Origin of the sequence: Ursidibacter maritimus, assembly GCF_009761395.1 — a bacterium.
Lineage (GTDB): Bacteria > Pseudomonadota > Gammaproteobacteria > Enterobacterales > Pasteurellaceae > Ursidibacter > Ursidibacter maritimus.
In genome coordinates, this window is the sequence record NZ_LEKN01000036.1 from 1 (window position 1) to 57,671 (window position 57,671).

Below are 57,671 nucleotides of genomic sequence, written 5' to 3' on the forward strand. Positions count from 1 at the left end.
AGCTTAATTCACCCAATCGCAATGGACGAAGGTTTACGTTTCGCGATTCGTGAAGGTGGCCGTACAGTAGGTGCTGGCGTTGTAGCGAAAATCATCAAATAGTGCGACAAGTTGTCGTGCTTATGGCAATAACTCCTTATATATCAAGGAGTTATTGTTGAGAGTAAGTGGTATTCGTGCCACTTACTTTCGACTATTCTGATAGCTCTAGGAGCTTGAAGGGTAGGCAGACCAAGAACGGAGCGTTGCTCAAGACTTGGTTCTAAGTTGGGAAAGATAATGTCCAACTTTATGCGGTAATAAGGTATGGTCTTCACTTTGACGTACTTAATTTCTTTTTAGGAATTAAGAAGAGTAAGAAAGCAAGATCCGTTATCGAAAGATATAACTACCGTTAGTCGCCTGCATTATGTAGAGTGGCTTGGGTCAGATCCTAAACGTTAATATCGTCCATAAAGACTAATTGTCCAACCTACTATAAATAAAGTCCCAAAGGTTTTCGGCATTCTGAGAAAAACCGACCATAAGAAAGTGGAATTTCTTATGATTGAATGTATCTTTTACGACTTATCTTTACATAGGGACGTTCCAAACAGGAAGCACCCATTGTGGTTTGAGAATAATAACCACCCGTGAATGGCTTGCGGTAACAGCACGGCTATCTATCGGTTCAAATTTACCTAAGCTGTCATCTCATAATCTTACTTAACTCTGTGATAAATAGACATAATCCTCTATGTTTACAGCGGCATAGGTTCGATCTATCTGATGATAAGTGGTTGATTTACAATGTTATTCTAGAAATGACAAAAGTAAGTTTTTAAAGCAATAGTAAGGGCTTATTTATTATCACTTAGTAAGTATGCGTAAGCTGTTATTACCATTGTTACAATCAATAACGTTGAAGATATATGCAGTACAACAAAATTGATGAGTGTAACCTGTTATGTAACTAGCAGTAACCTAGGGATAGTGCATTACTGGCAACGGTAATGTATGGAGCTTCCTGACAATGTACACCCCGAAAGGGTTATTGAAATCGTGAGAAGACAATAAGAAAGCATTAAACTACATAATGCTGAGTGGCTAGGTTGAGTGGAAAGATAAACGTAAGTGAACAGTTGATAAACTTCGTTAGATTTGAAGAGCCTACGGTAGTTATTGGCTCTAACCAAAAGGTATGCAGTGGGTTATTCCTTTTATTTGTGGGAATACGTTACCGAAACACTGTCGGAGAACAGACTGTATCTTCCCCACTCGTGTGGTGATAATGGAACTTGGTAAGCCTATATTTTCGCCTGAACAGGCAGGTAAAGCGTAAGTGATACTGTTGGAAATGTAGGTAAAAGAGGTTAGAGAAAGCGAACGTTGTGCTGTAATGGTGCAAATAGGGTATGAGAGATGACCTAACCCGAAAGGGTGCAGACTTCTAACTGGTCTTTCATCGCAAGATGTCTGACAATTCCTTAATGTTTGAACAGGGAATAAAAGAAAGCGAGCGTTGGCTTGCTGATTAGTAATAATCAAATAAACCAACGCAAGCACTCTTTATCCTTAATGATAAACCAAGAGTGTAAGTCTATTGGTAACGATAGCCACTCTTGAAGTGTCCAAACAGAAAGAGGAACTATCTATATACCAAGAAAACTTATCTCTTCACGGAGGTAAGTATGAAAGAGCAAACTCATCATACTAAGAAATTAGTAGGCAGTCCAGCTCCAACGACCTCGCACATATCACAGTGGCATTATATCGATTGGTATAAGGTGAACAGGTATGTGAAAGGAATGCAGGTACGGATTGCGAAGGCAACACAGGAAAGCGATTGGCGTAGGGTTAAAAACTTACAACGAATGCTGACCCACTCGTTTTATGCGAAAGCATTAGCAGTACGACGAGTGACTGAAAATAAAGGCAAACGAACCGCAGGTGTCGATAAAACGATTTGGGATACACCTAAATTGAAATGGCAAGCAATTAGTGAACTTTCAGGCAAAAAGTATAAGCCAAGCCCATTAAAGCGAGTGTTTATACCCAAAGCAAATGGAAAGAAACGCCCCTTGGGTATTCCAACGATGAGAGATAGAGCTATGCAAGCCTTGCACTTGTTGGGATTACAACCTGTTGCAGAAACCTTGGCTGATAAAAGCTCTTATGGATTTCGGATAAGCCGCTCAACGGCAGATGCGATTAACCATATACACAGTATTTTCTCTTTAAGGGGAGAAAAGAAATCAGCAGAATGGGTACTTGATGCAGATATACAGGGGTGTTTTGACCACATTAGCCACGATTGGCTTATTAAGCATATTCCAATGAACAAACGGATATTGCGGAAGTGGCTAAAATCAGGTGTGGTTGAGTTCGGACAGTTAAAGGCAACGAAAGAAGGTACTCCACAAGGGGGAATAATCTCGCCAACTTTAGCGAATATGGCACTAGACGGATTGGAAGCCTTGCTTGCTGAGCATTTTGGTAAAAAGCAAAGCAGGCAGATAATCCGTAACAAAACCTATATGGTACGATATGCGGATGACTTTATTATTTCGGGAAGTTCGCAAGAAATACTGGAAGAAAAAGTGATTCCATTAGTTAAAGGTTTCTTGGCAGAGCGTGGCTTAACGCTATCCGAAACAAAAACTAAAATTGTACATATTGAGCAAGGATTTGACTTTTTAGGCTGGACAGTTCGACGGTTTAAACGGAAAGTACTTATCAAACCGAGTAAGAAAAATGTGGAAACATTTTACCGAAAAGTGAAAAAAGTATTGACCGAAATGCGTACTGCCAAGCAGTCTGACATCATTAAAGTATTAAACCCAATGCTCAGGGGGTGGGCAAACTATCATAGACATATTGTTGCAAAAGCAACCTATAATCGAATGGATATGTTAATTTGGAAAGTCTTATGGAAATGGTGTCGCCGCCGTCATTCAAATAAAGGGAGACGTTGGATAAAAGAGAAATACTTTTGTACTACGGCAACTCGGAATTGGGTGTTTGGCACAGTAGATACTAATGAAAAAGGCGAACAATATCCTCTTGATTTGCTTTATTGTAGTGATACTAAGATAAAACGACATAAGAAAATAAAAACAGATTACAATCCGTTTTTACCTGAATGGGAATTGTATAAAGAAGTTTTAAACCAATGTAGACTTTATGAAGAGCAATCTCATAGACAGCAATGGCAAGCTTTATTCAAAGAACAGAAAGGGAAATGTATGTTATGTCAAGGTATAATTACAAAAGAAACAGGTTGGCACGACCATCATATTACCTATAGAGTATTAGGTGGTTCAGATAGCTTGAGTAACCGATGTTTGGTACACCCAACGTGTCATACGAAAATTCACGCTTTAAATTTGAAAGTGGTGAAGCCGACTACAATGTAGTTAATAGAAAGGCTTGAGCTGTATGCAGAGAAATTTGCTTGTACAGTTCTTAGGGGGCTAGGTTGCAGTAATGCAATCTGGCTACCCGATATTGATGTAGCAAAAGCGAATAAATAGAAGGCGTACCTTTGGGTACGCTTTTTTTTTTGCAAAAAATACTGAGAATCTTACCGCTTATTTTCTCAATAGATCTCAAATCGTTTCTTTTTAGTGTTAATTTATGTTCTAATAGCGACTATAAATTCATAACATTAGTATTAAGGTTTAATCTATGTTAAGCGGTCTAATTATTGGGCTTTTACTTGGTTTTTTCTTACAACGTGGGCAATTCTGTTTCGTTTCGGGTTTCAGAAATCTTTACACCAAACGAGATATTACATTTCTGACTGCATTATTGATTGCAATCTCTATTCAATCTGTCGGTTTTTTCTTGTTAGCGAATTTAGAACAGATTACTCTTCCAAATACTCAACTTCCATTGATCGCAACTATTCTCGGTGCATTTATTTTTGGGATTGGAATGGTATTGTCGAATTGTTGTGCAAGTGGAGGCTGGTTTAGAACAGGTGAAGGGGCAATGGGAAGTTTAGTTGCACTAGTCTGTTTTAGCATTACAATGGCAGCAACCCAAACAGGAGCGTTAAAGCATTGGATTTCCCCTTTACTACTTGAAACGATTGCTTTAGACAACATTCATCTTACTCTACAAATTTCTCCTTGGTATCTAGTCGCATTACTACTTTGTATTACTCTGACTCTCGTTATTCTCCATTTTCGTCAAGCAAAAACAACGCAGGGAACTCAACAAGCGGTCAGTTTTCAACTACTTTTTACAAAAACTTGGCATCCTTTTTTAACGGCGGTGTTCATCGGGCTACTTGGTATTGTAGCGTGGGTGTTTAGTGCTGAGACTGGACGTAATTATGGTTTTGGGGTTGCTGTACCTAGTGCAAATGTTATCCAATATATTGTAATTGGGCAACAACGCTATTTGAATTGGGGAAGCTATTTTGTATTAGGGATATTATTAGGTTCATTTTTAACCGCTAAATTATCGGGTAGTTTCGAGTTAAGAATGCCTGATGCTCGGGAAATTATTCGCAGAATTTTAGGCGGAATTACGATGGGGATTGGGGCCGCTTTAGCAGGTGGTTGTACGATTACCAACTCTTTAGTTTCCACCGCTTATTTCTCTTGGCAAGGTTGGTTGGCTACCCTAATGTTTATTTTAGGCAGTTGGTTTGCCACTAAATTTATACGCACTCGTTTTTAGGTTAAATAGATGAAGTCCATAAAATCCTTACTCTGTTGTTTACTCTGTTTTTCTCTTACAGCTTGCGATGAACAGCATACGATTAAAGAGATTGATACACCCACACTTTTGGCAAATTTAGACAATCCCGACATTGTGATTATTGATGCAAGGGAAGATAGTCTTTATAACGGTTTTAAAGAACCATACGCTAAACGTGGCGGGCATATTAAAGGGGCAATTCAATTTCGTTGTAATTGGTTTGAACGGATTGAAGCCAGCAAGTTTGAGCAATTTGCTACCCAAAAGGGAATAACCAAACAGAAGAAACTCGTTATTTATGATACTGATCCTGAAAGTTTAGCTTGTATCAGTGCCGAATTTGCAGCAAAAGGTTATCAAGTTCAATTATTTAAAGAGTTTGTCAGCTATGCGAATGTAGATGACTATCCAATGGCATTTTTCCCGAATTTCCAATATAGCGTTTCACCGAAATGGCTAAATCAACTCCTTAAAGGCGAAAAGCCGGAAAGTTACCATAATCAGCAATTTATGTTATTTGAAGTCTCTTGGGGAGAGTTAGGTAAAGCGAAATTTTATACTCAGCATATTACTGGCGCTTATCACTTTGATACTAATTGGGTGGAAGATTCCGCACCTATTTGGAATTTATCCGATCCGAAGATTATTGAACAAAATTTACTAAAAAATGGCATTACCAAAGATAAAACTATCGTGCTGTATTCAGATAACCCACTGGCCGCTTATCGTATCTTCTGGGTACTAAGATGGGCTGGGGTAGAAGATGTTCGAGTATTAAATGGTAATCTTTCAACTTGGATGGACGAAGGGTTTGCCACAGAAACTAAGGTTAATATACCACAGCCTGAAACCCGTTTTGGTGCAGTTATTCCTGCTAATCCACAAATCAATATTGCTTTACCACAACAAGCATTTCAGCAACAACAAAATGGCTTAAAGCTAATTAGTAGTCGGACTTGGGAAGAATATATTGGTGAGCAAAGTGGTGATGATGCAATTCATAACACCGGCGAGCCACTAGGAGCAATTTGGGGATTTGCTGGCTCTGCCCCTTCGAATATGGCAGATTTTTATGATCCTGATGACACACTACGCAACCCAAAAGAAATTGTTGAATTATGGAAATCTCAGCAAATTTATGCAACGGATCATCTGGCTTTCTATTGTGGAACAGGCTGGAGAGCATCTGTTCCTTGGTTTATTACCCAACTACTCGCTTGGGAAAATAGTGCCGTCTATGACGGTGGTTGGAATGCTTGGCAAATGGAACCTCATTTGCCAGTACAAAAAGGTAGCATCGGGAAAATGAAACCCGATGCGAAAAATGACTCAGGCAGATTGCTGAAAAAAAGCAATTCTTGTCGTGGTTAATTTCTCTTATGTATAAGGAAACACAATGAAACTTAATAAACCGCTACTTGCAATCACAATAACAATGGCGTTGGCTGCGTGTGATGATAAATCTGTTAAAACAATTTCAATCACCGATTTAGTAAAAAACATTGATAACCCAGACTATGTGATTATTGATGGACGACACGATAGCTTATACAACGGTTTTAAAGAAAAAAATGCTAAACGTGGTGGGCATATCAAGGGGGCAGTACAATTCAGCTGTGACTGGCTACCGCATATTGCCGATGATAAGTTTGAAAGTTTTGCCAAAAATAAAGGATTAGATAAGGCTAAAACTTTAGTCTTTTACGATTCTGATCCTAAGCAGTTAGATTGCTTAGCAAATAAATTTGCTGAAAAAGGTTATAAAGTCCAAGTTTTTAAAGATTATATGGATTATGCAAATGGTGATTATCCATTAGAGAATTTTGAACATTTTGCTTATAGTGTTTCACCGCAATGGATCAACAGCTTAATTCAAGGTGAAAAACCAGAAACCTATCATAATGATAAATTTATGATTTTTAATGTGGCTTGGGGAGATATTGCTCAAGCAGATTCTTATAAACAACATATCCCGGGTGCATATCATTTCAATACAGACTGGATAGAAAATGACCCTGTTTGGAATTTATCTGATCCTAAAGTGATTGAACAAAATCTATTAAAGAATGGTATATCCAAGGATAAAACTATTGTGCTTTACTCCAACAACCAATTAGCCGCTTATCGTGTGTTTTGGGCGTTGAAATGGGCGGGAGTAGAAGATGTTCGTGTACTAAATGGTAATTTAGAGAGCTGGACAAAAGCAGGCTTTACCACAGAAAGTACAGTAAATACCCCTGAAGCTGTTAGTGAGTTTGGTGCAACTATTCCGCAAAACCCACAATATAATATCTCAATGCCACAAGATGCGATCAACCGTCAAAAGCAAGGGCTAAAACTTGTTAGTAACCGAGCGTGGAATGAATATGTCGGTAAAACCAGTGGTTATGATTATATCCCAGGAAAAGGCGAGCCAGCAGGAGCAATTTGGGGATTCGCAGGTACGGATTCATCGAATATGGCAGATTATTACGATGTTGATGACACATTGCGTAATCCAAAAGAAATTTTTGCTTTATGGAAGGAACAAGGAATCAATCAGGGAGATCAACTTGCGTTCTATTGCGGTACTGGTTGGCGTGCGGGTGTTTCTTGGTTTATAACTCAGCTTGCGGGTTGGAACGATACTTACGTTTATGACGGTGGCTGGAATGCGTGGCAGATGGATTCTATATTTCCTGTACAAAAAGGTGCTCCTAATAATATGCAGCAACCAGATGCTAGAAATGACTCGGGTAAGCAGTAATTGATTAAGAGTTAATCAGTACAAAATAACGATACAGAAATGCACCAATGTTTAATTTCTTGGTGCATTTTTACTATTTATCGTGCAGATAACTACAAATAAAGCCAGCGATCTGCTCTACATTATTGATGTCCAAAGCGTTCTCTCTTTCAATAGGGTAATCTGTAGCGGTGGCAATAGTGAAATTGTCTATTTCAGGTAGCGGTTTTGCTATGCCTTTACGATGTAATTGGATTTTAGGTAGTTGCTCGTGTTTAAACCCTTCCACCAAAATCAGATCAAGCTCCTTATCTGCAAATTGTGCAACTAAGGTTTCAAACGATGCCATTGTTTGTGTTTCCGTCATTAACGCCCAACGTTGCTCACAAGCAATCATTGTTGGATTTGCTCCAGCTTGGCGTAAGCGATAGCTATCTTTTCCTGCTTTATCAATATCAACATTATGATGGGAATGTTTAATTAACCCAACTTTCAACCCCTTTTCTGAAAGACGTGGAATTAACTTTTCTAGCAACGTAGTTTTCCCAGTACCGCTATATCCTGTGATTGCCAAAATAGGTTTTTTGCAAAAATAATGTGAGATCTGACCGCTTGCTAACTGTTCAGCGCAATTAAAATTTTGGAATGACTCTGGCTGTTCAGAAAAATCAACAGCGACATAACGCTGTGAGTGGAAAAATTGGAGTACTCTACGTTCGCCACAAGCGAGATAGTTTGTTAGGCAAGGTAAAATAGAACGATGTAATAAACAAAATGTCGGGTGAGCTCGTTCGCCATCGTGTGCGTAGGCAATTTGTGCTTGATTAATGCGTAATGCTGTGGTGAGCTTTTGGCATAAATTCAGCGGTACAAAAGGACTATCACAAGGGACAAATAGCAAATATTCACTCTCGATTTGCTCAAATCCCGACAACATACCACTCAATGGACCTTGGAAGTCGTTTAATTTATCGGAATAGTAAGGAATAGTTGGGTATTTTTGAGCATATTCGTGATGCAAGCGGTTTATATTCAAGAAAATTTTGCAAGTTTGGGGTTCAAGACGTTCAATAATATGGGAAATTAAGGCTTTGCCAGCAAAATGTTGCAAGCCCTTTTCTACGCCGTTAAAGCGGCGTGCAAGCCCCCCAGAAAGAATAACTGCTGCGATATTATTTATTTCTGCCATTTTTCGTCCTTTTTTTGCAAAATAGTGATGAAAAGTATATGATTTCACCCAATTTTTCCACATTTTTTTAGGGTTTTAAGATGAAATGTAAACGTTTAGAAGAAGTCCTTGAATTATTAGGCGAACATTGGCGTAAAGAGCCAGATTTACATCTATTGGATCTGCTCCACAAGATTGCTGAAGAAGTTGGTGAGTCAAACAATTTAGATGCGTTGCGAGATGAAGTGCTCATTTATCAACTTAAAATGCGTGGTAAAGATAAATCAGAAGTGATCCCTGGGCTTAAAAAAGATTATGAAGATGATTTTAAAACCGCATTATTAAAAGCACGTGGAATTTTAAGTGAGTAATATTGTCGAATTCAACTCCATTTACTCGGGATATTTTATTAAGGTTATTTATGAAAAAATTAGTTTTAAAAACGGCATTTGTTGCACTTTCTGCACTTTTTACTTTAAATGCTAGCGCAAATACGTCTGCTCCAGTGGCAAATAAAGAGTATATTCAAGTTAAAGAGACACCATCTACACAGAAAGAAGTGTTAGAGTTTTTCTCATTTTACTGTCCGCACTGCTACGATTTCGAATTCCAGTATAAAATTCCATCTACCATTAAGGCTGGCTTAGATAAAGATGTTGTGTTTAAGCAATACCACGTTGATTTCTTAGGTCGTCAGTCTGAAAGTCTAACAAGAGCATGGGCATTAGCAATGGCTCTTGGGGTAGAAGATAAGGTCAAAACCCCATTATTTGAAGCTGCACAGAAAGATAGTATCAAATCAATGGAGGATATTCGTGCCATTTTCTTAGCAAATGGTATTACTGCTGAACAGTTTGATGGCGGTATTAACAGCTTTGCAGTGAATGGTTTAGTGAATAAACAAACTCAAGCGGTTAAAGAGTTTAATGTGCGTGGCGTGCCAGCTTTTTATGTGAATGAGCAATATCAATTAAATTTAGAAGGATTCTCGGATTCTCGCACAACGGAAGAATTTGTTAAACGTTACATTGATGCGGCACTGTTTTTAGTGAAGAAGTAAAAATTCTTTCAAAATGATATAAAAAATGGCTTAAAGTTAATCCTTTAAGCCATTTTTGTTAATCGATTGCAGGGGTGTAGTTACCCTGTACAATAGCATCTTTAATATGCTCTGCCTCATTCAATACTTGTTCAAGTAGGGCTTTCACATTATCTAAAGTTGCGATTGGGCTGAGTGTTGTCATTTTCAACGACTGCACGTTGCCGACTTTTGTTACTCCAATGTTTGCTTCGCCTCGTGCAAAGAGTTCGTCAGCAACATTTTGGTTGAGTGCATCAATAAATTCCACTGGGTAGTCAGTTGGTTTAACTCGGAACAAGACTGATGCAAATTGTGGCTCAACCAGTAACTCTAAGCCTTCAGTGGCATTGATATAAGCGGCAACATCACGAGTTAATTTTACGCCGTGGTCGATCATTGATCCGTATAAGTCTTCGCCTAAAGCTTCAACCGTAAACCATAATTTTAAGGCATCAAAACGGCGAGTTGTTTGTAACGATTTTGCCACTAAATTTGGTACACCATGTTCTTCGTCATATTCTGAATTGAGATAATCAGCTTTGTAATCAATATAGCGATATTCTGCTTCATCTTTCAGTAAGAATGCCCCACAGGAGATGGTTTGGAAGAAATGTTTGTGGAAATCAAGGGTTACTGAGTCGGTTAATTCAATGCCGTCTAACCAATTACGGTATTCATTAGAGAGTAATAATGCACCACCCCAAGCAGCATCAACGTGCATCCAAATACCATATTTGTCGGTAACAGCGCGAATGGCTTTTAATGGATCAATTGCCCCTGCATCAGTTGTCCCTGCAGTTGCCACTACGCAAGCAACAATTTTGCCCTGAGCGGTGAGATCCGCGATGGTTTTTTCAAGTGCAGTAACGTCCATTTGTGCGTTGGCATTACAAGGTACAGTAACAACAGATTGGAAACCCATTCCCATCATTGCCATATTTTTTTGTACCGAGAAGTGTGCATTTTCAGAACAGATTACTTTTACTTTTTGCATTGCTTCTGCAGGAATGCCATCTCGTTGTACAGACCATTCGCTACCGTCACTGTTCTTCCAATGCTTAGCAATACACGCATCACGAGCTAATAACACACCCATTAAGTTAGATTGTGTGCCGCCTGATGTGAATACACCAGCTTGCCCTTTACCGTAGCCAACTTTTTCTCGCAACCATTCAATAAGCTGAACTTCCATTAGTGAACCAGCAGGGCTTTGATCCCAAGAATCCATTGACTGATTGGTGGCGTTAATCAGCACTTCAGCAATTTGGCTAGTTACCATCGTTGGGCAGTGTAAGTGTGCTAAAGAGTGTGGGTGATGAACCTTCAAACTCTTATTTAAGAATAATTCAACTAAGCGGTTAAGGGATTGTTCAACACCTAAACCTTGTTTAGACGGTTGGAATGCAATTTCTGAGCGGAGTTGTTTAATGCTACCGCCAGTGTACATTTTTGTATTTTGTAGCCAAGAACTTACCGCTTGTACTGCATTTTGCATTGCGGATTGGTAGTCGGCAATAGATTGTGAATCGTTACAGAACAGCGCCTGTTTATGTTTTTCAAGAGTTGTCATTGATTATTTCCTAAAGAGTAAAATTCTGCCCCATAATAAGTGGGGCAGAATTTATGATATTGGCTTTTTAGCTACGGGTCGCTTTTAGTGCATCTTGTACTGCTTGGGTAAAGCGTTTAATCATCTCTTCACATTCTGATTGAGTAATGATTAACGGGCAAAGGATACGAACCACATTACCGCCACGTCCACCACGCTCAAGGAGTAATTTGTGTTTAAAGCAAGCTTTTTGAATTTCTGCGGCTAATACACCATCGGCTGGGTAAGCACCGATACGATCTTGTGGTTGGCGTTCATCGACAATTTCAATACCGATCATTAAACCTTTACCACGCACGTTGCCGATACAACCAAATTGCTGAGCAAGTTTTTTCAACTCTGCCTGTAAGAAATCGCCACGCTGTTGTGCATTTTGAGCTAGGTTCTGTTCTTTCATTACTTTTAAAGACGCATAACCTGTTGCCATTGCTAATTGATTACCGCGGAACGTACCTGTGTGTCCGGCTGGTTGCCACGCATCAAACTCTTTTTTGATGGCTAATACTGCTAATGGTAAGCTACCACCAACGGCTTTAGACATTACCACTACATCAGGCTCAATACCTGCGTGTTCAAAGGCAAACATTTTGCCTGAACGACAGAAGCCTGCTTGAACTTCATCTAAAATCAATACAATACCGTGTTTTTTAGTCACTTCACGAATTTTTTGTAACCATTTCACTGGTGCAGTAACCACGCCACCTTCGCCTTGAATGGCTTCTAAGATAACAGCTGCTGGTTTAACTACACCGCTTTCCACATCTTCAATAAAGTTTTCGAAATAGTAGGTAAGGGCATCTACACCCGCTTCTCCGCCGATGCCCAATGGACAACGATATTCGTGTGGATATGGCATAAACTGCACTCCAGCCATTAAGTTCTGAACGGCATTTTTAGCATTAAGATTACCCGTCATTGATAATGAACCATGAGTCATTCCGTGATAGCCACCAGAAAATGAAATCACATTACCACGTCCAGTATAGGTTTTTGCTAATTTGATTGCTGCTTCTGTACCATCTGCACCGCTTGGGCCACAAAATTGTAAACGGTATTCACCTTTTGGGAAGAAAGAGAGTAATTCTTCTGTAAAGGCATCTTTTAATGGGGTGGTTAAATCAAGGGTATGCAAAGGCAATCCACTGGCTAAGACATCTTGAATTGCTTTGATTACATCAGGGTGGTTATGACCAAGAGCCAAAGTACCAGCCCCTGCCAAACAATCTAAGTATTCGTTTCCTTCAACATCGGTTACCCAACAACCTTGTGCTTTAGCAATCGCTAAAGGTAATTTGCGCGGATAACTGCGAACATTCGACTCCATCTCATTTTGACGGGTTAAATAATATTCATTGGTCGCTTGGTTGATCGGATTTACAGGCGTGTTTGTCATTTGTTTAATAGACCTTCTATAAGAGGTTAAAAAAATAAGTCGGGTGCCTTGCGGGAAGCCTAAGCTTTCTTATTCTAAAAATAAGATGCCTTGGGGCATTTGACTCGCTACTTATTAAAAAAAGCGTTTCAGCTTTTTTGTTTTTACCCTATTTATTCCCGAGAGAATGGGATAGGTTGGAAACAGAGTTTTGGTTTAAATATAGGGTATATTTAAGGCGGCTAATACTACTGCTTTTTATAAAAAAAGAAAGGTTTTTTTGAGCAACTTTAATAGATATTACAAATAATAGCCATTATAAATGCAAACGATTGCCTGTCATTGAATAAAACAGTAAGGCGTAAGGTTAGGTAGTTCGGAACCGACATCTCATACACTACCCACTACCCCAAAGAACGATATTTTTCTTAGGGCTAATCTAAGCCCCAAATATTAGTAGCAACGACTTTGTCCACACGCCATAGAAGAGCGGATCTTCTACATAATCATCATTTCACTAACCCACCGCTTGCTTGTAAATCTGCGTGGTAAGAAGAACGCACAAAAGGACCACAGGCCGCGTGTTCAAACCCCATTTTTTCTGCTCTTTCTCGGAACATATCAAATTCTGTTGGGTGAACATAACGAGCCACAGGTAAATGGTGACGACTTGGCTGTAAATACTGACCTAGTGTAAGCATTGTGACCCCATGTGAGCGTAAGTCTTGCATTACTTCTAGAATTTCTTCATTCGTTTCGCCTAAGCCAACCATAATACCTGATTTAGTTGGGATATCAGGGAATACCGCTTTAAATTCTTTGAGTAACTTAAGCGACCATTCATAATCTGCCCCTGGACGAATTTCACGGTATAGACGTGGCACATTCTCAAGGTTATGGTTGAATACATCAGGTGGATTTTCCTTCAGGATTTCAATCGCTTGCTCAATACGCCCACGAAAATCAGGCACAAGAATTTCAATTTTAATCCCTGGGTTAATTGCGCGAATCTCACGCACACAAGCGGCAAAATGGCCTGCTCCACGATCGGGTAAATCATCGCGATCGACCGATGTGATTACCACATATTTCAAACGCATATCTTGAATAGTTTCAGCCAATTTGCGTGGCTCATCTTGATCTAGTGGCAACGGTTTGCCATGCGCAACATCGCAGAATGGGCAACGACGTGTACAAATTGCACCCATAATCATAAAAGTGGCTGTACCATGGTTAAAACATTCGTGTAAATTTGGGCAAGATGCTTCTTCACAAACTGAATGTAAACCATGACGACGCATTCCATTTTTGATACTTTCAATTTTTGCCGAATTTGCAGGCAACTTAATTTTCATCCACTCTGGCTTTTTGAGTAGCTCTTGGTCTGGATCGATATTTTTTACGGGAATAATGGACGTTTTAGCAGCATCTCTATATTTTACGCCACGTTCCATTTTAAAGGGTGTACCCATCGACAATTCCTATTTGTTAATAACTTGTTGAGTATTATACCCGAGAATCTCACGAAAGTAATTGACCAATTTTGCGGAAACCTTCTCACAATTGGCTTCATCTTCAGTAACAAAATCGGCAAGCTGGCACATTTCTAACCCTGCATAGCCACAGGGATTAATTTGACGGAAAGGGGTTAAATCCATCTTAATGTTTAATGCTAACCCATGAAATGAGCAACCTTTACGAATACGTAACCCAAGTGAGCAAATCTTTCGCCCATCAATATATACCCCCGGAGCATCAGGCTTTGGATAAGCATCAATATGATAATCTGCTAAGGTTTTAACTACCGATTGCTCTAATGCTGATACTAAGTCCCGCACGCTTAAATCATTACCATTGGCTTTGTGTCGTTTAATATCAATCAACACATACATAATTTGCTGACCGATACCGTGGTAAGTGATTTGCCCACCACGATCCGATTGCACCACAGGAATATGACTTTGATTAAGCAAATGCTCAGGTTTACCTGCTGAGCCTTGTGTAAAAACAGAAGGGTGTTGAACTAACCAAATTTCGTCAGGCGTTTCTTCACTGCGATTATCGGTAAACTGCTGCATCTTTTGCCAAGTTTCTTGGTAATCTTGAGTACCAAGCTGACGAATAATAAGAGTTGGTGTCGTTACCATTGTGTATTGCTCTGTAATGATGATGAAAGTAAGCGGTAACTTTCTACAAATTTTTTACTAAAACTCACCGCTTGTGAAGATTATAATACCATTCTCACCCCTTCAATTTTGGCAAGATCAGTATAAAGTGTTTCAACCTGTTCAATATTCTCTGCTTGAATGGTAATTGAAACGGAATGATAAGTGCCTTTAGCACTCTCTTTAAGCATTGGGTTGTAATCTCCTTTTACGACTTTTTGCACTTCGCTAACTACATCATCAACTAATCCATCGCGTTTTGCCCCTACGACCTTGAAGGTAAATGAGCAAGGGAATTCAAGTAAGTCTTTTAGTTTTGCTTGTGGTAAGTCAGATAAATTTACAGTTTTATTTTCTGTCATTTTTTGTTCCTTTTGAAATATACAAGCAGTGGGATTTTGCAATTCTTTTACAAGATCTCACCGCTTGCGAGCTAAGATTGGGATAATTTCTAAAATTACAAGGGAATGATTCGCTAGGAATTAGTTAAATAACCCCTTGATTGTTAATACCACCCAGTCCCAGGCTTTGCCAATAAATCCAGCTTCAGCAACATCTTGCATTACTTGCAAATCAATTGAGGCAATATCTTTATCATTTAACTGATAGACTACTTTACCAACTATTTGACCTTTCGCTAATGGTGCTTCAAGCGTTTTCTTCTCTAACACATAACGAGCCTTTAATTCGCCTGTTTTACCTTTTGGCACAGTGATATAGCTGTCTTGTAACGTACCGAGCTGAATTTTATTTAAATCACCATAATATACGCTCTGTTCTGAAACAGTTTGACCAGCGGCTAATGGTTTAACCGTTTCAAAACTAGCAAAGCCCCATTGTAAGAGCTTTTTGCTTTCAATTTCACGCCCTTTAATACTCTCTACACCCATTACGACTGAAATTAAACGAGTATTGCTGTTGTAAGCAGAGGCCACGAGATTATAGCCAGCTTTGTCTGTATGTCCTGTTTTCATTCCATCAACATTCATTGTCTTATCCCACAACAATCCGTTACGGTTTGGTTGTTTGATTTTGTTGAAGGTAAATTCTTTTTCAGCATAAATTTTATATTCTTCAGGAAGATCACGAATTAGGTGAGTACCAATAATCGCCATATCACGAGCCGATGAATATTGATTCGGGTCATCTAAGCCGTGAACGGTTGCAAAATGAGTGTTTTTCAATCCAAATTGCTGTACATATTTATTCATTGTGTCAATAAAGGCTTGTTGTGAACCTGATAAATGCTCAGCAATTGCCACACAAGCATCATTGCCTGATACCACAATAATACCGCGATTTAAATCATCAACAGAAACCTGCTGATTTAAATTTAAGAACATTTTTGAAGAACCAGGGAATTTTTGTCCCCAGGAACTTTCGGTAATGGTAACTAAATCATTATTTTTAATTTTACCTGTTCTAAGAGCATCACCTACGACATAGCTTGTCATCATTTTAGTCAAACTTGCTGGATATTGACGTTGATCTGGGTTCAAACTTGCTAATACTGCACCTGAGTTATAATCCATCAAAATATAAGTTTGAGCATTGATTTGTGGGGATGAAATACCGTAATCAACATCAGAATTAGCATAAGCGATACTAGAAAGTGCAAGCGCACATAAACTGACTGATTTTAGAAATTTATTTTTTAACATGGTTTGCTTCCGTTCTTGAATAATGACTGTTTAAATTACTTTGCCTTAATGGCTAAGGTGCTACCCTCACCTTTAACTTTCAAAGGTAGCCCTTCTTTCTTCGCTAATTGTAACAGAGCTTGGGCGCCTTTACCTGAAATATAACCTTGTCTATCAACTTGCAAAGCTTCAATACGCACCTTGGCAACACCCGAGTGTATCATTCCAATTTCGCGAGCAGCTCCCATTGAAAGGTCAATTACTCTGCTATGGCTAAATGGACCACGATCATTTATGCGTACAATCACTTTACGTCCGTTACGCAAATTAGTGACTAACGCATAAGAGCCTAGTGCTAAGGTTTTGTGAGCTGCGGTAAAGCCATTTTTATTATAAATCTCACCGCTTGCGGTTTTTCTACCATGGAACTTTCCTGCGTAATAGCTAGCCGTACCGACTTGCCCATATTGGCGAGAATTCTCTTTATTGATAGTGGTGTGGTTTTTTCCTTTTTCACGATAAGTGAGCCTTTTATTGCTCACTTTCACATAGTTTAAACTTGCCCCTTTTACGCCATAACGTTTTTTAGTTTCATTTTTGGCGTTTTTTACACTAGATTTGGCACGCTTTGTTGGCGATTTCACTGACTTCTTTTTTGCTTTCGCTTTCAGAGTCTTTGATTTACTCTTTTTTATGTCATGAGTGACTAACGTAGTCTTCTCTTTTTTTATTGCCTTAGTTTTTTCTTTCTTTGGTGCTGAAAAACCGTAAGAAGAAACAAAAAACAATATAATTGTTAGACATAATTTACTGATTTTGCTTAAACGCATAATTTCTCCCTTGCTTTCCCAAACCGCAAGAAAACAAATATATTTAAATAATTAACGTATGTTATAAGGGTTATTATCTTTACGTTCACGGTGTACATAAACCGACATCATGAGCCCAAATGCAGCCATGAGTGTAACGTAAGATGTTCCGCCATAACTAAATAGTGGTAATGGGACGCCCACAACAGGCAAAATTCCACTTACCATTCCAATGTTTACAAAAACGTAAACGAAAAAAAGTAATGCAGTACCGCCAGACAAAATTCGCCCAAATGCAGAACTCGATTTAGCACCGATCATTAGCCCTCTTGCAATAATAAAGAGATAAATCGCCAATAAAATCAGTACGCCGATCATGCCGTGCTCTTCACTTAGCACCGCAAAAATAAAATCGGTGTGCGGTTCAGGCAAAAACTCAAGTTGAGATTGTGTCCCTGCCATCCAACCTTTTCCTTCCAATCCGCCAGATCCGATAGCAATCTTAGATTGAATAATATGGTAGCCCGCACCTAAAGGGTCTTTCTCTGGGTCAATTAACGTCATTACCCTTGTTTTCTGGTAGTCATGCATTAAGTAGAACCACATAATCGGGATAAACCCAGCAAGAAAGACAACACCAGCGCCAATGAGTTTCCAACTTAACCCTGCAAGAAATAAAACAAACACGCCTGCGGCACAGACGAGAATAGACGTTCCCAAATCTGGTTGAAGGGCGACTAAAACCGTCGGCACAATAATTAACCCTAATGCAACAAACGTATCTTTAAAATTGGGTGGTAGTGAGCGATTGCCCAAGTAAGTTGCGACCATTAAAGGCACCGATAATTTAGCAATTTCGGAAGGTTGAAAACGGACAAAACCTAAATTTAACCAACGTTGTGCACCTTTACTCGTTTCGCCTGCAACATCAACTAAAATAAGTAAAACAATACATACAGCATACAAGTAAGGGGATACTCGCTCATAAAAACGCGGGGGAAAGAGTGCCATAACAATCATTAACCCCATTCCAAGAGATACTTGAACAACGCGATTAAAAAACATTTTCTCACTACCGCCACTCGCACTATACAGAACCAATAAGCCATAACCCGTAATAGCGAATAAACCAATCAGTAGAAAAATATCAAACGCTAATAATTTTTTGAAAGTACGTAAGAATTTATTCATTGTTTATTTCGTCCAGGTTAAGCGGTGAGTTTTGCTCATTTTTTTGCAATTCCGCATTTGCTGTGTTTGAACGCAGTAGCATATAGTCCATAATTTTTCGTGCTATTGGTGCTGCTGTACTACCACCGCCACCTGCATTCTCTAAAATAATCGAAACCACCATTTTCGGATTATCATAAGGTGCATAACCAATAAACCACGCGTGATCGTGATATTTTTTGGCGATTGCATTTTTATCGTAATCCTTACCTTTTAAACTTTTAACCTGTGCAGTTCCCGTTTTTCCTGCCGCTCGATAGGGCACACCAGCAAATGCTTTACGTCCCGTACCGTTACTTGCGTGTAACACGTTATACATACCCAATTTCGCAATTTGCCAAAAACGTGGCGGAACATCTTTAATATCATCGTATAAAAGTGGATCTTGGTAAGGCATATTTTCTATTGACATTACTTCCATCATTAAATGGGGCGTATTCACTTTACCATTATTGATTAAGACCGCTGTTGCTTTAGCAAGTTGCAATGGGGTAGAAATCCAATAGCCTTGACCAATTCCAGCATTGATGGTATCTGCGGCTAGCCAAGGCTGTTTTTTATAGCGTTTCTGTTTCCACTCTCGACTTGGCATAATGCCCGTGGACTCTTCCGCCAAATCAATCCCAGTTTTTACCCCAAAACCAAAGCGTTTCATCCAATCTGACATTTTATCAATTCCCATATCATAGGCGAGCTGATAAAAGTAAGTATCCGATGATTCTACGATGGCTTTATTTATATCTGTTCTACCATGCCCACTTCGCTTCCAGTCACGAAAACGTTGCGTTGTGCCTGGTAAAATCCAATAACCTGGGTCAAATACCGTACTTCCTGATGTAATTTTATTCTCAGTGAGTCCTGCCACTGCCATAAATGGTTTGATTGTTGATGCTGGTGGATAAGTCCCTTGTGTTGCTCGGCTATAAAGAGGGCGAGCTTCATCATCCAGTAACTGTTTATAATCTTTGCCTGAAATCCCATCGACAAACAAATTATTATCATAACTTGGGTTTGTTACCATCGCTAAGATGCTACTGTCTTTCGGATCAAGTACTACAATCGCGCCTTTCTCATTACCGATTAATGATGAAATATATTGTTGTAATTCCACATCGAGCGTAAGGCGAATGCTACCGCCAGCTACTGCGGGTTGATCACGCAATTTACGGATGACTTTGCCACGATTATTGATTTCTACTTCTTCGAAACCTGTTTGCCCGTGTAGCTGTTCTTCATAAAACTTTTCAATCCCTAATTTACCAATATCGTGAGAGCCTGCATAGTTACCGAATTTCCCTTCATCTTGTAAACGTTGCTTGTCTTTATCGTTGATTTTGGCGACATACCCTAAAATATGTGTAAGTACGTCACCATAAGGGTAAGTACGTTTAAAATAAGGTTGCACATCCAAGCTTGGAAAACGGTATTGATTTACTGAGAAACGGGCAATTTGATCTTCCGTTAAATTAGGCTTCAGCAGTATTGGAGTATAGCGGGAAGATCTTGCTCGCTCCTTACGAAAATTCTCAATATCCTCATCAGTTAAGCCAACAAGCGATTTGAGTTCTAGAAGGGTTTCATCCAAATTATTCACTTTCTCTGGCACAATATATAGTCCAAAGAAGGTTAAATTTTCTGCTAGAACTTTACCGTTTCGGTCATAAATCAACCCACGCACAGGCGGAATAGGCAATAATTTAATGCGATTCCCATTTGAACGAGTTTGGTAAGTGTCGTAATCACGCACTTGCAAATGATATAAATTAGTGAGTAAAACACCCGTTAAACCCAACACCCCTAAAAATGCGATCAAAGCACGACGGACAAACAGATTTTTCTCTGCTTGCCCGTTACGGATTTTCTCTCGCTGTTTTGGTGAGCTGAATTTACTTAATTTACCAAACATCTATTATTCTCGTACTACTCACGATGGTAAGGGTGGTTTGCCGTTAATGACCACGCTCGGTATAAACTCTCTGCAACAACAATTCTTACCAATGGGTGTGGTAAGGTTAAAGGCGAAAGCGACCAACTCTGTTCAGCTGCGGCCTTACATTCAGGTGAAAGCCCTTCAGGCCCACCAATCAATAAGCAGACATCACGCCCATCGTTTTTCCACGCTTCAAATTGTTGTGCGAGTTGCTCTGTCGTCCAAGGTTTTCCTGGGATATCAAGTGTTACCACCCTATTTTTCCCAGCTGCAGCTAACATTGCCTTGCCTTCTTGCTCTAGGATACGTTTTATATCCGCATTTTTTCCCCGCTTACCTGCAGGAATTTCAATCAACTCAAAAGGGAAATCTTTTGGGAAACGGCGTTGATATTCTTCAAAGCCTTTTGTCACCCAATCAGGCATTTTTGTTCCGACTGCAATTAATTGGATTTTCATTATGCCCAGAGTTTTTCTAATTGATACATTTCGCGGCTTTCACGTTGCAAAATATGAACAATCGCTTGACCGAAATCGATCACAATCCAATCCGCCACCGCTTTGCCTTCATGAGCAAATACATCTAAGCCTGCTTTTTTACTTTCAGAAATTAAGTTATCTACTGTTGATGCCACATGACGACTTGATGTACCAGTGCATAAAATCATGGTGTCAGTAATTGATGATTTTCCTTTCACATCAATGGCTTGAATATCTTCTGCTTTTAAGCCTTCTAGAGTATGAGTGAGGAAATTAACGAGATTTTGTTCCATATATAATTTATTCAGATAATAAAAAGGGGCGGATTATAGCATAAAAAATAGCTAGGTTAGTCTATCAATAAAACAAAGCGGTGCGATTTGCAAAAATTTTAACAAATCGCACCGCTTGTATTCAATTAAGAGAAGCCTAAGCTTTGGCTAATGCGGCTTTTTCTTCAGGAGTTAAGTATTCAATGCGTACATTTAAGCTAGCAAGAATAATCGCAATGATTGGGATCATATAATTCATTACCGCATAAGGTGCATATTCAAAGGCACTCACTTGTAACATTGAGAACGCATAAACACCACAAGTATTCCAAGGGACTAATACAGAGGTTACTGTACCGCCATCTTCTAATGCACGAGAAAGGTTTTTTGAACTCAAGCCTTTATCTTGGTACGCTTTCACATACATACGGCCTGGCAGTAGGATAGAGATGTACTGCTCAGAAGTCGTCACGTTGGTGACGATTGCCGAAATAATCGTGGAGATAATGACACTTGATGCTTTTTTCGCAAAATTCAAAATGGTTTCCACCACTGAACGCAACATTCCAGTCTGTTCTGCAATACCGCCGAAGGTCATTGCCACAATAGTTAATGAGATAGTGTACATCATTGACTCAATACCGCCACGATTGAATAACGTGTCGATCATCTCGTGTCCACTTTCAATTTTAAAGCCATCGTGCAAGGTTTTAACTGCAACGCCAACTTCGCCACCTTGAATAAAGATATGACATAACCAACCGAGTAAAATCCCTGCGGCAAGTGCTGGTAAGGCTGGTACTTTTTTCGCAACTAATACCACAACCATCAACGGCACTAATAATAGCCAAGGCGAAATCACAAAATGTTTTTCCATCGCTTGCATTACGTCGGTGATTTTTGCTAAATCCAAGTTTTCTGCACTAAACTGAAAACCTAGATAGAAATAAACTGCTAATGCAATTAAGAACGCAGGTACAGTGGTTACAAACATATGGCGGATATGATCAAAGAGTGGCGTATTTGTGATCCCTGCAGCAAGGTTAGTGGTATCAGAAAGCGGTGACATTTTATCGCCAAAATACGCTCCTGAAATCACCGCACCTGCCACCATTGGAGCAGGAATACCAATACTTAAACCAATACCCATTGCTGCTACACCAATCGTTCCCATTGTGGACCAAGAACTTCCGATAGCTAAAGTGACAATCGCACAGATGATACAGATGGTAAATAAAAACAGCGAAGGTGAGATGAGTTTTAAACCGTAGTAGATCATTGTCGCAACAATACCACCACCGAGCCAAGCCCCAATGGTTAAGCCGATCATAATAATGATCACTATCGCAGGCAGTGCCATTTTGATACCACGATAGATTCCTTTTTCAATAGTATCCCAACGATAACCAAACGCCATCGCAATAATACTTGCAGTAACGGCGCCTATTAAGAGTGGAATGTGTGGTGAGGCTTCAAATTTGATAATCGCCACCGCCATTACCGACACCATTACTAATACAGGTAAAAAAGCATAAAAGAATGGGATACGAATATTTTGTTCTTCTGTTGTGTTTGCCATATTTCCTCCTTGGGAAGCGGTCAGATTTTTAATTTTTTTGCAAAGGCAATTCTTATTTTAATACTTCACGAATACGTTCTAACGCCCAGTCTAAATCCGCTTTCTCAATGACTAACGGTGGAGCAAAACGAATGACCGTATCGTGAGTTTCTTTACATAATAAGCCTTTTTCTTTCAATGCTTCGCAATATGGACGAGCAGCTTCGGTTAACTCTAAACCGATGAACAGACCACGCCCACGGACTTCCTTGATTTTTGGATGCTGAATTTTTTTCAATTCACTCAAGAAGTATTCCCCGAGTTCACGAGAACGCTCAGACAAGTTCTCTTCAATCAAAGCATCAAGAGCAGCAAGAGATACTGCACAAGCTAATGGGTTTCCACCAAAAGTTGAACCGTGCGAACCAGGGTTGAATACGCCTAAAATTTCTTTATCAGCTAACACACAAGAAATTGGGAATACACCACCGCCTAGTGCTTTACCTAAAATATACATATCTGGCTCAAAACCTTCCCATTCGCAGGCGAATAATTTCCCTGTTCTTCCTAAACCAGCTTGAATTTCATCGGCAATAAACAGCACATTGTTTTCTTTACATAATTCGTACGCTTGTTTTAAGAAACCTTGTGGTGGAATTAAAATACCGGCTTCACCTTGAATCGGCTCAACTAAAAACGCTGCTGTATTTGGTGTGATAGCGTTTTTCAATGCTTCTAAATCCCCATAAGGCACCAATTTAATTCCGCCTAATAATGGACCAAAACCACGTTGGTAATCAGCATCAGAAGAGAGTGAAACCGCTGCCATTGTTCTACCGTGGAAGTTACCTACACAAGCGATAATTTCCGCACGATCTTTTGCAATACCTTTTACATCGTAGCCCCAGCGGCGTGCAGTTTTAATTGCTGTTTCTACCGCTTCAGCTCCTGTATTCATTGGTAAAGCCATTGATTTTTTTCCTAGCTTACAGATTTTTTCATACCAAGGCCCAAGCTGATCGTTATAAAAAGCACGAGAAGTTAAAGTGACTCGTTCTGCTTGATCTTTTAATGCTTTAACAATTTTAGGGTGACAGTGCCCTTGATTTACCGCAGAGTAGGCACTTAACATATCTAAATAACGTTTCCCTTCAGGGTCTTCGACCCAAATGCCTTCCGCTTTGCTAATTACGATAGGTAGTGGTAAATAGTTGCGAGCACCATATTCTTCAGTTTGATGAATAATTTGTTGAGATGAAACAGTCATTTTTTCTCCTAATTTTGTTAAATAAATGTTATATATTAGTCTAACAATATTTAAACGAAAAAGGGAACAATTTTTATCTGTTTTATGATCTGCTTCTCATTTTTTGATAGGAGCAAAGGTTATTTTAAGGGAAAATGGGCGCCACTAGATATTCGCCCACATACCGTAAGGCGAAAAAACACTAATGTAAATAAACCATTCGAGTTTTGAGTTTTTATTTGCTGTTCTCTGTCTGGTGATGCTTTTTAACGGAAGGTTTCAATCATCTTTTCTACCACAAAAGAAGTGCTATTTTCCCCCAACTTTTTGATAATCAAAAAAACACTCATTTGGTTATTCAAGATCAGTAAGGAGGAAGAATGTCTGATTTTCCTTGTTAAGTTAAACAAATTATATCTGGTTTTCCTATGAACATTTCTTAGTTATTACACTTAGATTGTAAATTCAAGATATAAATTTTTCAATTTAGATTAAGTTTGCAGAAAATCAGCCATATCTTACCGCTTATAGCGATTATTTACCTTGATTGTCGAGATAAATCCACTCGGCTACTTGTTTGGCAAAGTAAGTTAATATGCCATCTGCTCCAGCTCGTTTAAAGCAGAGTAATGATTCCATAATGCATTCTTTTTCTTTCAACCAACCATTTTGAATCGCTGCCATATGCATCGCATATTCACCGGAAACTTGGTAAGCAAAAGTAGGTACACCAAAGGTGGTTTTTACACGATAAACGAGATCTAAATATGGCATTCCTGGTTTAATCATTACCATATCTGCACCTTCTTGAATATCCAGTGCAACTTCGTGTAAGCCCTCATTGCTGTTTGCTGGGTCAAGTTGATAGGTCTTTTTATTACCACCTTTTAAATTACTGGCTGAACCAACTGCATCACGGAATGGGCCGTAATAATTAGACGCATATTTGGCAGAATATGCCATAATTTGTGTGTGAATAAAGCCATTTTGTTCAAGTGCTTGTCGAATAGCACCGATGCGTCCATCCATCATATCACTTGGCGCAACAATATCTGCTCCTGCTTGAGCGTGTGAAAGTGCTTGTTTGATAAGAATTTCAGTCGTAATATCGTTTACCACATAACCTTCTTCGTCAATGATACCGTCTTGTCCGTGAGTGGTAAAAGGGTCTAGTGCAACATCTGTAATTACACCAAGCTGTTCACCAAAAGCTTGTTTTAACGCTCGTACAGCTCGCTGAGCTAAGCCATTTGGATTATAGGCTTCTTCTGCCATTAGTGATTTCTTATCTTGCTCAACTACTGGGAATAAGGCAATCGCCGGCACGCCATATTTGACAAGTAATTCTGCATCAATCAGTAATTGATCTAAAGTTAAACGTTCTACACCAGGCATTGATGGTACGGCAACACGTTGATTTTCGCCTTCAATAATAAAGACAGGATAAATTAAGTCATTTGCAGTGAGTTGATTTTCTGCGACTAAACGGCGACTAAAATCGTGTTTGCGTAAACGTCTCATTCGTTGTGCAGGAAATTTCACATTAAGATATTGAGTCATTGTTATTCCTATTTGTAAATTTTTCAAAAAATCGACCCGCTTATAAGCGGGTCTAATCGTTATCCGATTTTATTTTCAGTTTCTGTATCTTCTTTTGGCACATAAAACCGAGAAACTAATACGCCAACTTCAAACAATAAACACATAGGGATTGCGAGTAACGTTTGAGAGAAAATATCAGGTGGTGTGAGTAACATACCAATAATAAAGGCAGCCACAATAATATAAGGGCGTTTTGCTTTAAGATCTTCTGGAGTTGTTACGCCAGACCAACATAACAAAATGATCGCAACTGGCACTTCAAAACAGATACCAAAAGCGAGAAAAATTGTTAAAACAAAATCTAAGTAACTGCTGATATCTGTTGCAATCGTAACGCCTTCTGGTGCGGTACTTGTTAAAAATCCGAATACCAGTGGGAAAACAACATAGTAAGCGAACGCCACACCAATATAAAATAGTAGTGTGCTAGAGATAAGAAGTGGGTAAACTAAACGTTTTTCCTGCTTATATAATGCAGGGGCAACAAATGCCCAAATCTGATACAAAATATAAGGAACAGAGAGAAAAACAGCCACAATCGCAGTAAGTTTTATAGGGGTAAAAAATGGTGTTGCCACATTTGTCGCAATCATTGTTGCCCCTGCTGGAAGCCGTTCAGTTAATGGGCTGGCAAGTAATGTATAAATGTCATTTGCCCAATAAACCAACAGCACAAAAACAATTAAAACGCAAATAACCGCTTTTAATAAGCGGTTACGCAATTCAATTAGATGTGTAATTAAGGGTTGAGATTCATCAACTGACATTTTGTTTGTCCTGTTTTGGCTCATCTACACTTGCCAAATCATCATCAGGTGGATAGTACAGAGTAAGTTTCTCTTCATCGGCTTCCGCCAATTCCGCAATTTCACCTGAGAGATGTGGCTCATTGATTTCATTTTCTGTAAGCGGTTCGTTTTGCTGATTATTTTGCAAATCTTGTTGAGCGAGAGTTTGGCTTTCTTGTTCAATTTTTTGTTGAATATCTGCAACTTGTTCGTCCGTTAAAGTCTGAATTTGCCCTTTTGCAGAAGTTAAATCATTTTGCATTTTTTCTGCGGATTGCTTGAGATCTTCAACGGTTTTACTTAATTCGGGTGATAATTTACTCAAATTAAGTTCTTCTGCTTTTTTGATGCTCTCTTGCAACTCTTGTAATTTTAACTCTTGAGCAAGCTCATTCTGAACATTAGCAGCTAGCCCACGAATCGTACGAACCCACCCCATTACTGTACGAATAGCAATGGGTAAGCGTTTAGGCCCAAGTACTACCAAGCCAACTATAAAAACAAGGACTAATTCAGAAAAACCAATATCAAACACGGATTATGCCTGCTCTTTATCTTTTACTTTTTGTTCAGTTGATTCCGCTTGTTTTTGCTCAACTTTCTCAAATTCAGCATCTTTAGGTTTATCATCACTCATCGCTTTTTTAAAGCCTTTTACAGACTCGCCTAAGTCAGAACCTAAATTGCGTAATTTTTTTGTGCCGAAAAGCAAAACAATAATTGCAACAACGATCAGAAGTTGCCAAATGCTAATACCACCCATAGTGTACCTCTTATTAAGTGAATAAAATAAAAACGTTACTGATTATACGTTTTTTCGCAAATTAAGACACGCAAAAAGCGTAAAAAGTTGCCCTATAGTGACACAGTTTTAGCGGAGTAAAAAGAAGTATTTCTCCAAAATGTGTTTTGGATCACAATAAATGACTTCAAAACACATTTAGAATGGTTACGATAGCTTGCTTATTTAGATGAGTGCTTATTTAGTTCATCACGATATTGTTGGAGCTTTCGTATCTAGAATAAGTTGTAATCGGTTTGAAATGTCAAGGACATTAATATACTTACTAATCTAATATAGCCTCAAAGATAATAAGAATGATGGAAAAATGGCTTAATCATAAATGATTAAGCCATTAGTATTGTAAGAATAGATTAATTGAGTTTGCAGATTATAGATTTACCACAAATTTACCTACACCTAGCTCGTCTTCTTTACGAGTACGGTTGATAACGCTTTGTGGCGACTCGACAATACGTAGCCCCATTTCATCTTCAGTACGAACAACATCGCCACGCAATGAGTTGGTATAGACATTCGTAATTTTTACATCAACAAACTTACCAATCATATCTGGTGTGCCTTGGAAATTCACAATGCGATTATTTTCCGTACGTCCTGTTAATTCCATCAGATCTTTTTTAGATGGACCTTCGACCAAAATACGTTGTTCCGTGCCTAACATCGATCGGCTAAATTGCATCGCTTGATTGTTGATACGTTGTTGTAAACGATATAAACGCTCTTTTTTCTCATCTTCACTCACATCATCAGGGAGATCCGCAGCTGGTGTTCCTGGGCGGGCGGAGTAAATAAAACTAAAGCTCATATCAAAATTAACTTGTTCAATCACTTTCATTGTTTGCTCAAAATCTTGAGCTGTTTCGCCAGGGAAACCGACAATAAAATCTGAACTGATTTGAATATCTGGACGAGCCTGTCTAAGTTTACGAATAGTCGCTTTATATTCTAAGGCGGTATGATTTCGCTTCATCATTGTTAATACACGATCCGACCCACTTTGAATAGGTAAGTGTAAGAAACTCACCAGTTCAGGTGTATCACGATAGACCTCAATAATATCATCTGTAAACTCAATCGGGTGACTCGTGGTATAACGTAGGCGATCTATGCCATCAATGGCTGCAACTAAACGGAGTAATTCTGCAAAAGTGCAAATTCCCCCATCAAAAGTTTCACCACGATAAGCATTTACGTTTTGACCCAATAAATTGACTTCGCGTACACCTTGTGCAGCAAGCTGTGCAATTTCAAAGAGAATATCGTCTACTGGGCGACTGACTTCTTCACCACGAGTGTAAGGCACAACACAGAAAGAGCAGTATTTATTACATCCTTCCATAATTGAAACAAATGCGGTTGGACCTTCAGCTCGTGGCTCTGGCAAGCGGTCAAATTTCTCAATTTCTGGGAAACTAATATCCACAACAGAGCTCTTACCACCACGGATTTGGTTAATCATTTCAGGCAAGCGATGTAACGTTTGTGGCCCGAAAACGATATCCACGAACGGAGCTCGCTGGCGAATATGTTCCCCTTCCTGTGAGGCAACACAACCACCCACACCAATAATTAAATTAGGCTTGGTGTTTTTCCAACTTTTCCAACGCCCAAGTTGAGAGAATACTTTTTCTTGTGCTTTTTCACGAATAGAACAAGTGTTAAGCAGCAAAACATCTGCATCTTCAGGATTTTCTGTTAATTCAAAACCGTGAGTGCTATTTAATAAGTCTGCCATCTTTGATGAATCATACTCATTCATCTGGCAGCCCCAAGTGGTAATATGTAGTTTTTGCGTCATTTGAAAATAATTAGGTAAGTCAATTAGTTAAATAAAAACATAAAGACAAGCGCTTTATGTAATAAAAATGTTGGCTATTCTACCTGTTTGAAGAAATTTTGGCTATAAATTCACAGAAATTCCTTACAAGCGGTAGGTTCTTTTGACTATTTTGCAATAAATTAAAATGATCTTACCGCTTATGAAAAAGCAAAACCACGCTAAACAGCGTGGCTTTTTAAGCTATATAATCTTACCTTATTTTGTTAAGGTTAATACTACACTTTCGCCTTTTACAACTTCGCCAGAAAGTTTTTGTAAGTTGCTGATTTCATCCATATTTGAGATCACAACAGGCGTTAAAACTGATTTTGCTTTTGCTTCTAATAAAGCTAAATCAAATTTAATAATAGGATCGCCAGCTTTAACTTTTTGACCTTCTGTTGCGATACGGGTAAAACCTTCGCCTTTTAATTCTACAGTATCAATACCGAAGTGCACGAATAACTCAATACCTTCATCTGATTCGATAGAGAATGCGTGGTTAGTTTCAAAAATTTTGCCGATTGTGCCATTGACAGGAGCAACGATTTCATCGCCATTTGGACGAATTGCAATACCATCACCGACAATTTTTTCAGAGAATACTACATCTGGTACATCTTCAATATTAACGATTTCACCTGAAAGCGGTGCATAAATTTTTACTTCTTTTGATACTGTTTCTTTTTTTCCGCCAAAAAGTTTATCTAAAAAACCCATAATTCAAGTCTCCATTACTAAATGAACAAAATTCTAACATATTTTATACGAGAATTTTGTATTTGTATCTAATTAGTTCAGCTTTTGATAGAAGGAATTCACTAATTGTTCAATATCTGCTGCTGTTGGTTGAGCAAGTGCTTCATCTGCTAGTGCTTTTGCATCTGCAAAGTTGATACTACGAACTAGCTTCTTAACGTGAGGAACAGAAATTCCACTCATACTAAATTCATCTAGCCCCATACCAAGCAATAATGCGGTTGCACGCACATCACCCGCTAATTCACCACACATACCTGTCCATTTCCCTTCTGCGTGAGAGGCATCAATCACCTGCTTGATTAGATTTAATACTGATGGTGTTAATGGGTTGTAAAGGTGAGCAATAATTTCATTACCACGATCTACCGCTAAGGTATATTGTGTTAAGTCATTTGTGCCGATACTGAAGAAATCAACTTCTTTCGCTAAATGACGAGCATTGACTGCAGCAGATGGTGTTTCAACCATTACACCAATTTGAATATTTTCATCAAAGGCTTTGCCTTCTGAACGCAGTTGCTCTTTTAAATGTGTAATAATACCTTTAAGCTCACGAATTTCTTCCACCGAAATAATCATTGGGAACATTACTGCAAGCTTACCAAATGCAGAAGCACGTAACACTGCACGCAACTGCGTATCTAAAATTTCGCGACGAACTAAACCAATACGGACTGCCCGCCAGCCTAAGAATGGGTTCATCTCTTTCGGTAAATCAAGGTATGGTAGTTCTTTATCGCCACCAATATCCATTGTACGAAGAACAACTAATTGCCCTTTCATCGCTTCCACAACTTCTTTGTATGCCTCGAACTGCTCTTCTTCTGTTGGCAAATGATTGCGATCCATAAACAAGAATTCGGTACGATATAAACCAACACCTTCGCCACCATTACGTAATACGCCATCAACATCACGAATTGTCCCGATATTCCCAACAACTTCAATGCGATGCCCATCTAACGTTTCCGCAGGTAAATCTTTCAATTTGGCAAGTTCTGCTTTTTCTGCTGCTTCTTTTTCTTGTTGAGCTTTAAATTGTTCAACTTGTTCGGCTGATGGATTAATGTGAATTTCATTATTTGTTGCATCTAAAATAATCAAATCACCCGTTTTAACAAGCGAAGTAATGTTATTAGTACCGACAATCGCTGGAAGCTCTAAAGAACGAGCCATAATCGAAGTATGAGACGTGCGTCCACCAATGTCAGTGATGAAACCTAATACTTTATCTAGATTGAGTTGAGCTGTTTCAGAAGGCGTGAGATCGTAGGCAACAAGAATAGATTCCTCTTGAATGTCACCTAAATCAACAATGTGCATTCCAAGAATGTTGCGTAACAAACGGTTACCAATATCACGAATATCACCAGCACGCTCTTTTAGGTATTCATCATCAATTTCAGCTAACATAGAGGCTTGCATATCAATAATTTTGCTTGTTGCCACATCAGCAGTAACCAACTTTTCTTCTACGTAGCCTAGAATTTCTTCTTCTAATTCTTCATCTTCTAAGATCATTAAATGACCTTCAAAGATAGCTTCTTTTTCTTCACCTAACGTACGACGTGCTTTTTCTTTAATTGCGGTTAGTTGAATTACGGCTTTTTCACGACCTGCATAAAACTTCGCTTTTTCAGCTTCAACTTGGTCTGCGGAAATTTTTTGTGTGTTAAGAACTATAGGCTCTTCTTTTAAAACAAGCGCTTTACCGAAAACAACACCAGGAGATGCGGCAATACCAGTAATCATAATTGAATCCTTGAGTATAAATTGAAAAATTGTGCACAGCACAAAACGACTCTATCGTCAAAAAACTCCATTTGAAGTAAAATTAACGATAAAGTCGTCTATAAAATCGTGATTATTCTAAGGTTGGAATTAAATCCACTAAGAAGTCAACGGCTTTTTGCTCATCTTCACCTTCGGCAGAGATAGTAATGACAGTACCTTGTGTTAAGCCTAACGTTTGTAACTTAAATAAACTTTTTGCACTTGCACTTTTGCCACCTGAAGTGACAGTAACATCAGAAGCGAAGCCTTTTGCTGCTTTAACAAATTCTGCTGCAGGGCGAGTATGTAAGCCATTCGGTGCAATAATCGTAACGTCTTTTGAGTACATTTTTGTTTCCTCTTTTAAATCAAATAGTTAAACAATTTACGTCCATTTATAGAAATACAACGCTATAAAACACTGCCTACTGTACTACAAAACGTCTAAAAACACACGATAAAACAAGTCAAATAAGTAATAATTTACGAACTGATAGCATTTATTTTAAACAATGAAGAAATTAATTTGAGTCATCTCAAACCTTTGTTCTAGTTTTGTGCAGAGTAGAATTTAATCAAAATTTTTCGTTGCATTTCCCATTAAAATCTTGTATTTATCCACACTTTACATTTCAAACACAACATTAACTTTTAGGAGCATAAAATGCAAAATGTCGGTTTCGTCGGATGGCGTGGTATGGTGGGTTCTGTTCTTATGGATCGAATGGTTCAAGAGAATGATTTTGCAAACATCAATCCTGTTTTCTTCACAACTTCTCAAGCGGGTCAAAAAGCCCCGGTTTTTGCAAATAAAGACGCTGGGGACTTAAAAAATGCGTTTGATATCGAAGAATTAAAAAACTTAGATATTATCGTAACTTGCCAAGGTGGAGATTACACCAATGAAGTTTATCCAAAATTAAAAGCAACGGGCTGGAATGGCTACTGGATTGATGCAGCCTCTGCATTACGTATGCAAGATGACGCTATTATCGTACTTGATCCTGTAAACCAACACGTTATTGATGAAGGTTTAAAAAACGGCATTAAAACTTTCGTTGGCGGTAACTGTACAGTTAGTTTAATGCTAATGGCAATTGGTGGCTTATTTGAGCGTGACTTAGTTGAATGGGTTTCTGTTGCAACTTACCAAGCTGCAAGCGGTGCGGGTGCAAAAAATATGCGTGAATTACTTTCGCAAATGGGCGTGTTAGAAGCATCTGTTAAAGCGGAATTAGCAAATCCTGCCTCTTCTATTTTAGAGATTGAACGTAAAGTTACCGCAGAAATGCGCGCAGATTCATTCCCAACAGACAATTTTGGTGCCCCATTAGCGGGTAGTTTAATCCCTTGGATTGACAAACTATTACCAGAGACAGGGCAAACCAAAGAAGAATGGAAAGGTTATGCAGAAACAAACAAGATTTTAGGCTTAAGTGCAAATCCAATTCCTGTTGATGGTTTATGTGTGCGTATTGGTGCATTACGTTGCCACAGCCAAGCATTTACCATTAAACTGAAAAAAGATTTACCACTTGCTGAAATTGAACAAATCATCGCAAGCCACAATGAATGGGTAAAAGTAATTCCAAACGATAAAGAAACCACATTACGCGAATTAACACCAGCCAAAGTAACAGGTACGCTAAGTGTTCCTGTTGGACGTTTACGTAAATTAGCAATGGGTCCTGAATATCTAGCAGCTTTTACTGTTGGTGACCAGTTATTGTGGGGTGCTGCGGAGCCTGTTCGCCGCATTCTCGTTCAATTAGTTAAGTAATTAACACAGCCAAACAAGCGGTTGGTTTAGTTGTACGATTTGCAAATCAAGTAGCTAAATTTACCGCTTGTATCTTTTTATTACATTTCAATACTTTAGTTGTAATTTACGCCTATACTGATAATAGTAGAAAAAATTAGCTATTCTTTGGAGTTGCTTTCCCTAATCCTAGCTCTATATCAATTTTTTCTAGCACATATTCAATCAGGTATAAGTCCAAGATTATAGCTAAAATAGTCCTCATATGAAGACATTTAATGGTGGGCATTTGATTACATCGGGCTATTCAAAGCACTTATTTTAAAATATGGCTATAAAATTGCCAAAGCTTTGAGTCGCTCTTGTTTTACACGACGAGGAGATACGGAGAACTGTTTGCGAAAAGCTGTGCTGAAGTTATCGGGATTAGTATAACCTGCAATTTCTGCTGCAATAGTAACAGAAGCACCTTGCAAGAGTGCGTTATATGCAAGTTCTAATTTGTGTCGGCGAAGGTAAGCACCAATACTAATATGATGAACTTGCTTAAAATCACGTTGTAATGTTGTCACATTGGTGTGTAATATCTTTGCAATTTGAGCTAAAGAGTAAGTGTTAAACTCTCCGTTTTCTAATTGTTTTGTAAAAGCTTGAATATATTGAAGTTCATTCTGTTTTACCATCATAAAAAGTTGAGAAAAGCTTTCTGATAGTAAAGCTAAAAGTTGGCTTTCTTTTTCAAGAATAGTTGGCAGATCAATGACACCTTCTGATTTTAATTGTTTAACCAACGTTAAAATACGTTGATTAGCAAGAATAGGAAAAGTAGTTAGATGTTGCTGGTTGAGTCGCTGTAACGAGATATAATCTTCATTATCTAGAAAACCATTGTTCATTAACCATTCTCGACTAATAAAAACAACAAACTCAGACTGTTGTGTACATTCGGAGAAGTGCTTCCAGCCTTGTTCATCTTTTGCAATGGATAAGAATGCTGCTTTAGGGTGGCTAGTTGCATCCTGCCTAAAAACACCATGTTCAAACTGAATTTTTGAAACCCCTGTTAAAGTAATCACCAAACGCAAATCAGCAGTAAAAACCCCACCTGAAATTTCTGATGTTGGAGATAATATGTCGATATCAGAGTATTTTGTTCGCAGTCCAGAACGAAAATGGTTAATTGTGATATTCCCTGAAATGGATGGGTATTGGTTTTCTAAATGAATTTTATGCTGTTTCACCTGATATCCTGTCATTTTATGAAGCGGTTTGATTGTATGATTTTTTTGTAAAAAGTCGTGACATAACGAATTAAATTTGCTTTTTCATAGGATTAAATATTTTTTCTCAAAGGTTTTGTTAAGTGAATAATGCCATAATAATTCATATTTGATAATTATTCTTATTTGATTTTGAGGAATTATATGTTAAAACCTGATTTTCGTCTTTCACTGATTAGCTTAGCTTTATTTTCATCAATTGGGGTTGCCGATACCCAGCATTTAAAAGTCGTTGATGTAAATGCGGATACAAAAACTTTAGCAACAGGTTACTCACCAACGCAATCATTGAGTGGAACTAAAACTGTGACCGCGTTAATGAGAACACCGATGAGTGTTGAAGTGGTATCTAATAAATTGATGAAAGATCAAGGCGTTGATCACGTAATTGATGCTCTTAACTACCATAGTGGTATTATTAGTAATTATCGTGGTTCTAATCAACAAATGGAAATTACGATTCGCGGAATTGGTAGTAAAAATAACAGTAGCGGTGGTACTGTACCAACATATCTTAATGGCATAAGCTACAAAGCGGATTATGCGATTAAGCCTTTCTTCTTAGAGCGTATTGATATTGTCAAAGGACCTAATTCCGTATTGTATGGCCAGGCTAATCCTGGTGGTGTAATGGATCTAGTAACGAAAAAAGCAACGGGTAAAAACCTTGGCGAATTGCAGTTTGTATTAGGTTCAAATCATCGTTACCAAGTTGGTTTAGATTTAGATTATAAATTGTCAGAAACATTATCGGGACGTGTGATTGGTCAGTTTGAGAAAACGAATTGGAAAGAAAAATATGTCAAAGAGCAAGGTGGTGCGGTTGCTCCATCATTAGTTTGGCAACCAACCGATAGCACTAAATGGGAATTATATGGATATTTTGCAAAACAACCGAAAGCGGGAGATCGTAATTTCTTGGTAAGCCAAGGGTTAATTACGAGTGTGAACGGAAAGAAAATACCTTATGATTTTTTCCCAAGCGATCCAAATTTCCATCATTTATCAACGGAACAGGTGCATTTAGGTTCTCAATTCAGTCATCAATTTAATGAAAATTTATCTTTCCGCCAGAATATTCGTTACAGCCGTTCTAAAGAAACATTCAGAAACTTGGTTGTAGCTTCAATCATGCCAAATAATCAATCAGAATTAAGACGAATGGCAAGAGCTTGGGAAGATCAAAAAAATGAATTTGGCATTGATAATCAGCTAGAAAGTAAATTTAGCCTAGGCGGAACTAAGCATACATTATTAACGGGCATTGATTATCGCCATACTCACGATGATTCTATCTTTAAGGCCAATGCAAGTGTTCCGTCAATTAATTGGCAAAACCCGAAGTATGGTGTGAATGTTGGGCCACTAAAAGTACAACGTAATTTAGTGCAAAGTATGGGGCAACTAGGGGTATATGCCCAAGATCAAGTTGAAATCGGCAACCTTGACATTATGTTGGGAGGGCGTTTTGATAAGGTTAAAACGAAAGTCATTGACTTAGTCAAAACTCAGAGAAAAGACAATCAGGCTCATCAGTTTACTTGGCGTACAGGGGCAATTTATAACTTTGATAATGGATTTGCACCTTATGTGAGTTATAGCACATCATTTTTACCGACTACGGAAATGGACAAACAAGGTAAGGTATTAAAACCGACAAAAGCTGCTCAATGGGAAGCTGGGATTAAGTATCAACCTAATGAGACATTGTTCTTAACATTAGCTAGCTTTGAAATTAACCAACGTGATTTAGTTGAATTGGAGCCTAAAACACGCATTGCAAAACAAATTGGTAAAGTGAAAACTAAAGGGTTAGAAGCAAATCTTTCTGCACAATTAACCGATGAAATCGCATTATTGGCAACTTATGCGTATATCAATAAGACAATCAAACAAGCACCAGATAGCCAAACTATTGGTAAAACTCCTTGGGGAATTCCACGTCATCAAGCATCATTATGGGCAAAATATAGCATCAAAAATGGTGCGTTGAATGGCGTTGGTATTGCAGGTGGAGTTCGTTATTTTGGTACGACTTGGGGCAGCAATACAAATGCTTTCAGAGTTCCGCACTTTACGTTGTACGATGTTGCTCTTCAGTATGATTTCTTACCAAAATTTAACGTGAATATGGATATGCAACTTAACGTTCAAAACTTAACAAATAAAAAATATGTCAGCAGCTGTGCTCATTCAAATGCTTGCTTTTATGGTAAAGAACGTCTCGTAAGTTTAACGACAAACTATCGTTTTTAAGGATAAGCTAACTATGAATTTGGGCGATTTTATCGCCCAAGTATAATTGTAAAAAATATGAAGAATCTTACCGCTTGTTTATTCACAATGATCATTTCTTCTTCACTTTTTGCCACAACCGATACTGAAATTCAGTTAGCGGAGGGCGATTTTGTTAAAGGCGAATTAACCCTATTAAATAATCAAAAAAACAGTGCTGATTTATTCATTGAATTTGCTGATCATAGTCAAAGGCAGTTATTAAAAAATATTTTTGATAAACAAGAGTTTATGTTTAAAGCTGAAACATCTGGGGTGGGAAAATTTATCGTAAAAGGTCATGCTAAACCATTAACGAATAATGATGTTAGCTTAAAAATTTTACAGCATATTCCTCTTGAGCAACAAAATCATTCAAAAGAGAAGTATGACAATTCCTTACTCCAAGAACTTGTTTTAACATTAAAACAATACCCAGACAAAAAGGATCTTTTATTAGACCAATTTTGGGAAACCGTCAAAGGTCAGGGAACGCCATTAATTGAGCCATTAGATCAGAGAATGAGCCGAGTAACTTTTTTATGGAGAGGTGCGAAACATAATGTGCGTATTTTTGGTGGGCCGACTACCGATCACGACCTAATGCAACAAATACCCAATACAGATATTTGGTATAGAAGTTATGAAGTTCCAAATGATACCCACGTTAGCTACCGATTAGCTCCAGATGTTCCAATCTTATCCTTACCAAGTATGGAACAACGTAGAGCCATTTTATCTACTGCACAAGCTGACCCTTTCAATCATTTTCCTTATTTCAATGATAAAGATGGCAATATCAAGAATACGGATAAGTACAATTATGTTTCACAACTAATTTTACCGAAAGCACCTAAGCCGCAATATGAAAAAATGGGACACTATCCCCAAGGTAAATTGACTACCTTTGAATTTGAAAGTAACACTTTAGGTAATAAACGTCGCTTATTTGTTTATACACCAGTAGGTTTTCAACCTGATCAACCTTACCCTGTATTGTATCTTTTTGATGGCGTGGAGTTTCACACACAAGTTCCATTACCTACAATATTGGATAATATGATTGCAGAGAAAGTAATTCCGCCTATTGCAGTGGTTTTTATTGAAAACCCATCTAGTCAAGCGAGATCAAGTGAATTACCCCCTAATCCTATTTTTGCGAACGTATTAGCTCAAGAGCTTGTTTCTTTTATTGAGAAATCAGCTCACATTCAGGCTAGCAACAGAATTATTGCAGGCGCTAGTTATGGTGGATTAGCGGCCGCTTATATAGCATTGAAACATTCCAATATATTTTCTAATGCGTTGATTATGTCAGGCTCTTTTTGGTGGCACCCTAAAGATACAAAGGCTGAAGACAATCATTTTATTGCAAGCGAGTATATTAAGCAGAATAAATTACCTCTCTGTTTTTTTATGAGTGCAGGCTATTTTGAAAATGGAAGATCGGAAATTTTACAAACATCACGACATTTAAAAGACGTATTGCTTGCAAAAGGCTATCCGATCACTTATCAAGAATACTCAACAGCACACGGTTATTTAGCCTGGAAGAATATTATTGCGGATGGTTTAGTTGCTTTATTGAATAATCCAAAATGTTTTTCAAAAACAAATAATTCACTACATAAGTAGTGAAATTTACGTAAAATATCTGATAACAATTCTCAATTTTATGAAGGAGCTTGTATGTTAAAAAAATTATTGATTACGTTAGGGTGTGTCGCTTTGATGACCAATGCTTGGGCGACTGATGTGAGTATTCCAACCGCTCGTGGTGAAGTTACGTTAAAAGCTCATCCTACAAAAATTGCAGTATTTGATCTAGGGAGTTTAGATACACTCCAAGCATTAGGGGTTAAGGTTGATGGTGCACCGGATGCACTAAAAACGTTAACCTATCTTAAACCGACTTTTGAACAAGCAAAATCTGTTGGTACTTTATTTGAACCTAATTTAGAAGCATTGAATGAACTAAAACCTGATTTAATTATCGTTGGCACTCGTACGGCGAAAAAATACGATGATGTGAGTAAATTAGCGCCTAGTATTGATATGACTGATAATGCGGATAACTTCATTGAAGGTGCGTTAAAACGCATCGAGAGTTTTGGTAAGTTATTTGGAAAACAGTCTGAAGCTGAAAAATTAATAAATGAAATCAATACCTTATTTGCTGAAACAAAAAATGCAGTGAAGGGAAAGGGAAATGGTTTAATCATTTTAGTGAATGGCGGTAAAATTTCAGCATTCGGAAAGGGCTATCGTTTAAGTTGGATTCATGATGATTTAGGTATTCCTTTAGCTGATGAAACAATCAAAGGTGCAGGACACGGTCAACCGATTTCATTCGAATTGGTTCAAAAATTAAACCCTGATTGGTTGTTTGTCTTAGACCGTATTTCAGCGATTGGTAAAGAAGGTAAGGCTGCGAAAGAAGTCTTAGATAACGAGCTTGTTCACCAAACAAAAGCGTGGAAAAATAACCAAATCGTTTATTTAAGCGGTGCATCTTACCTTGCACCGGGTGGTTTTGAGCAAATTAAAATGGACTTAACCACCATTAAAAACGCATTTGAGAAGAAATAATCCTCAATACAAGCGGTGCGATTGTGGCAATTTTTTGCAAAAAAATGTGAAGATCTTACCGCTTGTTTCTATTATTTGATGATGTTTTCACTTAATCGTCTCAATTTTCTATTGCTATTAGTGCTTTGTGTCATCAGTGTGATGACTGGGGTTGCGGATTTTAATTGGTCGCAACTCTTTTCTGATCCTACACAAATGCAATTACTACTTATCAGTCGCTTACCTAGAACACTTGCAGTCTTACTGGTTGGTGCAACACTTGGCATTGCTGGAATGGTATTACAGATTGTGTTGAAAAACCGTTTTCTTGAACCCAGTATGATTGGCGCAACGCAAAGTGCTGCGGTGGGAATTTTGATTGTCAGCTTGTTATTTCCTGCCACATCGTTAATGGTGAAAATGTCAGTAGCCACACTAACAGCCTTAATCGGAATGGCTATTTTTACGGGGCTATTACGCAGTTTACCACCCCATCAGCAGTTAATGATTCCTCTTGTTGGTATTGTCTTTGGTAACGTCATTGAAGCAGGCACAACTTTTGTTGCTTATCAAACAGAAAGTTTACAACTCATTTCTGTTTGGTTTACTGGGGATTTTTCTGGCATTTTATCTGGTCGCTACGAATTATTGTGGCTCACAGCCATTTTAGCGATTGTGATCTATATTATGGCAGATCAGCTGAGTATTGCAGGGTTAGGACAACATATCAGCACTAGCTTGGGGGTAAATTACCGCCAAATGACGTGGTTAGCTTTAGTGGTTGTGGCAATGATTACTGCAGTCGTGGTGGTTACAGTCGGACAAATTCCTTTTATTGGGTTGGTTGTACCCAATATTGTTTCTCGCTTAGCTGGGGATCGATTACGCCATAATTTACCTTCTGTGGCACTAATGGGAGCAAACCTAGTGCTGATTTGCGACATTATTGGACGTACAATTAACGCACCTTACGAAGTCCCGGTTTCAACGATTTTCGGCATTATAGGTGCGGTACTTTTCCTTTACCTATTATTTAAGGGGAAACGTAGTGCAGGCTAAACGTTTATTGTGGCTATTATCGTTACTGTTTGTGGCATCTGCATTTTTGTTTATGACCTATAATGCTCGTGGACAATGGGATTTTGTATTGGCTTTTCGTAGTGAAAAATTACTACTGCTGATTACCATTGGTTATACCATTGGCATTTCCACTTTGCTGTTTCAAACATTAACACACAATCCGATTCTTACTCCCAGTATATTAGGGTTTGATGCTCTGTATATTTTAGTGCAAAGTTTATTGATCTTTTTCTTTGGTGGCATTGGTTTTACGCAACTTGACCAAAATAGCAAATTTTTGTTTGAAACCTTGCTAATGGTTAGCGGAGCATTGCTATTATTTAGAACATTAACTAAAGATAATGTTGATTTAACCAAAATGATTTTGGTTGGCGTGATTTTTGGCATGCTATTTAGAAGTCTAACTAATTTGCTTCAACGGATGATTGACCCAACGGAATTTGCTGTTGCACAAGGCTCTTATTTTGCCCAATTTAATACGGTAAATTCTGATGTACTATGGATTGGTATTGTGATTGCGATCGTGAGTGCCATTTGGATCTGGAAACAGCGTCATCAACTCGATGTATTATTGCTCGGTAAATCTACCGCCATTAGTTTAGGTATAGAATATCACCGATTTTCTCGCCAATTACTGATTTGTAGTGCCATATTAGTATCCGTTTCAACCGCATTAGTTGGGCCAATTCTCTTTTTAGGATTGTTAGTTTGTGCGATTGTGAATGCAATGACTCGGACAATGTACCATTCTGTGCGTATTCCCGCGGTCTTTTTTACTTCTGCGATGACGCTTATTTTAGGGCAAGTGGTTTTTGAACAGATTCTTGGTTTGCAAGGCGTATTAAGTGCAGTAATTGAGTTTATCGGGGGATTAGTTTTTATTGGGCTGATGTATCGCCGACAAAAATAAGGATAGATAATGATTAAAATCAGTCAGGTTAATCATCATATTGGCAATGCCACCATTTTACGCAATATAGATTTAACTATTCAAAATGGCGGTATTACGGCGTTAGTTGGGCCAAATGGGGCTGGAAAATCAACATTGTTATCGTTGATTGCTCGTTTAATACCATTACAGCAGGGGCAAATTTGGCTTGATGAAAAAGATATTCATAAAACATCATCGAGAGAAATTGCTAAACATCTTGCGATTTTGACTCAAGATAATGCTATTCACAGCCGAATTACCGTGCGAGATTTATTGATGTTTGGGCGTTATCCACACCATCAAGGAAGACCGACAGAGCAAGATAACGACATTGTTGAGCAAGCGCTTAAGCGCTTTGAACTGCAAGATTTTTCGCAACGCTTTTTAAGTGAATTATCAGGGGGGCAACGGCAAAGAGCTCTGATCGCAATGACATTTTGCCAACAAACTCAGCATATTTTATTAGATGAACCTTTAAATAATTTAGATATGTTTCACGCTCGTGAGCTAATGCGTTTATTGCGTAAATTAACCGATGAGTTCAATTTAACAACCATAATGGTGGTTCACGATATCAATATGGTTGCTGCTTATGCGGACACGATTGTTGCAATGAAAGATGGGCAAATTCGCTTAGTTGGAACGCCAGATGAGATTTTAACCCCCAAAAATTTGCAAGAAATATTTTCCCTTGATGCCGAATTGATCGAATATCAAGGGAAAAAAGTCGTATTACATCATTTGTAGTAATTGATTACTTAATCCATTTATCGTCATCAGCTTTACGCTCAAATTCCGCTTCAAAGGTATTGTTGTCAGATGTCTTACCTTGCTGGTTATAGTGAGAATGGGATGAACCTGAAAAATGAAACGGAACTTTGTTGGCGACAAGTTTAAGCACAAGCCCTTGTAAGAGTGTTCTTGTTATCGGTAAAAGTAACAATAAGGCTAAAATATCACTTAGAAAACCAGGAATTAAAAGCAACACGCCAGAAATTGCAAAAAAGAGTGAAGAAATCACCGCTTGGGTTGGGATTTTCCCTTGCGCAATTTGTTGGCGGATACTTAATACCGTCATAATACCGCGTAATTTAATTACCCATAGCCCTAATGCAGAAATCCCAATCATCAATAAAATAAGTGGCAATACACCAATTGATGAACCTACCGCAACCAATAATGAGATTTCACAATAAATATATAAAAATAGTCCGACAAAAAATAGCAAAATAGGCATAGCTTTCTCCTTATTCAATGACATAACTAGATTGTGTTTGATTTTATTTTTTCAACTTTTTTCAGCAAATTTTCCGCTAAGTTATTCAAAATTAAACAAATCTATGTTATCAATAACGCATTTATTCGTATAAGAAAATTTAGGACACAACATTTAATGAATGGCTCAAATTTAGTTGTAGAAAGTTTAAAAGCTCACGGTGTGACTACCATTTTTGGTTACCCTGGTGGAGCAATAATGCCTGTTTATGATGCAATTTATGATTCAGGTTTAGATCATTTACTCTGCCGCAATGAACAAGGAGCAGCGATTGCTGCGATCGGCTACGCCCGTTCAACAGGCAAAACAGGTGTGTGTATTGCCACATCAGGTCCGGGAGCAACCAATCTAATTACAGGATTAGCTGACGCATTATTGGATTCAGTTCCTATTGTGGCAATAACAGGACAAGTTGCGACTTCTTTTATTGGTACTGATGCGTTCCAAGAAATCGATGTATTAGGGCTATCTTTAGCTTGTACTAAGCATAGCTTTATTGTGCAAAATATTGATGAATTGCCTGAAGTATTAGCTAAAGCATTCCAAATTGCTCAAAGTGGCCGCCCTGGCCCTGTGCTAGTGGATATTCCAAAAGATGTCCAATTTGCCCCAACATCAGCACAACCAATTGTTTACCCAAAACTTGCAAATAATTCGCAAGATCCTACCGCTTTAGCACAAGCTAAAACCCTATTAGCCGAAGCAAAACGCCCAATCTTATATGTAGGCGGTGGCGTAGGAATGGCAGAGGCAGTAGAAGCGGTGAGAAACTTCCTAGAAATTACTAATATGCCATCTGTTTCTACCTTAAAAGGATTAGGCACAATTCCACCACAGCATCCGCTTTATATGGGCATGTTAGGAATGCACGGCACGAAAGCGGCTAACTATGCGGTACAAGAGTGCGATTTACTTATTGCCTTCGGTGCAAGATTTGATGACCGAGTAACAGGTAAACTCGACACTTTTGCACCGAATGCCAAAGTGATTCACGCAGACATTGATGCGGCTGAAATCAATAAATTACGCCAAGCCAATGTTGCTTTACAAGGCGATTTGATCGAAGCGGTCAATGCATTAAGCCAACCATTAGAAATTGATCCTTGGCGTGACGATATTCGCCGTTTAAAAGCAGATTTTGATTTCCGTTATATTGAAAATAGCGAAGATAAAGAAATCGATCCTTGGGCGTTAATACATACACTTTCTCAACGCAAACCACAAAATGCGGTGATTACCACTGATGTTGGACAGCATCAAATGTGGTCGGCACAACATATGCAACATTATGCCCCTGAAAACTATTTAACTTCGGCAGGGCTTGGCACAATGGGCTTTGGTTTACCTGCTGCGGTAGGGGTTGCTAAAGCTCGTCCACAAGATCCTGTGATCTTAATTACGGGCGATGGTTCATTGATGATGAACATTCAAGAATTTGGCTCAATTAAACGTGCGAATTTGCCAATTAAAATTTTACTACTGGATAACCAACGTTTGGGAATGGTTCGCCAATGGCAATCGCTTTTCTTCCACGGACGCCATAGCCAAACAATTTTAGATGATAACCCTGATTTTGTCACACTTGCTTCTGCCTTTGGTATCGCTGGCGAACGCATTGAAAAGGCTTGCCAAGTATCCGATGCAATTAACCGCTTGCTGAATGCGAAAGACGCATATTTACTACACGTTTGTATTCCTGATGAAGAAAATGTATGGCCACTTGTGCCACCAAATGCTTGTAACAGCGATATGATTGAAGAAGATATTGGGGTCTAATAATGAAAACGTATGATTTAACTATTCAAGCCAACAAACGTCCTGAAACTTTAGAACGTTTACTACGGGTTATCCGCCATCGTGGTTTTGAAGTGATCGCACTCCAAACCCAAACGGAAAATGACACCATTTCTCTAAAAATCAAAGTACAAAGCGAACGAGCTATTGGGCTATTGTTCAACCAACTAGCCAAATTGCCCGATGTGGTGAGTTTGGGCGAAAAATAATAAAAGGAATAAAGATGAAAACACTTGGTATTATTGGCGGAATGTCGCCCGAGAGTACGGTAACTTATTACAGTGAAATCAATCGCTTAGTTAATCAAGCTAAAGGTGAGAATAGTTCTGCTCCGTTGTTGATGGTGAGTGTTGAATTCAGCGAAATTGTAGCCTGTCAGAAACAGGGCGATTGGCAAAAAGCCGGGCAACTTTTAGCAGATGCGGGGAAAAAACTAGAGCAAATTGGGGCGAAAGGGATTCTGTTAGCGACGAATACAATGCATAAAGTAGCTGGAGATATTATTGAGCAGATCAATGTACCTTTCTTACACATTCTTGATGCAACAGCATCTGCGATTAAGGCTCAACAGCTTAATAAAGTCGCTTTATTAGGTACTCGTTTTACGATGCATGATGATTTTTATCGTGATGGATTGGAAAAACGTGGGATAACGGCGATTGTCCCAGATGATCGTATTCAACTAGAAATTCATCGCATTATCTTTGAAGAGCTTTGTGTCGGCAAATTCTTACCAGAATCAAAACGATTTTATTTGAATACAATAGATAGTCTGATGCAACAAGGGGCAGAAGGTGTTATTCTAGGCTGTACTGAGATTGGTTTGCTAGTTCAGCAAACAGATAGCCAATTACCTTTTTTTGACACTGCACAATTACATTCACAAATGGCAGTAGATTTTATTTTAGGGCAGTAACAAGCGGTGAGATACCGCCCAAATTTTACAATTTAAAACACAACATTATTTACTTGGAGAGATTATGCCAAAATTACGCTCAGCGACCAGTACACAAGGTCGTAATATGGCGGGCGCACGAGCATTATGGCGTGCAACAGGGATGAAAGAGAATGACTTCGGCAAGCCTATTATTGCAGTCGTGAACTCATTTACTCAATTTGTGCCGGGACACGTTCATTTAAAAGATATGGGGCAATTAGTTGCCGCTGAAATCGAAAAAGCCGGTGGTGTCGCAAAAGAATTTAATACGATCGCAGTAGATGATGGTATCGCAATGGGGCACGGTGGGATGCTCTATTCATTACCAAGCCGAGATCTGATTGCCGATAGCGTAGAATATATGGTAAATGCACACTGTGCCGATGCGATGGTTTGTATCTCTAACTGTGACAAAATCACCCCTGGAATGTTAATGGCAGCATTGCGTTTAAACATTCCGACGGTATTCGTATCGGGTGGCCCGATGGAGGCCGGTAAAACGAAATTGTCCGATAAAATTATTAAATTAGACTTGGTTGATGCAATGATCCAAGGTGCTAATCCCAATGTATCCGATGCGGAAAGCGAACAAATTGAACGTTCTGCTTGCCCTACTTGTGGTTCTTGTTCTGGAATGTTTACGGCAAACTCAATGAACTGCTTAACCGAAGCGTTAGGTTTAAGCCTACCAGGCAATGGCTCTTGTTTGGCTACTCACGCCGATCGTAAACAATTGTTCTTAGATGCTGGGAAACAAATTGTTGAACTTTGCAAACGTTATTATGAACAAGATGATGCTTCAGTTTTACCACGTTCAATCGCGACTAAAGATGCTTTTGACAATGCGATGAGTCTTGATATTGCAATGGGGGGGTCAACCAATACCGTATTACATTTATTAGCGGCCGCTCAAGAAGCAGAAGTTGATTTTACAATGGCAGATATTGATCGTCTTTCTCGAGTTGTACCTTGTTTAAGTAAAGTTGCCCCAAATACGCAAAAATACCATATGGAAGACGTTCATCGTGCTGGTGGGATTATGGCAATTTTAGGTGAGCTAGATCGTGCAAATTTACTGAAAAATCAAACTCGTACCGTATTGGGTATGAGCCTTGCGGAACAAATTGCGAAATATGATATTGTTCTAACAAAGGATGAGGCTGTACATAAGTTTTTCCGAGCAGGCCCTGCAGGTATTCGTACCACTCAAGCTTTCTCACAAGATTGCCGTTGGGATACAGTGGACGATGATCGTGAAAACGGCTGTATTCGTAGCAAACAATTTGCATATAGCCAAGATGGTGGCTTAGCAATGCTATCGGGCAACATTGCGTTAGATGGCTGTATTGTTAAAACTGCTGGGGTCGATGAAAGTATTCTCAAGTTTACAGGTAAAGCGATTGTATTTGAAAGCCAAGAAGATGCCGTAGCAGGTATTTTAGGTGGAAAAGTACAAGCGGGACACGTTGTTGTTATTCGCTATGAAGGCCCGAAAGGTGGGCCGGGAATGCAAGAGATGCTTTATCCAACCAGTTATCTGAAATCAATGGGATTAGGCAAAGCCTGTGCGTTATTAACGGACGGGCGTTTCTCTGGTGGTACTTCTGGACTCTCTATCGGACACTGCTCACCGGAAGCTGCCGCAGGTGGCTTAATTGGCGTTGTTAAAGATGGTGATACCATTGAAATTGATATTCCAAATCGTAAGATTGAGTTAGTTGTGCCTGATGCAGAACTTGCCACTCGCCGAGCAGAACAAGATAAGCTTGGTTGGAAACCTGCAACTCGCCAACGTGAAGTATCATTTGCTTTAAAAGTTTATGGACACTTTGCGACATCGGCAGATAAAGGTGCGGTTCGCGATAAAACGAAAATTTAATGATGAGATAAGCGGGCAGATTATGCAAAAAATTTGTAAAATCTAACCGCTTGCTTGCACCCAAAGCCTTGCTTCAGTAGAATGCAAGGCGTTTTTTTATTTGATTTAATGAGGTTTAAAATGTTTGGAAAAGGTGGCTTAGGCGGCTTAATGAAACAAGCTCAGCAAATGCAAGAGCGTATGCAAAAAATGCAAGAAGAGATCGCACAATTAGAAGTAACGGGTGAGTCTGGTGCAGGGTTAGTTAAAATTACGATTAACGGTGCACATAACTGTCGCCGTATTGAAATCGATCCTTCGTTAATGGAAGACGATAAAGAGATGTTAGAAGATCTTATCGCAGCTGCATTTAATGATGCTGTACGCAGAGCAGAAGATATGCAAAAAGAAAAAATGGCAAGTGTTACTGCGGGTATTCAACTACCACCTGGAATGAAAATGCCGTTTTAATCTAAAAAAATCCCAGCATAAGCTGGGATTTTTTAATGCATTAGTCATAACCGCTTAGGTTAATCAACGACTTTTGTACCATAGAAGTAAGAATAACCAAATGGGCTTTGTTTGTAGTCTTGAACACGCTTACTTGTTGGAGCAAAGTTAATTGAGTGAGCAACATTGATCCAAGGCGCTTGTTCTTTTAGGAGAACCTGAGCTTGTTCATAAATCTTAGTACGCTCCCCTTTATCCGATAAGCTAATTGCTTTTGACAGTAATGCATCTAATTCTGGATTTTTGAAACGAGCGTAGTTACTGTTTCCAACATTATCACTACCGAAAAGTGGAGATAAGAAGTTATCAGGGTCACCATTATCGCCAGACCAACCGTAAGTTCCTGCTGTTAATTCACCCGCTTTAGTGCGTTTAATATAGTCACCCCATTCGTAAGTCACTAATTTTGATTTTACACCGACTTTTTCCCAGTCTGCTTGAACTAATTCAGCCATACGGCGTGGATTAGGGTTTGATGCACGAACTACTGGTTGAACCCAAATATCTGTTTCAAATCCGTTTTCAAAGCCAGCTTCTTTTAAAAGCGCTTTTGCTTTCTCTGGATTATATTCATAACCTGTAATTTCGTTGTTATATCCCCAAATTGTTGGTGGTAGCGGGTTCTTAGCTGCTACACCTGCACCGCGATATACAGCATCAATAATCGCATTTTTATCTACCGCATAGTTTAATGCTTGGCGAACTTTTACGTTATCGAAAGGAGCTTTTTCTGTATTAAAGGCAATATAAGCAATGTTTAAGCCTTCTTGAGAAAGTAAATTGATCTTTGGATCATTTTTCATTTTCTCAAGATCTGCCGCATTTGGGAAATCCATCATATCACAAGCGCCCGCTTGTAATTTAGCATAACGAGCTGTTGCATCGGGCACGATATCAAAGATCAAGCGATCAATATCGGCTTTACCATTCCAATAGTCTTTATGTGCTAAGAAACGAATACGTTGATCAAGTTGGTAGCCAGAGAATACAAATGGACCTGTACCGATAGGTGTTGTGTCAAGTGTTTCTGGTTTTCCTTCCTTCAATAATTTATCTGCATATTCTGCTGAATAAATTGAAATGAAATCCATACCTAAACTAGCGAGGAAAGTAGAATCTTGTTTATTTAATGTAATCTTAACAGTGTGATCATCCACTTTTTCTACTGATTTTAGTAGTTTAGGGAATTTCATCGCATTAAAGTACGGATAAGTTGCTTTAGATACTGAATGATACGGATGGTTTGGATCTAATTGGCGTTGGAATGAAAATACAACGTCATCGGCATTAAATTCACGACTTGGCGCGTATTCTTTAGTCGTATGGAATTTTACACCTTTACGCAAATTAAACGTATAAGTTAAGCCATCATCACTAATAGTCCAACTTTCTGCTAAAGCTGGCTCAATATCTGTTGAACCACGTTTAAACTCAACTAAACGGTTATATACCTGTTGAGAACTTGCATTATATGAGATGCCGTCCATTACTAATGCAGGGCTAAAACCTGTTGGCGAACGGCTAACACAGTTTACGAAAGTTTTATCTGCTGCTTGTGCTACACCTGCAACAAGTAATGTTGCGGCTACTAAAGAAAGTTTACTTGTGAATTTCATAATGTCTCCTAAACGACCTTTAAAATTTGACGACAAAATACCGCTTTTATGTCAAAAAGGAAATAACAAAAGGGATTTTTTTATAACAAAAAAGCATGACGATTTGGTATACTCTAAAATAAATAGAAAAACTATGCCATAATACATAATATTCCCTATAGCACATTTAGCAAGCCAAGATCGTTTTTTGAGAATTTGTCTGACCTCCTAACACATAATCATAAAGTACCTATTTTTATATAGTCTTTCTTGTTATAACTGCAGTGATATGCTGAAGTAGACTAACACAACAGCTAATATACTTCAGTCCCCTATCTTAAGTATTCCAATAATAAGACAATTTCATCAAGGACAATACTGTAGACAACTTGAGATCATAACGATCCTGATAAATTCATTTGTTAGATCTTTTTAATTTATTTACCCCTTTGTAAAAAACTTTGAAACGTCGTGCTGAACAAAATTTTTACAAGAAAATAAGATTTTTATGAAATTGATGCTTGCTCTATGATGAGTTTTTGCGTAGAATTGCAAACCTATTTTATATGAATTTGAGAGTGCCAAACGCAAAGCGAAAGGCACTATTTAGCGGAGTAAATATGTACGCAGTTTTCCAAAGTGGCGGCAAACAACACCGAGTGAGCGAAGGTCAAGTTGTTCGTTTAGAAAAACTTGAAGTAGCAACTGGTGAGAAAGTTGAGTTCGACTCAGTGTTAATGGTCGTTAACGGTGAAGATGTTAAAATTGGTACCCCAGTTGTTGCTGGTGGTAAAGTAGTAGCTGAAGTTGTTTCACACGGTCGTGGCGATAAAATTCGTATCGTTAAGTTCCGTCGTCGTAAACACAGCCGTAAACAACAAGGTCATCGTCAGTGGTTCACAGAAGTGAAAATCACTGGGATTCAAGCATAATTTCAGAGGAGATCAAGTAGATGGCAACTAAAAAAGCTGGTGGTTCAACTCGTAACGGTCGTGATTCTGAAGCTAAGCGCCTTGGTGTTAAACGTTTCGGTGGCGAGTCTGTTTTAGCAGGTAGCATTATCGTTCGTCAACGTGGTACAAAATTCCACGCGGGTACAAATGTAGGTATTGGTAAAGACCATACTTTATTTGCAACTGCAGACGGTAAAGTTAAATTTGAAGTTAAAGGCGAAAAAAGCCGTAAATATGTAAGCATCGTTGCTGAATAATCTTCAAATGAGATTGATGAGAACCTCGCTATATTAGCGGGGTTTTTTATTACGGGGATGAAAGTGAGTCAGCAACCTATTCTTGGCTTTTTCTTAGCTCTAACTGCAGCCATAATGTGGAGCATTCTGCCTATCGCATTGCAACCAGTGCTAACTGCAATGAATGCGCACACAATAGTGTGGTTTCGCTTTGTTGTAGCAATGTTCGGTGTTTTCTTTATTTTACTTTTTACAAAAAAATTGCCAAAACTGACCGCTTTTACCGCTAAATATCGTTGGTTTGTATTACTAGGTGTACTGGGGTTAGCTGCAAATTTCTATTTGTATAACCTTTCGCTCAAATATATCCCTGCAACAACTAGCCAAGTACTTAGCCCTCTTTCATCTTTTTCAATGTTACTAAGCGGCATCTTTTTATTTAAAGAACGCTTGGGTGTTCACCAAAAGTTAGGGTTAAGTTTATTGCTGATTGGCTTACCGCTCTTTTTTAATGACCGATTTACCGATTTTGCAGAAATGAATAGCTTTTCTCTCGGTGTATTTATCGGTATTGGAGCAAGTTTAATTTGGGTTTGTTACGGACTTGCACAAAAAATGATGTTGCAACGTTTCAGCTCTCAACAAATTTTATTGGCAATTTACGCAGGTAGTGCATTAGTTTTTACTCCTTTTGCTAATGCCTCACAAGCACAAAATTTATCGCCCTTTACCTTAGGCTGTCTAATTTTCTGTTGTTTAAATACGATTATTGCTTATGGTTGCTATGCCGAAGCATTAAACCGTTGGGAAGTCGCTAAGGTCAGTATGATAATGCCACAAATCCCGATTTTAACAATTTTATTTAGTGAAATAGCCTATTGGCTTGATCCTACTCATTTTGCAGAACCTTATTTAAATACACTAAGTTATATTGGTGCAATATTTGTTGTACTTGGTGCCTTATCAGCGGCAGCTGGGCATAAACTGTTTTATCGCCGCCAGTTAAGGAGAAATTCAGTATGAGCCATAAACCTTTACTCGGTTTTAATCTTGCATTATTAGCCACAGCAACGTGGGGCGGATTACCCATTGCAGCCCAAAAAGCGATCTCTGTTATTGATGCCCAAACATTAGTTTGGTTTCGTTTTATTGTAGCAGCAGCTGGATTAATATTGATTTTAGGTTTTGCAAAAAAATTACCTAAACTTACCGCTTTCACACCTAAAATTTTATTGTTAATTATTTTAGGTGTAATTGGTTTAAGTTTATATTTCTTTGGCTCAAGCTACGCTTTACATTTTATTTCACCAACAACTAGCCAAGTTTTATGGCAATTATCCCCTTTTACAATGATGTTATGTAGCGTAGTGATTTTTAAAGAACAATTCGCAGTACATCAAAAAATAGGCTTAGTATTACTGTTAGTTGGGTTAGTAGCATTTTTTAATGATCGACTAGGTGAAATTCTTCAGCTAAATGCTTATGCGATTGGCGTATTGATAGGTGCAATTTCTTCAATGGTTTGGGTTGCCTATGGTATTGCACAAAAATTATTATCAGCAAATTTTAATTCACAACAAATTTTGTTGATGATCTATATTGGGTGTGGTTTGGTAATGACACCTTTTTCCAGCCCAACACAACTAAATGAAATGAACGGCTGGGTGCTAGGCTGTTTTATTTTTTGCTGTTTAAATACCTTAATTGCCTATGGAGCTTATGCGGAAGCATTAAATCACTGGCAAGCATCGAAAGTTAGTGTGGTAACGGTGTTAATCCCTATTTTTACGATGCTATTTAGCCATTTAGCACATTGGTTATACCCTGATGTTTTTGAACCTCTTGAAATGAATTTATTAAGCTATATTGGCGCAATTATCGTCATTTTTGGAGCAATGTACTCAATTATTGGGCAAAAATTGATTAAAAAGAATAAATAAGCAGAAGACAAGCGGTTAGATACGACTAATCTTTTGCATTCTGTAATTAGGAGAAAAAATGAAGTTTATTGATGAAGCACTTATTCGTGTTGAAGCAGGTGATGGCGGAAATGGCTGTGTGAGCTTTCGCCGAGAAAAATTTATTCCAAAAGGTGGACCTGATGGCGGTGATGGTGGTGATGGTGGTGATGTTTATCTTGTCGCTGATGAAAACCTAAATACGCTTATTGACTACCGCTTTGAAAAACGCTTTGCCGCAGGACGTGGTGAAAATGGTCGTAGTGCAGGCTGTACAGGACATCGTGGGAAAGATATTACTTTACGCGTTCCTGTTGGAACACGAGCGATTGATAATGACACACAAGAAGTCATTGGGGATCTAACCCGCCACGGAATGAAAATGTTGGTGGCAAAAGGCGGTTATCACGGTTTGGGAAATACCCGTTTTAAATCTTCTGTCAATCGAGCTCCACGCCAAAAAACGAACGGCACGCCAGGTGAAAAACGAGATTTAATGCTTGAGTTGATGTTATTGGCAGATGTTGGAATGCTCGGATTACCGAACGCAGGTAAATCAACCTTTATTCGTGCAGTTTCAGCAGCGAAACCAAAAGTTGCAGATTATCCTTTTACTACTTTAGTTCCAAGTCTAGGCGTTGCTCGTGTTGGGGCTGATCGCAGCTTTGTGGTTGCAGATATCCCAGGCTTAATTGAAGGGGCGGCCGAGGGGGCAGGTTTAGGTATTCGCTTTTTAAAACACCTAGAACGTTGTCGAGTGCTGATTCACCTAGTGGATATTATGCCGATTGATGAAAGTGATCCTGCACAAAATATCTCAATTATTGAATCTGAGCTTTATCAATACAGTGAGAAACTTGCGGATAAACCGCAATGGTTGGTATTCAATAAAATTGATACCATCGGTGAAGAAGAAGCTCGTGAGCGAGCAGAAAAAATTGTCGAAGAAATTGGCTGGGAAGGTGATTACTATCTTATTTCTGCTGCAACAGGTGAGAATGTACAAGCCTTAACGCGTGATATTATGGACTTTATTGAAGCCAACCCTCGTGTTGAAGCTGAAGAAAAAGCACCTGAAGAAGTGGCATTCAAATGGGACGATTATCATCAACAAGCAATGCAAAACCCTATCACTGAAGATGATTGGGACGATTTAGATGATGATGGTTGGACAGAAGAAGATGATGAAGGTGTAGAATTTATCTATAAGCCATAAGTATTTTCAAGGTGCAATGGACAAAATGGTTACTAATAATATTTTTGTTATGTTATTGGTAACTTTTTTATCTAAAAAATTGAGTATGAAGGGATGCTGATTGTTTTTGGTAATTCTGATGGATTTACTGTAATGTAATCGAGAGAATAACTGTCTTTAATTGACAAAAAATCATCTATTGACTATAATTCTTTCTCTTAATTTTGTGCGATTCTTGGCTGGTGGAATTTCCATCAGCCATTTTGTGCTTTAAAAAATCAAACAGATTTGTGTCGTTTTTTCTGTTTGATGTGATTCCAAGCGGTATGTTTTTTGCAAAAATTTGCAATTACCCAACCGCTTTCCGCCTAATCAAACGCCAGAGCGGTAGTGATTTTTGACCCCTGTTCCCTGATTAGAAAACGACATCTCGTATCCTTTTTTAATGCCACTTCCTGCCTTTGTTAAGGCGGTTTGTGAACTCAATAACCAAAATAAAAATCAGAGGCTATCTAACAATGGCATACTCATATTCCGAGAAAAAGCGTATCCGTAAGAGCTTTGGCAAACGTCCACAAGTTCTGAACGTACCTTATCTATTAACTATTCAGCTTGATTCTTTCGATAAATTTATCCAAAGAGATCCTGAAGGACAGCAAGGTTTAGAAGCGGCATTCCGTTCAGTCTTCCCTATTGTAAGTAACAATGGTGCGACTGAATTACAATACGTTTCTTACGAACTTGGCGAGCCAGTATTTGATGTGCGTGAGTGCCAAATTCGTGGTACAACCTATGCTGCACCATTACGCGTAAAACTTCGTCTTGTTAGCTTTGATCGTGAAGCTGCCGCAGGTACGGTAAAAGATATTAAAGAACAAAGCGTGTATATGGGCGAAATCCCTTTAATGACCGATAACGGAACCTTTGTTATCAATGGTACTGAGCGTGTTATCGTTTCACAATTACACCGTAGCCCAGGCGTTTTCTTTGATTCTGACAAAGGTAAAACACACGCATCTGGTAAGGTGTTATATAACGCACGCATCATTCCTTATCGTGGTTCTTGGTTAGATTTTGAATTTGACCCGAAAGACAATTTATACGCACGTATCGACCGTCGCCGTAAATTACCAGCGACAATCATTCTGCGTGCATTAGGTTACACAACCGAAGAAATCTTAGACTTATTCTTTGATAAAATCGTCTTTGATATTGTCGATAACAAATTATTGATGACCCTTGTGCCAGAGCGTCTGCGTGGCGAAACAGCGGCGTTTGATATTGAAGCTAATGGCAAAGTTTATGTAGAAAATGGTCGCCGTATTACTGCTCGTCATATCAAAGCATTAGAGAAAGATAATATTACTCAAATCGAAGTACCAACCGAGTACATCGTAGGTCGTGTTACATCAAAAGATTACATTGACCTTTCAACAGGTGAAGTGGTTTGCCCAGCAAATAGCGAAATCAGCCTTGAAATGTTAGCAAAATTAGCACAAGCAGGTTATAACCAACTTGAAGTGCTATTTACTAACGATCTTGATCACGGTGCTTATATTTCTGAAACATTACGCGTCGATCCAACTTACGATCGTTTAAGTGCATTAGTTGAAATCTATCGTATGATGCGTCCAGGTGAGCCACCAACGAAAGAAGCTGCTGAAGGCTTATTTGACAATATGTTCTTCTCAACTGACCGCTATGATCTTTCTGCGGTAGGTCGAATGAAGTTCAACCGCTCTTTAGATATTCCTGAAGGTGTGGGTACTGGTATTTTAAGCAACGATGACATCATCGGCGTGATGAAAAAACTGATCGATATTCGTAATGGTCGTGGTGAAGTTGATGATATTGACCACCTAGGTAACCGTCGTATTCGTTCAGTCGGTGAAATGGCTGAAAACCAATTCCGTATCGGTTTAGTGCGTGTAGAACGTGCGGTGCGTGAGCGTCTTTCATTAGGCGATTTAGATGGTGTAACACCACAAGATTTAATTAACGCTAAACCAATTTCTGCGGCAGTAAAAGAGTTCTTTGGTTCTTCACAGCTTTCGCAATTTATGGACCAAAACAACCCGCTTTCAGAAGTTACACATAAACGCCGTATTTCTGCGTTAGGTCCAGGCGGTTTAACTCGTGAACGTGCAGGTTTTGAAGTGCGTGACGTACACGCAACTCACTATGGTCGTGTGTGTCCGATTGAAACCCCTGAAGGCCCAAACATCGGTTTGATCAACTCACTCTCTGTTTATGCTCGTACCAACGACTACGGCTTCTTAGAAACGCCATATCGTAAAGTGGTTGATGGTCAAGTAACCGAAGAGATTGAATACCTTTCTGCAATTGAAGAAGGTAACTATGTTATCGCACAGGCGAACTCTAACTTAGATGAAGATTTCCGCTTTACAGATACCTATGTAACTTGTCGTGGTGAACACGGTGAGTCTGGTTTATACCGTCCAGAAGAGATTCATTATATGGACGTTTCTACACAGCAAGTGGTATCGGTTGCGGCAGCGTTAATTCCATTCCTTGAGCACGACGATGCGAACCGTGCGTTAATGGGTGCGAACATGCAACGTCAAGCAGTTCCAACATTACGTGCGGATAAACCATTAGTAGGTACAGGCATTGAGAAATCCGTAGCACTTGACTCAGGTGTTGCAGTTGTTGCAAAACGTGGCGGTACAATCCAATATGTTGATGCATCACGTATCGTTGTTAAAGTTAATGAAGATGAAACTGTTGCAGGTGAAGCAGGTATTGATATTTATAACTTAATTAAATATACCCGCTCGAACCAAAATACCTGTATCAACCAAATCCCTTGTGTGAAATTAGGTGAGCCAGTTGAACGTGGTGAAATTTTAGCAGACGGTCCATCAACAGATTTAGGTGAGCTTGCATTAGGTCAAAACATTCGAGTGGCATTTATGCCTTGGAATGGTTATAACTTCGAAGACTCAATGTTAGTTTCCGAACGCGTGGTTCAAGAAGATCGTTTCACAACAATTCACATTCAAGAACTTTCTTGTGTGGCTCGTGATACTAAATTGGGTGCAGAAGAGATCACTGCAGATATTCCAAACGTAGGTGAGTCAGCACTAAGCAAACTAGATGAATCTGGTATCGTCTATATCGGTGCAGAAGTGAAAGGTGGCGACATTTTAGTGGGTAAAGTAACCCCTAAAGGTGAAACGCAATTAACACCGGAAGAAAAATTACTTCGTGCAATCTTTGGTGAAAAAGCATCAGATGTAAAAGACTCATCATTACGTGTACCAAATGGTACGTCAGGTACAGTTATTGATGTTCAAGTTTTCACTCGTGATGGCGTAGAGAAAGATAAACGAGCTAAAGATATTGAAGAAATTCAATTGCGTGAAGCGAAAAAAGATTTAACTGAAGAGTTAGAAATTTTAGAAGCGGGTTTATTCACTCGTGTGCGTAACTTACTCATCGAAGGTGGTGTTTCTGAAGCAACATTAGATAAAGTTGCTCGTGAAAAATGGTTAGAGCAAACGTTAGATGACGAAGCAAAACAAAATCAGCTTGAACAGTTAGCGGAGCAACACGAAGAATTACGCAAAGAGTTTGAACGTAAACTTGAGATCAAACGTAATAAGATCATTCAAGGGGATGATTTAGCACCTGGCGTATTAAAAGTAGTGAAAGTATATCTTGCAGTAAAACGCCAAATCCAGCCTGGAGATAAAATGGCGGGTCGTCACGGTAACAAAGGGGTTATCTCAAAAATTAACCCAGTTGAAGATATGCCGTACGATGAAAATGGTCAGCCAGTTGAGATCGTATTAAACCCATTAGGTGTTCCATCTCGTATGAACATCGGTCAGATCTTAGAAACTCACTTAGGTTTAGCGGCTCGTGGTATCGGTGATCAAATCAATGCAATGATTAAACAGCAACAATCTGTGGCGAAATTGC

General features: G+C 38.7%; 51 protein-coding genes (1 of these 51 running past the window's edge). 26 read left to right on the forward strand and 25 right to left on the reverse strand.

Annotated elements, in window-relative coordinates; genetic code table 11:
- The 6 genes from A1D26_RS07885 to A1D26_RS07910 all read left to right on the forward strand — a co-directional run.
- Window positions 1-102, forward strand: a 102-nt coding sequence (locus tag A1D26_RS07885) for an EF-Tu C-terminal domain-related protein (RefSeq protein WP_456300790.1), incomplete at its 5' end; no start/stop codon positions are given.
- Window positions 103-1,180: 1,078 nt separating this feature from the next.
- The gene (locus A1D26_RS07890; RefSeq protein WP_157403505.1) at window positions 1,181-1,321 is read left to right on the forward strand and encodes a hypothetical protein; all 141 of its coding nucleotides are present in this window, start codon (window positions 1,181-1,183) and stop codon (window positions 1,319-1,321) included.
- Between the two features lie 349 nt (window positions 1,322-1,670).
- A complete protein-coding gene (gene ltrA, locus A1D26_RS07895) occupies window positions 1,671-3,395 on the forward strand; it encodes a group II intron reverse transcriptase/maturase (RefSeq protein WP_157403506.1) in 1,725 nt (574 codons plus the stop codon).
- Window positions 3,396-3,666: 271 nt separating this feature from the next.
- Window positions 3,667-4,668 (forward strand): YeeE/YedE family protein, encoded by a 1,002-nt coding sequence (locus A1D26_RS07900; RefSeq protein ID WP_157403507.1) that lies wholly within the window; start codon window positions 3,667-3,669, stop codon window positions 4,666-4,668.
- 9 nt (window positions 4,669-4,677) lie between these two features.
- On the forward strand, window positions 4,678-6,060 hold the full coding sequence (locus tag A1D26_RS07905; protein WP_157403508.1) for a rhodanese-like domain-containing protein: 1,383 nt from the start codon (window positions 4,678-4,680) through the stop codon (window positions 6,058-6,060).
- 25 nt (window positions 6,061-6,085) lie between these two features.
- Entirely contained in the window at window positions 6,086-7,435 is a 1,350-nt protein-coding gene (locus tag A1D26_RS07910) for a rhodanese-like domain-containing protein (RefSeq protein ID WP_157403509.1), read from the forward strand.
- A 73-nt stretch (window positions 7,436-7,508) separates the two neighbouring features.
- On the opposite strand, the gene mobA is transcribed toward A1D26_RS07910, so the two are convergent.
- Window positions 7,509-8,603 (reverse strand): molybdenum cofactor guanylyltransferase MobA, encoded by a 1,095-nt coding sequence (gene mobA, locus A1D26_RS07915; RefSeq protein ID WP_157403510.1) that lies wholly within the window; start codon window positions 8,601-8,603, stop codon window positions 7,509-7,511.
- An 80-nt stretch (window positions 8,604-8,683) separates the two neighbouring features.
- Here mobA and A1D26_RS07920 point away from each other — a divergent pair, with 80 nt between their 5' ends.
- Both A1D26_RS07920 and dsbA read left to right on the forward strand, forming a co-directional pair.
- Window positions 8,684-8,953, forward strand: a complete 270-nt coding sequence (locus tag A1D26_RS07920) for a DUF1040 family protein (protein WP_157395300.1) — start codon at window positions 8,684-8,686, stop codon at window positions 8,951-8,953.
- Window positions 8,954-9,003: 50 nt separating this feature from the next.
- Window positions 9,004-9,642 carry a thiol:disulfide interchange protein DsbA gene (gene dsbA / locus A1D26_RS07925; protein WP_157403511.1) on the forward strand — a complete coding sequence of 213 codons (639 nt, stop codon included), beginning with the start codon at window positions 9,004-9,006 and terminating at the stop codon, window positions 9,640-9,642.
- A 58-nt stretch (window positions 9,643-9,700) separates the two neighbouring features.
- Here the strand turns inward: dsbA and ddc are convergent, their stop codons facing one another.
- The 21 genes from ddc to ptsH form a co-directional block, all read right to left on the reverse strand.
- On the reverse strand, window positions 9,701-11,233 hold the full coding sequence (gene ddc, locus A1D26_RS07930; protein ID WP_157403512.1) for an L-2,4-diaminobutyrate decarboxylase: 1,533 nt from the start codon (window positions 11,231-11,233) through the stop codon (window positions 9,701-9,703).
- Between the two features lie 67 nt (window positions 11,234-11,300).
- Window positions 11,301-12,665 (reverse strand): diaminobutyrate--2-oxoglutarate transaminase, encoded by a 1,365-nt coding sequence (locus A1D26_RS07935; RefSeq protein WP_157403513.1) that lies wholly within the window; start codon window positions 12,663-12,665, stop codon window positions 11,301-11,303.
- Window positions 12,666-13,153: 488 nt separating this feature from the next.
- Entirely contained in the window at window positions 13,154-14,116 is a 963-nt protein-coding gene (lipA, locus tag A1D26_RS07940; protein ID WP_157403514.1) for a lipoyl synthase, read from the reverse strand.
- Window positions 14,117-14,125: 9 nt separating this feature from the next.
- Window positions 14,126-14,791 carry a lipoyl(octanoyl) transferase LipB gene (gene lipB, locus A1D26_RS07945; RefSeq protein ID WP_157403515.1) on the reverse strand — a complete coding sequence of 222 codons (666 nt, stop codon included), beginning with the start codon at window positions 14,789-14,791 and terminating at the stop codon, window positions 14,126-14,128.
- 80 nt (window positions 14,792-14,871) lie between these two features.
- Window positions 14,872-15,171, reverse strand: coding sequence for a DUF493 family protein YbeD (gene ybeD, locus A1D26_RS07950; RefSeq protein WP_157403516.1), 300 nt, complete (start codon window positions 15,169-15,171; stop codon window positions 14,872-14,874).
- A 120-nt stretch (window positions 15,172-15,291) separates the two neighbouring features.
- A complete protein-coding gene (locus A1D26_RS07955; protein ID WP_157403517.1) occupies window positions 15,292-16,470 on the reverse strand; it encodes a serine hydrolase in 1,179 nt (392 codons plus the stop codon).
- A gap of 35 nt (window positions 16,471-16,505) precedes the next feature.
- Window positions 16,506-17,093 carry a septal ring lytic transglycosylase RlpA family protein gene (locus A1D26_RS07960; protein ID WP_232516820.1) on the reverse strand — a complete coding sequence of 196 codons (588 nt, stop codon included), beginning with the start codon at window positions 17,091-17,093 and terminating at the stop codon, window positions 16,506-16,508.
- Between the two features lie 237 nt (window positions 17,094-17,330).
- Entirely contained in the window at window positions 17,331-18,449 is a 1,119-nt protein-coding gene (rodA, locus tag A1D26_RS07965) for a rod shape-determining protein RodA (protein WP_157403519.1), read from the reverse strand.
- Window positions 18,442-20,394, reverse strand: coding sequence for a penicillin-binding protein 2 (mrdA, locus tag A1D26_RS07970; RefSeq protein WP_157403520.1), 1,953 nt, complete (start codon window positions 20,392-20,394; stop codon window positions 18,442-18,444). Before mrdA ends, rodA begins: the two co-directional genes overlap by 8 nt.
- Window positions 20,395-20,408: 14 nt before the next feature.
- A complete protein-coding gene (rlmH, locus tag A1D26_RS07975) occupies window positions 20,409-20,876 on the reverse strand; it encodes a 23S rRNA (pseudouridine(1915)-N(3))-methyltransferase RlmH (protein ID WP_157403521.1) in 468 nt (155 codons plus the stop codon).
- Complete coding sequence (gene rsfS / locus A1D26_RS07980; protein WP_157403522.1) at window positions 20,876-21,190, reverse strand: ribosome silencing factor; 315 nt, start codon at window positions 21,188-21,190, stop codon at window positions 20,876-20,878. Before rsfS ends, rlmH begins: the two co-directional genes overlap by 1 nt.
- A 136-nt stretch (window positions 21,191-21,326) precedes the next feature.
- Window positions 21,327-22,748, reverse strand: coding sequence for a Na+/H+ antiporter NhaC (gene nhaC / locus A1D26_RS07985; protein ID WP_157403523.1), 1,422 nt, complete (start codon window positions 22,746-22,748; stop codon window positions 21,327-21,329).
- A gap of 52 nt (window positions 22,749-22,800) precedes the next feature.
- On the reverse strand, window positions 22,801-23,994 hold the full coding sequence (locus A1D26_RS07990) for an ornithine--oxo-acid transaminase (RefSeq protein WP_157403524.1): 1,194 nt from the start codon (window positions 23,992-23,994) through the stop codon (window positions 22,801-22,803).
- Between the two features lie 513 nt (window positions 23,995-24,507).
- Window positions 24,508-25,533, reverse strand: coding sequence for a porphobilinogen synthase (hemB, locus tag A1D26_RS07995; RefSeq protein WP_157403525.1), 1,026 nt, complete (start codon window positions 25,531-25,533; stop codon window positions 24,508-24,510).
- Window positions 25,534-25,592: 59 nt separating this feature from the next.
- Window positions 25,593-26,342 carry a twin-arginine translocase subunit TatC gene (gene tatC, locus A1D26_RS08000; protein ID WP_157395182.1) on the reverse strand — a complete coding sequence of 250 codons (750 nt, stop codon included), beginning with the start codon at window positions 26,340-26,342 and terminating at the stop codon, window positions 25,593-25,595.
- Window positions 26,332-26,898 (reverse strand): Sec-independent protein translocase protein TatB, encoded by a 567-nt coding sequence (tatB, locus tag A1D26_RS08005; RefSeq protein WP_157403526.1) that lies wholly within the window; start codon window positions 26,896-26,898, stop codon window positions 26,332-26,334. The genes tatC and tatB overlap by 11 nt, the downstream gene beginning before the upstream one ends.
- Window positions 26,899-26,901: 3 nt before the next feature.
- Complete coding sequence (gene tatA / locus A1D26_RS08010) at window positions 26,902-27,126, reverse strand: Sec-independent protein translocase subunit TatA (RefSeq protein WP_157403527.1); 225 nt, start codon at window positions 27,124-27,126, stop codon at window positions 26,902-26,904.
- Window positions 27,127-27,535: 409 nt separating this feature from the next.
- Window positions 27,536-28,966 carry a tRNA (N6-isopentenyl adenosine(37)-C2)-methylthiotransferase MiaB gene (gene miaB, locus A1D26_RS08015; RefSeq protein WP_157403528.1) on the reverse strand — a complete coding sequence of 477 codons (1,431 nt, stop codon included), beginning with the start codon at window positions 28,964-28,966 and terminating at the stop codon, window positions 27,536-27,538.
- A gap of 237 nt (window positions 28,967-29,203) precedes the next feature.
- On the reverse strand, window positions 29,204-29,707 hold the full coding sequence (gene crr, locus A1D26_RS08020; protein WP_157403529.1) for a PTS glucose transporter subunit IIA: 504 nt from the start codon (window positions 29,705-29,707) through the stop codon (window positions 29,204-29,206).
- 72 nt (window positions 29,708-29,779) lie between these two features.
- Window positions 29,780-31,501, reverse strand: coding sequence for a phosphoenolpyruvate-protein phosphotransferase PtsI (ptsI, locus tag A1D26_RS08025; protein WP_157403530.1), 1,722 nt, complete (start codon window positions 31,499-31,501; stop codon window positions 29,780-29,782).
- A gap of 112 nt (window positions 31,502-31,613) precedes the next feature.
- Window positions 31,614-31,871 (reverse strand): phosphocarrier protein Hpr, encoded by a 258-nt coding sequence (gene ptsH, locus A1D26_RS08030; RefSeq protein ID WP_047975952.1) that lies wholly within the window; start codon window positions 31,869-31,871, stop codon window positions 31,614-31,616.
- 315 nt (window positions 31,872-32,186) lie between these two features.
- Between ptsH and asd the strand changes: the two genes are divergently transcribed.
- A complete protein-coding gene (gene asd / locus A1D26_RS08035; RefSeq protein WP_157403531.1) occupies window positions 32,187-33,302 on the forward strand; it encodes an aspartate-semialdehyde dehydrogenase in 1,116 nt (371 codons plus the stop codon).
- A gap of 311 nt (window positions 33,303-33,613) precedes the next feature.
- Here the strand turns inward: asd and A1D26_RS08040 are convergent, their stop codons facing one another.
- On the reverse strand, window positions 33,614-34,522 hold the full coding sequence (locus A1D26_RS08040; protein WP_157403532.1) for a helix-turn-helix domain-containing protein: 909 nt from the start codon (window positions 34,520-34,522) through the stop codon (window positions 33,614-33,616).
- A 183-nt stretch (window positions 34,523-34,705) separates the two neighbouring features.
- On the opposite strand from A1D26_RS08040, the gene A1D26_RS08045 reads away from it, so the two are divergent.
- The 6 genes from A1D26_RS08045 (at window position 34,706) to A1D26_RS08070 (ending at window position 42,161) form a co-directional block, all read left to right on the forward strand.
- A complete protein-coding gene (locus A1D26_RS08045; RefSeq protein WP_157403533.1) occupies window positions 34,706-36,817 on the forward strand; it encodes a TonB-dependent siderophore receptor in 2,112 nt (703 codons plus the stop codon).
- Between the two features lie 57 nt (window positions 36,818-36,874).
- Complete coding sequence (locus A1D26_RS08050; RefSeq protein WP_157403534.1) at window positions 36,875-38,470, forward strand: esterase family protein; 1,596 nt, start codon at window positions 36,875-36,877, stop codon at window positions 38,468-38,470.
- Window positions 38,471-38,524: 54 nt separating this feature from the next.
- Window positions 38,525-39,424: a siderophore ABC transporter substrate-binding protein gene (locus A1D26_RS08055; RefSeq protein WP_157403535.1), complete on the forward strand. Its 900-nt coding sequence runs from the start codon at window positions 38,525-38,527 to the stop codon at window positions 39,422-39,424.
- Between the two features lie 81 nt (window positions 39,425-39,505).
- Window positions 39,506-40,462, forward strand: coding sequence for an ABC transporter permease (locus tag A1D26_RS08060; RefSeq protein WP_157403588.1), 957 nt, complete (start codon window positions 39,506-39,508; stop codon window positions 40,460-40,462).
- A gap of 52 nt (window positions 40,463-40,514) precedes the next feature.
- On the forward strand, window positions 40,515-41,393 hold the full coding sequence (locus tag A1D26_RS08065; RefSeq protein WP_157403589.1) for an iron chelate uptake ABC transporter family permease subunit: 879 nt from the start codon (window positions 40,515-40,517) through the stop codon (window positions 41,391-41,393).
- Window positions 41,394-41,402: 9 nt separating this feature from the next.
- The gene (locus A1D26_RS08070; protein ID WP_157403536.1) at window positions 41,403-42,161 is read left to right on the forward strand and encodes an iron ABC transporter ATP-binding protein; all 759 of its coding nucleotides are present in this window, start codon (window positions 41,403-41,405) and stop codon (window positions 42,159-42,161) included.
- 7 nt (window positions 42,162-42,168) lie between these two features.
- Here the strand turns inward: A1D26_RS08070 and A1D26_RS08075 are convergent, their stop codons facing one another.
- A complete protein-coding gene (locus A1D26_RS08075) occupies window positions 42,169-42,651 on the reverse strand; it encodes an FxsA family protein (RefSeq protein ID WP_157403537.1) in 483 nt (160 codons plus the stop codon).
- Window positions 42,652-42,807: 156 nt separating this feature from the next.
- On the opposite strand from A1D26_RS08075, the gene ilvG reads away from it, so the two are divergent.
- The 5 genes from ilvG to A1D26_RS08100 all read left to right on the forward strand — a co-directional run bounded on the left by ilvG (window position 42,808) and on the right by A1D26_RS08100 (window position 47,750).
- The gene (gene ilvG / locus A1D26_RS08080; protein WP_157403538.1) at window positions 42,808-44,466 is read left to right on the forward strand and encodes an acetolactate synthase 2 catalytic subunit; all 1,659 of its coding nucleotides are present in this window, start codon (window positions 42,808-42,810) and stop codon (window positions 44,464-44,466) included.
- A 2-nt stretch (window positions 44,467-44,468) separates the two neighbouring features.
- On the forward strand, window positions 44,469-44,693 hold the full coding sequence (ilvM, locus tag A1D26_RS08085; protein ID WP_157403539.1) for an acetolactate synthase 2 small subunit: 225 nt from the start codon (window positions 44,469-44,471) through the stop codon (window positions 44,691-44,693).
- Window positions 44,694-44,707: 14 nt separating this feature from the next.
- Entirely contained in the window at window positions 44,708-45,400 is a 693-nt protein-coding gene (locus A1D26_RS08090; protein ID WP_157403540.1) for an aspartate/glutamate racemase family protein, read from the forward strand.
- A gap of 64 nt (window positions 45,401-45,464) precedes the next feature.
- Window positions 45,465-47,300, forward strand: coding sequence for a dihydroxy-acid dehydratase (gene ilvD / locus A1D26_RS08095; protein ID WP_157403541.1), 1,836 nt, complete (start codon window positions 45,465-45,467; stop codon window positions 47,298-47,300).
- Between the two features lie 120 nt (window positions 47,301-47,420).
- Window positions 47,421-47,750 carry a YbaB/EbfC family nucleoid-associated protein gene (locus tag A1D26_RS08100; RefSeq protein ID WP_157403542.1) on the forward strand — a complete coding sequence of 110 codons (330 nt, stop codon included), beginning with the start codon at window positions 47,421-47,423 and terminating at the stop codon, window positions 47,748-47,750.
- Between the two features lie 59 nt (window positions 47,751-47,809).
- Here the strand turns inward: A1D26_RS08100 and A1D26_RS08105 are convergent, their stop codons facing one another.
- Window positions 47,810-49,405: an ABC transporter substrate-binding protein gene (locus tag A1D26_RS08105; protein WP_157403543.1), complete on the reverse strand. Its 1,596-nt coding sequence runs from the start codon at window positions 49,403-49,405 to the stop codon at window positions 47,810-47,812.
- A gap of 599 nt (window positions 49,406-50,004) precedes the next feature.
- Between A1D26_RS08105 and rplU the strand changes: the two genes are divergently transcribed.
- From rplU to rpoB, 6 genes are all read left to right on the forward strand, one after another.
- Window positions 50,005-50,316: a 50S ribosomal protein L21 gene (gene rplU, locus A1D26_RS08110; RefSeq protein WP_157395256.1), complete on the forward strand. Its 312-nt coding sequence runs from the start codon at window positions 50,005-50,007 to the stop codon at window positions 50,314-50,316.
- A gap of 20 nt (window positions 50,317-50,336) precedes the next feature.
- Window positions 50,337-50,594 carry a 50S ribosomal protein L27 gene (rpmA, locus tag A1D26_RS08115; protein ID WP_157395255.1) on the forward strand — a complete coding sequence of 86 codons (258 nt, stop codon included), beginning with the start codon at window positions 50,337-50,339 and terminating at the stop codon, window positions 50,592-50,594.
- 57 nt (window positions 50,595-50,651) lie between these two features.
- Entirely contained in the window at window positions 50,652-51,596 is a 945-nt protein-coding gene (locus A1D26_RS08120; protein WP_198303149.1) for a DMT family transporter, read from the forward strand.
- Window positions 51,593-52,513 carry a DMT family transporter gene (locus A1D26_RS08125; protein ID WP_157403545.1) on the forward strand — a complete coding sequence of 307 codons (921 nt, stop codon included), beginning with the start codon at window positions 51,593-51,595 and terminating at the stop codon, window positions 52,511-52,513. Before A1D26_RS08120 ends, A1D26_RS08125 begins: the two co-directional genes overlap by 4 nt.
- Window positions 52,514-52,571: 58 nt before the next feature.
- Window positions 52,572-53,747, forward strand: a complete 1,176-nt coding sequence (cgtA, locus tag A1D26_RS08130) for an Obg family GTPase CgtA (RefSeq protein ID WP_157403546.1) — start codon at window positions 52,572-52,574, stop codon at window positions 53,745-53,747.
- A 497-nt stretch (window positions 53,748-54,244) separates the two neighbouring features.
- Window positions 54,245-57,671, forward strand: partial view of a DNA-directed RNA polymerase subunit beta gene (gene rpoB / locus A1D26_RS08135; protein ID WP_157403547.1) — the 5' portion only. Its footprint extends 602 nt past the window's final position; the window shows 3,427 of its 4,029 coding nt (coding positions 1-3,427); it begins with the start codon at window positions 54,245-54,247; the stop codon falls past the right edge of the window.

Bases quoted from the DNA above. Each gene is read 5' to 3' on its own strand.
- A1D26_RS07890 (WP_157403505.1), top strand. From the start codon at position 1,181: ATGCAGTGGGTTATTCCTTTTATTTGTGGGAATACGTTACCGAAACAC.
- ltrA (WP_157403506.1), top strand. From the start codon at position 1,671: ATGAAAGAGCAAACTCATCATACTAAGAAATTAGTAGGCAGTCCAGCT.
- A1D26_RS07900 (WP_157403507.1), top strand. From the start codon at position 3,667: ATGTTAAGCGGTCTAATTATTGGGCTTTTACTTGGTTTTTTCTTACAA.
- A1D26_RS07905 (WP_157403508.1), top strand. From the start codon at position 4,678: ATGAAGTCCATAAAATCCTTACTCTGTTGTTTACTCTGTTTTTCTCTT.
- A1D26_RS07910 (WP_157403509.1), top strand. From the start codon at position 6,086: ATGAAACTTAATAAACCGCTACTTGCAATCACAATAACAATGGCGTTG.
- mobA (WP_157403510.1), bottom strand. From the start codon at position 8,603: ATGGCAGAAATAAATAATATCGCAGCAGTTATTCTTTCTGGGGGGCTT.
- A1D26_RS07920 (WP_157395300.1), top strand. From the start codon at position 8,684: ATGAAATGTAAACGTTTAGAAGAAGTCCTTGAATTATTAGGCGAACAT.
- dsbA (WP_157403511.1), top strand. From the start codon at position 9,004: ATGAAAAAATTAGTTTTAAAAACGGCATTTGTTGCACTTTCTGCACTT.
- ddc (WP_157403512.1), bottom strand. From the start codon at position 11,233: ATGACAACTCTTGAAAAACATAAACAGGCGCTGTTCTGTAACGATTCA.
- A1D26_RS07935 (WP_157403513.1), bottom strand. From the start codon at position 12,665: ATGACAAACACGCCTGTAAATCCGATCAACCAAGCGACCAATGAATAT.
- lipA (WP_157403514.1), bottom strand. From the start codon at position 14,116: ATGGGTACACCCTTTAAAATGGAACGTGGCGTAAAATATAGAGATGCT.
- lipB (WP_157403515.1), bottom strand. From the start codon at position 14,791: ATGGTAACGACACCAACTCTTATTATTCGTCAGCTTGGTACTCAAGAT.
- ybeD (WP_157403516.1), bottom strand. From the start codon at position 15,171: ATGACAGAAAATAAAACTGTAAATTTATCTGACTTACCACAAGCAAAA.
- A1D26_RS07955 (WP_157403517.1), bottom strand. From the start codon at position 16,470: ATGTTAAAAAATAAATTTCTAAAATCAGTCAGTTTATGTGCGCTTGCA.
- rodA (WP_157403519.1), bottom strand. From the start codon at position 18,449: ATGAATAAATTCTTACGTACTTTCAAAAAATTATTAGCGTTTGATATT.
- mrdA (WP_157403520.1), bottom strand. From the start codon at position 20,394: ATGTTTGGTAAATTAAGTAAATTCAGCTCACCAAAACAGCGAGAGAAA.
- rlmH (WP_157403521.1), bottom strand. From the start codon at position 20,876: ATGAAAATCCAATTAATTGCAGTCGGAACAAAAATGCCTGATTGGGTG.
- rsfS (WP_157403522.1), bottom strand. From the start codon at position 21,190: ATGGAACAAAATCTCGTTAATTTCCTCACTCATACTCTAGAAGGCTTA.
- nhaC (WP_157403523.1), bottom strand. From the start codon at position 22,748: ATGGCAAACACAACAGAAGAACAAAATATTCGTATCCCATTCTTTTAT.
- A1D26_RS07990 (WP_157403524.1), bottom strand. From the start codon at position 23,994: ATGACTGTTTCATCTCAACAAATTATTCATCAAACTGAAGAATATGGT.
- hemB (WP_157403525.1), bottom strand. From the start codon at position 25,533: ATGACTCAATATCTTAATGTGAAATTTCCTGCACAACGAATGAGACGT.
- tatC (WP_157395182.1), bottom strand. From the start codon at position 26,342: ATGTCAGTTGATGAATCTCAACCCTTAATTACACATCTAATTGAATTG.
- tatA (WP_157403527.1), bottom strand. From the start codon at position 27,126: ATGGGTGGTATTAGCATTTGGCAACTTCTGATCGTTGTTGCAATTATT.
- miaB (WP_157403528.1), bottom strand. From the start codon at position 28,966: ATGACGCAAAAACTACATATTACCACTTGGGGCTGCCAGATGAATGAG.
- crr (WP_157403529.1), bottom strand. From the start codon at position 29,707: ATGGGTTTTTTAGATAAACTTTTTGGCGGAAAAAAAGAAACAGTATCA.
- ptsI (WP_157403530.1), bottom strand. From the start codon at position 31,501: ATGATTACTGGTATTGCCGCATCTCCTGGTGTTGTTTTCGGTAAAGCG.
- ptsH (WP_047975952.1), bottom strand. From the start codon at position 31,871: ATGTACTCAAAAGACGTTACGATTATTGCACCGAATGGCTTACATACT.
- asd (WP_157403531.1), top strand. From the start codon at position 32,187: ATGCAAAATGTCGGTTTCGTCGGATGGCGTGGTATGGTGGGTTCTGTT.
- A1D26_RS08045 (WP_157403533.1), top strand. From the start codon at position 34,706: ATGTTAAAACCTGATTTTCGTCTTTCACTGATTAGCTTAGCTTTATTT.
- A1D26_RS08050 (WP_157403534.1), top strand. From the start codon at position 36,875: ATGAAGAATCTTACCGCTTGTTTATTCACAATGATCATTTCTTCTTCA.
- A1D26_RS08055 (WP_157403535.1), top strand. From the start codon at position 38,525: ATGTTAAAAAAATTATTGATTACGTTAGGGTGTGTCGCTTTGATGACC.
- A1D26_RS08060 (WP_157403588.1), top strand. From the start codon at position 39,506: ATGTTTTCACTTAATCGTCTCAATTTTCTATTGCTATTAGTGCTTTGT.
- A1D26_RS08065 (WP_157403589.1), top strand. From the start codon at position 40,515: ATGACCTATAATGCTCGTGGACAATGGGATTTTGTATTGGCTTTTCGT.
- A1D26_RS08070 (WP_157403536.1), top strand. From the start codon at position 41,403: ATGATTAAAATCAGTCAGGTTAATCATCATATTGGCAATGCCACCATT.
- A1D26_RS08075 (WP_157403537.1), bottom strand. From the start codon at position 42,651: ATGCCTATTTTGCTATTTTTTGTCGGACTATTTTTATATATTTATTGT.
- ilvG (WP_157403538.1), top strand. From the start codon at position 42,808: ATGAATGGCTCAAATTTAGTTGTAGAAAGTTTAAAAGCTCACGGTGTG.
- ilvM (WP_157403539.1), top strand. From the start codon at position 44,469: ATGAAAACGTATGATTTAACTATTCAAGCCAACAAACGTCCTGAAACT.
- A1D26_RS08090 (WP_157403540.1), top strand. From the start codon at position 44,708: ATGAAAACACTTGGTATTATTGGCGGAATGTCGCCCGAGAGTACGGTA.
- ilvD (WP_157403541.1), top strand. From the start codon at position 45,465: ATGCCAAAATTACGCTCAGCGACCAGTACACAAGGTCGTAATATGGCG.
- A1D26_RS08100 (WP_157403542.1), top strand. From the start codon at position 47,421: ATGTTTGGAAAAGGTGGCTTAGGCGGCTTAATGAAACAAGCTCAGCAA.
- A1D26_RS08105 (WP_157403543.1), bottom strand. From the start codon at position 49,405: ATGAAATTCACAAGTAAACTTTCTTTAGTAGCCGCAACATTACTTGTT.
- rplU (WP_157395256.1), top strand. From the start codon at position 50,005: ATGTACGCAGTTTTCCAAAGTGGCGGCAAACAACACCGAGTGAGCGAA.
- rpmA (WP_157395255.1), top strand. From the start codon at position 50,337: ATGGCAACTAAAAAAGCTGGTGGTTCAACTCGTAACGGTCGTGATTCT.
- A1D26_RS08120 (WP_198303149.1), top strand. From the start codon at position 50,652: ATGAAAGTGAGTCAGCAACCTATTCTTGGCTTTTTCTTAGCTCTAACT.
- A1D26_RS08125 (WP_157403545.1), top strand. From the start codon at position 51,593: ATGAGCCATAAACCTTTACTCGGTTTTAATCTTGCATTATTAGCCACA.
- cgtA (WP_157403546.1), top strand. From the start codon at position 52,572: ATGAAGTTTATTGATGAAGCACTTATTCGTGTTGAAGCAGGTGATGGC.